We start from the raw sequence: 56,029 nt of genomic DNA, 5'->3' as shown, positions 1-56,029 counted from the left end.
GGTAGACGGCGCGCGCGTTGGCGCGCAGCGACGACTCGATCCCGGTGCTCACGGAGCACGCGGCGTCCGAGACGCCGCCGGCGCTCGACCCCCCGGCCGCGGCGGCGGCGACCTGGGGCGCCTCGGGCTGCGACTGCGCGAGGAAGCTCGACTTGATCCACGCGGCCGCGCCGTCCCAGACGATCTGGGTCCAGTCGCCCTCGGTGACGCCCGTGACGTCGACGGCGGCGCCGAACTCGGTGGTCGCGACGCGCTCGGCGTCCGGGGACGGCGCGGAGCGCACGTTGACGGCCTCGGTGGTCCAGAGCTGGCCGGTCACGGGCGGCAGGGGCGGGGGCGTCGGGGCAGCCTGGGCGGCCGGCACGACGGCGATCTCCGCCGCGGTCTCGACGACCGGGGGCTCCTGGGGCGCCGTGGGCGGCGCGACGCGCTCGGACGAGCGGCTGGCGGCTCCCGTGCCGCGTTCCACGCTCGCGCCGGCGGTGGGCTCGACGCTCAGCGGAGCGCGGTCGGGGTTGCCCTCCGCGGGCTGGGGGCCCGCACCCACGGCGCCCGCGCCGAGCAGCGTGACGAGCGCCAGCGCGGGGAGCTTGAGCGACCGGACCGGCAGCGTCGGCAGGGCCGGGAGCCGGAAGGAGCGCGCGGTGGCGGGGGCTGCGCTGTGGCGGCCTCGGGACATGGTGCGCTCCGGTTCTTCGTGGGTAGGACGCGCCAATGTAACCAAACCGTGATCTGAGAAGTCCAGTCGGACATTCCGCGCAGCGCGCCCGTTCGACTCATGAGCGGCAGCGCTGAGTCGTATGCGCCGCAGTCGTTGGACGGGCGAGAGGCGCGTTCCTACGCTGGAAGCATGACCGTTCCCTCTGTACCGACCGTGACGCTCAACTCCGGTCACACCATCCCGCAGCTCGGCTTCGGCGTCTTCCTCGTGCCGCCGGACGAGGCCGAGAAGGCCGTGAGCGAGGCCCTCGAGGTCGGCTACCGCCACATCGACACCGCGGCGATCTACCGCAACGAGGAGGGCGTCGGCGCCGCCATCGCGAAGAGCGGCGTCCCCCGCGACGAGCTCTTCGTCACCACGAAGCTCTGGAACGACCGCCAGTCGGGCGAGCAGCCGCACGACGCGATCCGCGAGAGCCTCGACAAGCTCGGCCTCGACCACGTCGACCTGTACCTCACGCACTGGCCCGCGCCCGAGCAGGACCAGTACACGAACGCGTGGGCGAAGCTCGTCGAGATCCGGGACGCGGGCCTCGCGCGCTCGATCGGCGTCTCCAACCACCTGCCCGAGCACCTCGACCGGATCGTCGCGGACACGGGCGTCGTGCCCGCCGTCGACCAGATCGAGCTCCACCCGGCCTACCAGCAGCGCGACGTGCTCGCCTGGGCCGACGCGAACGGCACGAAGATCGAGGCGTGGGGGCCGCTCGGCCAGGGCAAGTACCCGCTCTTCGAGAAGCAGGCGGTCGTCGACGCGGCCGCCGCGCACGGCGTGACGCCCGCTCAGGCGGTGCTGCGCTGGCACCTGCAGCGCGGCTTCATCGTCTTCCCGAAGTCGTCGCGCAAGGAGCGCATGGCGGAGAACTTCGACCTCTTCGGGTTCGAGCTCACCGCCGACGAGGTCGCCGCGATCGACGCCCTCGACACGGGCGACGGCTCGGGCCGCGTGAGCGCCCACCCGTCCGAGGTCAACTGACCCGGTCGCCCGCGGCCTCCCGCGAGGCAGCACGCACGACGAGGGGCGCCGTCCGGTCGGACGGCGCCCCTCGTCGTGCGCTGGTGGAGAGGCGGGTCAGCCGCACTCGTCGCAGATGCCCGTCGCGGGCAGGACCGTGAAGCACGTGGGGCACACGGCCGGCGGCTTCTCGGGCTCCGTGGAGCGGGCGGTCGTGCGGCGCGGCGTGCGCGTCGCGGGCGCGGCCTTCGCCGTGGCCCGACGCGCGGGCGCGGGCGCCGCCGCGGGGGCGGCACCGGGCACGTCGAACCCGCGCTTGCGCAGCAGGTCCGCGACGCCGACGGGGCTGCTGCGGAACTCCTCGGCCGTCGCGACGCGACCTGTCGCGTACCGGTGCGCGACGCCGAGGATCGCCTGCGCGTCGTAGACGCGGTCGTCGTGGACGAGCGGGGTGCCCGGGGACGCGGTGAAGCCGTAGACCCCGAGGAACGCGTCCCGGCCCCGGTCGTCCCAGTCCGCGAGGGCCTGGAGGATGTGCTGCCGGGTCACTGCCGAGAAGGTTGCCACGGCACGAGCCTAGACCGCCCCGCGGGACCCCTCGGACGGGCGGACGCGTGACCTTCCGCACGCGCCTGTGCCGGACCACGCGCACCTCCGGTCAGGGCACGGTGTACCCGGCAGCGCGGAACATCTCGTACCACTCGGCGCGCGTGAGCGGGACCTCGGAACCGAGCGCGGCTCCGGCGACCCGGTCGGGGCTCGTCGTGCCGAGCACGACCTGCATCCGCGCCGGGTGGCGCGTGATCCACGCCGTCGCGATCGCGATCGGCGGCACGTCGTACCGGTCGGCGAGCCGGTCGATCACGGCGTTGAGCTCGGGGTACTTCTCGGAACCCAGGAACACGCCCGTGAAGAACCCCGCCTGGAACGGCGACCACGCCTGAACGGTGATGTCGTGCAGGCGGCAGTAGTCGAGCGTCCCGCCGTCACGGCTGACCGACTGGTCGAGGGCCTGCATGTTCGCCGCGACGCCCTGCGCGACGAGCGGCGCGTGCGTGACGGAGAGCTGGAGCTGGTTCGCGACGATCGGCTGCTCGACGTACCGGCGCAGCAGCTCGATCTGGCCCGGCGTGTGGTTCGAGACCCCGAACGCGCGCACCTTTCCCGCGGCGTGCAGGTCGGAGAACGCGCGCGCGACCTCCTCGGGCTCGACGAGGGCGTCGGGGCGGTGCAGCAGCAGGATGTCGAGGTAGTCGGTGCGCAGGGCCTCGAGCGAGCCCTCGACGGACGCGACGAGGTGCTGGTAGGAGAAGTCGAAGTACGGGCCCTCGGGCACGATCCCGGCCTTGGACTGGATGACCCACTCCGCGCGCTCGGCGGGAGAGAGGTCGAGCGCCTCGGCGAAGCGGCGCTCGCTGCCGTGGAGGTCGGAGCCGTACACGTCGGCGTGGTCGAGGAACGTGATGCCGGCGTCCCGTGCGGTGCGCACGAGGGTGCGGACCTCGTCGTCGGTCTTGTCCTGGATGCGCATGAGGCCGAGCACGACGTTCGGCACCACGAGGTCGGTGCCGGGCAGGGTGAAGGTCTTCATCGGTGGTGCTCCTTCGCGGAGTGGGCGGTCCCGCCCGGGGGCGGCGTGCAGGGTGGCCCGGAGGGCCGGTCGGGGCTGCTCGAGCCTAGGAAGCGATAACCTAGAAGTCCAACAACTAGTATTTGTCATATAGAGAACTGTGAGTGGTCAATGGATCTTCGTCAGATGGAGTACCTCGTCGCCCTCGCGGACGAGCGCCAGTTCACCCGTGCCGCCCAGCTCGTCGGCGTCTCACAGTCGGGGCTCTCCGCCGCGGTCCGCAGCCTCGAGGAGGAGCTCGGCGCGAGCCTGTTCACGCGGACGACGCGGCGCGTCGAGCCCACCGAGGCCGGTCTCGCGCTGCTCCCGCACGCTCGCTCCATGCTCGCGCAGGCGGCCGCCGCTCGCGACGCGGTCGTGCGGGCGACGCACGCGCTGTCCGGCTCGTTGCGCGTCGGCTCGGAGCAGTGCCTCGGCGTCCTCGACGTCACCGCCCTGCTCGAGCGCTTCCACCGCCGGTATCCGCAGGTGGAGATCCACTTCGCGCAGGCGGGCTCGCACGACCTCCTCGCGCGCGTCCGGGAGGGCGACCTCGACGTCGCGTTCGTCGCGACCACCGAGCACCTGGGGCCGCTGTCCCAGACGGTCCTGGGCAGCGAGCCGCTCGTGCTCGTGTGCGCGCCCGAGCACCCGCTCGCCGGGAGGGGCCGGGTCGAGTGGTCCGACCTCTCGGGCCAGGAGTTCGTCGACTTCGACCCCTCGTGGGGCGCGCGGCCGGTCAACGACGCGACGTGCGCCGCGCACGGCGTCCACCGGCGCGTGCGGTGCTCGGTCAACGACGTGCACACGCTCCTCGAGCTCGTCGACCGCGGGCTCGGCATCGCGCTCGTGCCGCGCCACGTCGCGGGCAAGCCGGAGGCCGAGCGCCTCGTGACGCTCGCGCTGCCGGAGGGCGGTGCGCCGAGCTGGGTCGTCTCCGTCGTCACGGGGCGCTGGGACCGCGGCGCCTCGGCCGCGCCGCAGCTCCTGGAGCTCCTCGCCGACGCCCCCGCGTGTCGCGGCGTCGAGGTCGCCCGGACGGGCGCCGCCGCCCCGCGCGCGAGCGTCGAGGCGCCGAGCCCTGCCGTCGAGGCCGTGGCGGAGGCCCGGTGACCGCCCCCGCGGGCACCGACGCACCGCTCTTCCCGCTGCGCAGCGTCGTCCTCGGCGCGTTCCTCCCCACGCTCGTCCTCGAGATCGGCGTGGGGGCCATGCTGCCGGTCGTCGCCGTCACGGCCACGGGACGGGGCGCGAGCCTCACGGTCGCGGGGCTCGTGGCCGCGCTCGTGCCGATCGGCAAGATCCTCTTCGACCTTCCCGCCGGGGCGCTCGCCCAGCGCCTCGGCGACCGTGCGGCCATGCTGCTCGCCGGGGGCGTCGCGGCGGTCGCCTTCGCGACGATCGCGCTCACCCCCAGCCTGTGGGGCCTCGCGGCGGGGGTCCTCGCGCTGGGTGCGTCGACCGCGGTCTTCAACCTCGCCCGCCAGGCGTACCTCACCGAGATCACGCCCCCGCTGCGCCGGGCCCGCGTCCTGTCGACGCTCGCGGGCGTGCACCGGATCGGGCTGTTCCTCGGCCCGTTCGCGGGCGCGGCGGTCATCGCCGCGACCGACGTGCGCGGCGCCTACTGGCTCGGGACGGGCGCCGCCCTCACCGCGGTGGTGGTGCTCGCCGTTGTCCGGCCGGACGACGCGGAGGCCGGGCGTGCGCGGCTGCGCGGCGCCCGGGCCGTGCCGCGGGTCGGCATCGCCCGCGTGGCGCGCGACCACCGCCACCTGTTCGCGACGCTCGGCGTGGCGATCCTCCTGGTCAGCGCGGTCCGCGGGGCCCGGCAGACCGTCATCCCCCTGTGGGGCGAGCACCTGGGGCTGGACGCCGAGGTGACGTCGCTGATCTTCGGTGTCTCCGGCGCGCTCGACATGCTGCTCTTCTACCCGGCGGGCAAGGTCATGGACCGGTTCGGGCGCCTGTGGGTCGCCGTGCCGTCCATGCTCACGATGGCCGTCGGTCTCGCGGTGCTGCCGCTCGCGCACACCGCCCCCGCGCTCGCGGTCGTCGCGGCGGTGCTCGGGATCGGGAACGGCATGGGCTCGGGCATCGTCATGACGCTCGGCGCCGACGTCGCGCCCGCGGACGTGCGGCCGACCTTCCTCAGCGTGTGGCGCCTCTTCCAGGACACCGGCGACGCCCTCGGCCCGCTCGTGCTGTCGGCCGGTGCGGCGCTGGGGTCGCTCGCCGCGGGCGTCTGGGCGACGGCGGCGCTCGGCGCGGGCTCCGCGGCCGCGCTCGCGCGGTGGGTGCCGCGCCACTCGCCGCTCGCGAACCTCGTCCGACGGCGCTAGATCCAGTCGTGCTCGCGGGCGTAGCGGGCCGCCTCGTGCCGCGTGCGCGTCTGCGTCTTCTGCATCGCGCTCGAGAGGTAGTTGCGGACCGTGCCGGGCGCGAGGTGCAGGCGGGTGGCGATCTCCGCCACGGAGTAGCCGTCCCGCGTCACGCGGAGCACGTCGAGCTCGCGGTCCGTCAGGGGCACGTCGTCGATGAGCGCGGCGGTCGACACGTCCTGGTCGACCCAGCGCCGGCCCGCGTGCAGCGCCGCGACGACCTCGGCGATGTGCGTCGGGTCCGCCGACTTGCTGACGAACCCCTGCACACCGAGCCGCAGCGCCTTGCGCAGCACGCCCGGGCGGGCGTGGCGCGTGAGCATGAGCACGACCTGGTCGGGCAGCGAGCGGCGGACCTCCGCGACGGCGGCCAGGCCGTCGACGCCGGGCATCTCCAGGTCGATGACCAGCACGTCCGGGCGGTGGGCGAGCGTGGCGCGCACGGCGTCCGCGCCGTCGACCGCCTCCGCGAGCACCGTCACGTCGCCCTCGAGGGGGAGCAGCGCGGCGAGCGCGCGGCGCAGCAGGGCCTCGTCGTCGGCCAGCACGACGGTCGTCACGACGCCGCACCTCCGGGACCGGGCAGCCCGCCTCGGTCCGGCGGCGGGAACGCCGCGGCCGTGCGGAACCGGCCGTCCGCCACCTCCGCGGTGAGGACGCCGCCCGCGTCCGCGACACGCCGCGCGAGCGTCGCCAGGCCCCGCAGGGTCGGCGGGACGTCCGTCGGCACGCCGTCGTTGACGATCGTGATCCCACGCTCGGTGAGCGCGACGTGCACGAGGGTCGCACGCGCGTGCCGCAGCACGTTGGTCGTCGTCTCGCGCAGCACCTGGCTCACAAGGTCGTCCGCCTCGTCGCGGACGTCCGCGGTCCGGTCGACCCGGACCTGGATCCCGGCCGCCTCGAACAGCCGACGGGCGTTCTCCAGCTCGGCGGAGAGGTTGAGCCGGCGCTGCCCGTACGCGAGGTCGCGCGCCTGGGCGATCGTGTCGCCGACGAGCGCGTACGTCTCGCGCAGCTCCTCCTCCGCCCGCGCCGGGTCCGTGCCGACGAGCCGGCGCGCGAGCGCGATCTTGAGCTTCACCACGTGGAGGGTGTGGCCCTGGATGTCGTGCAGGTCGCTCGCGAAGCGCATGCGCTCGCGGACGACGGCGAGCTCCGCCTCACGCTCGCGCGCCTCCTCGAGCTCGCGCATCAGGTCGTAGAAGCCCTTGTTGGGGAACCGCAGGGCCACGAGCACCACCGTGAGGCCTGTCGGGACGATGACGAGGGACACCAGCCCGTCGGTCGTCACCGGGCCCGCCGCGAGCAGCCCCCAGGCGCCGACGCCCCCGACGTACGCGACGAGGCCGACGGCGGCCCCGGCGCGATGCCGGGGCAGCTCGGGGACCACGAGGCAGCCCACCACGGCGACGGCGTAGTACGCCGCCTGCACCTCGCCGCCCACGTCGAGCACCCCGTACGGCCAGACGGCGGCGGCGACGGTGAGGCACGGCACCGCGACGCGGCCCAGGTCGCCCGCCGTCCACCGCTCGAACGCGACGACCACCGCCACGACCCCCAGCGTCAGGACGAGCGCCTGCTCCCACGTCTGCGCCTGCCGGGCCACGAGGAGCACGCCGACGACCACGAGGACGGGCAGCATGGTGACGAGGTTGAGGCGGCGGAAACGGCGCGGCGTGCCGCGCAGCGCGGGTCGGTCCGGGGCCGGGACCGGGGGCGGCGGGAGCGGTCCTGCCGGTCGGGCCGGACCGGGCGCGGGGCGCGCCGTGGAGGGCGCGCGCGGCGCGGGCAGGTCGTCCATGGGCGGCTCGCAGGTCCGGGGCTGGGTCTGACTGCCAGTATCCGGGCGGTGCCGGGCCTCGGCCAGTGACACCGTGTCATGCCCGAGGGGTCAGGACGTCACGGTCCGGACCTGACGGCACGGCACTGGGCGCGCGCCGCCCGCGCGGGTGTGATGGACGCATGACCTCCCACCCCGTCATCGACGTGGACGACCTCGGCGTGCGCTACGGCGACGTCGACGCCGTCACGCACCTCTCGTTCCAGGTCGAGCCCGGCGAGCTCTACGCGCTGCTCGGCACGAACGGCGCCGGCAAGACCTCGACCCTCGAGGTCGTCGAGGGGCACCGCGCGGCGTCGTCGGGCTCCGTGCGCGTGCTGGGGTCCAGCCCCGCCGACCGCCGTGCCGTGCGTCCCCGCACCGGCATCATGCTCCAGGAGAGCGGGTTCTCCCCGGACCTCACCGTCACCGAGACCGTCGCGCTGGTCGGTCGGCTCTCCGGCCGCTCCGACACGGTCGACCGCGTCCTCGGGCTCGTCGACCTGCGCCGCACGGCGCGGACGCGCGTCGCGCAGCTGTCCGGCGGGGAGAAGCGGCGGCTCGACTTCGCGACCGCCGTCTATGGCCGCCCCGAGCTGCTGTTCCTCGACGAGCCCACGACCGGTCTCGACATCGCGTCGCGCGACGCGCTCTGGGCCGCGGTGCAGGAGCTGCGCGACGACGGCGCGACCGTCGTGCTGACGACCCACTACCTGGAGGAGGCGCAGCAGCGCGCCGACCGGGTCGGCCTCATGCACCGCGGCCGGCTGCGGCACGAGGGGACGGTCGACGAGCTCACGCGCTCCCTGCCCGCCTCCATCCGGTTCTCGCTGCCGGCCGACGCGCCGACGCCGCCCCGGCAGGCGGCGCCCCTGGCGGACCGGTCGTGGTCGATCGAGACGTACGAGCTCCAGCGCGACCTCAAGCAGCTCCTCGACTGGGCGGACGCGGGCGGCGTCGAGCTGCACGGGCTGTCCGCCGCGCCGACCCGTCTCGACGACGTGTTCCGCGCCGTCACCTCCGACCCGGCGTCGTCGTCCTCCTGACGGCGCGCCCCCTGAACCCGAGAGGACCCGTACCCATGCTCCCCATCGCGCACAGCGAGCTGGTCCAGCTCGTGCGCAACCGTCCCGTGCTCGTCACGTCGCTGCTCATGCCGGTGGCCGCGAGCGTGTTCTTCATCGGCTTCCGCGACGTCTTCGCCCGCATCGGCAGCCTCGGCTACGTCGCTGCCGTGCTCGTCATGACGATCGCGGCGTTCAGCCTCTACGCGACGACCGTGACCACCCTGGCCTCGCGGCGTCAGAACCTCTTCCTCAAGCGGCTGCGCTCGACCGCCGTGGGGGACGCGGCGATCCTGTCCGGCCTCGTGCTCCCGGTGAGCGCGATCGCCGTCGTCCAGGTGACCGTGATCCTCGCGGTGTTCGCCGCGGTCGGTGGCGCGCCGCACGACGCGCCCCTCCTCGTGGTCGCGGTCCTCGCGACGTTCGCGATGCTGCTCGCCCTCGGTATCGCGACCGCCGGGATCACGACCTCGCCCGAGCACGCCCAGGTCACGACGCTGCCCCTGAGCCTCGGCACGGTGGTGGTCTCGAGCTGGGTGGGCATCACCGGGACGGAGAGCCTGCCGCTGCTCAAGCGGCTCCTGCCCGGGGGCGCGGCGACCGAGCTCGTCGTGGACGCCTGGAACGGCGGTGCCTCGCTCTCCGACTCGCTCCTGCTGCTCGCCCCGACGCTCGCGTGGGTGGTCGTGGCCGTCGCGCTCGCGGGCCGCATGTTCCGCTGGGAGCCGCGACGCTGACCTCTCCGGACCGCCCTCGACCGCACGCGCACCCGGCGCTCTCGGCCTCGCCCGACGACCACGTCGCTCGCCGACATCCTGCACGGAAGGACGCACCATGGACGACCGCACGCCCCGCCCCGTACCCGCCGCACCCGCCGACCCGGCCGGGGGAGCCGCCCGCGACGACCTGCTCGTCGTCGACGACCTCTTCCTGCTCCTCCTGGACGACGACGGCGCGTCGATCCAGGCGGCCGGGACGCTGTACTACACGCTCGGCGGGGCGGTGCTCACCGAGCTCGCGCTGCTCGGCCGCGTGGAGGTCGACGACACGGGCGTCCTCAACGGGCCGCGCGTCACCCCGGTCGGCGACGGACCGTTGCCCGACCCGCTCCTGCAGGCGGCGTTCGACACGGTCGCGGCGAAGACCCAGCGGGTGCAGCCGCTGCTCGTCGCGCTCGGCGCCGACCTGTGGCGCGAGGTGATCGAGCGGCTGGTCGCGCGTGGCCTCGTCCGCCGGGAGGAGCGCACGGTGCTCGGGCTCTTCCGCACGACGCGCTGGCCCGCGGCGGACGCCGAGCACGAGGCACGTCTGCGGGCCCGGGTCCGGCGCGTGCTGGAGGACGGCGAGGCGCCCGACGCGCGCACGGCGGCGATCGTCGGGCTGCTCTCGGCGAGCGGGGCGCTCCCGTCGCTCCGGCCGCCCCTGCCGTGGAACTCGGTCACCGCGGCGCGGGCGCAGGAGCTCCAGCGCGGCCGGTGGGGGCCGGAGGCCGTCGCCACGGCGGTCGCGCGCACGGCCGCGGCGATCACGGCGTCGACGGCCGCGGCCGCCGTCGCCGCCGCCGCGGCGGCCGGGCGCTGACCCGGCGCGGTCCGTCGTCCGCCCGACGGTGCGGCCCGGCGGCCGTCTCGGGCGACCCGCCCCGGGCATCCAGGCGCGCGACGCCCCGCTCAGACGAGCGTGAGGACGCCGAGGACCCCGACCGCGAGGGCGAGGACGAGCGAGACCGCGATGAGCACGACGTGCACGGTGAGGAAGCGCGTCGCGCGGCCGTCGGCGTCGCGCGAGCGGGGGTCCTTGGCGATGCGCTGGAGGAAGCGCGGCCAGATGAGCAAGTTCCAGGCGGCCGTGACGAGCAGGACCACGGACCAGACGACGGGGATCTCCACGTCCCGAGCATGCCAGGGGGCGTCGGGCGCCTCGGGCGGGGCGACCGCGGGCAGGGTGTGGGATCCAGCACATCGACGCGGGCGTGAGGTGAGGCTAACCTCTCTCGTGGTCGACGCGCTCGCGGGGCCGCCGTTCCGCCCGGGGAGCCGGGTGCCGCACGAGGAGCCGCCGGTGTCCGTCAAGACCGTCAAGCCCCAGGACGCGCACGTCGTCACGCTGAGCGTCGTCGGGCGCGAGCGGGTCAGCCCGAACGTCGTGCGGGTCACGCTCGGGGGAGACGAGCTGGACCTCTTCACCCCGCTGGGGTTCGACCAGTGGTTCCGGCTCTTCCTCCCGCGCGAGGACCAGGACGCGCTGCGGCTGCCGACCCGCGCGTCGGGCCTCTGGTACGTCCAGTACCTCGCCACGCCCAGGGCACGCCGCCCCTGGGTGCGGAACTACACCGTGCGCGCCGTGCGCCCGGACCTGCGCGAGCTGGACGTGGACTTCGTCGTGCACGGTGACGCGGGCCCCGCGTCGTCGTTCGCGCTGTCCGCCGAGCCGGGGGACCGGGTCGGACTGCTCGACCAGGGGATCGGCTACCACCCGCGCGTCCCGCACGACTGGACGCTCCTCGTCGCCGACGAGACCGGGCTGCCCGCGGTCGCGGGGATCTGCGAGTCCCTGCCCGACGACGCGCGCGGCCTCGCGCTGGTCGAGGTCCCCGAGGAGTCGGACGCCCAGGAGTTCCGCGTGCCCCCGGGCGTCGAGCTGCGCTGGCTGGCGCGCGACGGCGCGCGGCCCGCGGGTGGCGGCGACCACGCCCCGCTGCCGGGCCGCCTCGCGCTCGACGCCGTACGGTCGGCCGACCTGCCCGCCGACCCCGTCTACGCGTACGCGGTCGGGGAGTCGGCGCTCGCGACGGGCGTGCGCCGCCACCTGGTCAACGACCGGGGCGTGCCGAAGGCGCAGGTCGACTTCGTCGGGTACTGGCGCCACGGGCACGCGGCGTCCGCCTGACGTGCCCCGCGCGCGCCGTCGTGCGCGGGGCGTCGTGCGGCGGGCCGGGCCGGTCAGACCCGGCGGAGCTGGCGGAACATCGGGCAGTCGAACGGGTCGCGTGCCGAGAGCCCCACGCGGTTGAGGTACCGGACGACGATCGCGTACGACTGCACGAGGCTCGTCTCCGTGTACGGCAGGCCGAGGTGCGCGCAGTGCTCGCGCACGATCTCGCGCGCCCGGGCGAGGTGCGGGCGCGGCATGCTCGGGAACAGGTGGTGCTCGATCTGGAAGTTGAGCCCGCCCATGAGGATGTTCATCCACCAGCCGCCGCGGATGTTGCGCGACGTGAGGACCTGCTTGGACAGGAAGTCGATCTTGCTGTCGGCGGGGATGATCGCCATGCCCTTGTGGTTGGGGGCGAACGACGCCCCCATGTAGACGCCGAAGACGGCGAGCTGGACGCCCAGGAAGGCGGCGGCGAGGCCGAGCGGCAGGAACCAGACGACCGCGCCGACGTAGAGCGACAGGCGCAGCGTGATGGTGACGATCTCGATGACGCGCGTGCGGATGTCGCCGCGCGCGCGGCCGCCGGCGAGGAGCGAGCGGAACGCCTGCACGTGCAGGTTCACGCCCTCGAGCGTCAGGAGCGGGAAGAACAGCCAGCCCTGGTAGCGGTTGATGACGGCCCGGAAGCCCTTCGCGACCTCCGCGTCCTCCTCGAGGAACACGACGACGTCGGGCGCGATGTCCGGGTCCTTGCCGCGGCGGTTCGGGTTCGCGTGGTGGCGCGTGTGCTTGTTCATCCACCACGAGTGGCTGATGCCGACGACGCCGTTGGCGAGCACCTTCCCGAGGCGGTCGTTCGCCCGGCCGGACGCGAAGACCTGCCGGTGCGACGCCTCGTGCGCGACGAACGCGAACTGGGTGAGGATCAGGCCGAGCGCCCCGGCGACGAGGAGCTGGAACCACGAGTCGCCCAGGAGGACGAACCCGGCGACCGCGCCGCCGAGCGCGAGCGTGAGGACCCCGAGGGTCCACAGGTAGTAGGCGTGCGTGCGGTGGAGCAGGCCCGCGTCGCGCACCGTGCGCGACAGTGCGCTGTAGGTGCTGGTGACGGCGCCAGGTTCGTCGGTCCGAGGGCGGGTGGCCCGGAAGCCCGGGCGCACTGCGGCAGAGGTCATGTGTCCTCGCAGGGGTGTCGGTGTCGACTTCCCAGCCGCGGAGGTGAGCAGGTGCTCGTCGTGCAGATGACCCCACCCTACGGGACCGTAGGTTGCGCGCGCGAGGGGGCCGGGTGAAGGAGTCGCGAAGGAGCGACACCTCCTCCGGAGGGGTCAGGCGGCGAACCGGAAGGTCTGGCGGTACTCCGTCGGCGTGATCCCGACCGCCCGCCGGAAGTGGTGGCGCAGGAGCGCGGCCGACCCGAAACCGCTGCGCCGCGCGACCTCCTCCAGGTCCAGCGAGGACTCCTCGAGCAGCGACTGCGCGTGCGCGACGCGTTGCGACGTCAGCCACGCGAGCGGGGTCGTGCCGGTCTGCGCGACGAACGCGCGCGCGAACGTGCGCTCGGACGTGTGGGCCCGGCGGGCGAGGTCGCGCACGGTGAGCGGCTCGTCGAGGTGGTCGGTCATCCACTCCAGCAGCTCCCCGAACGAGTCCTCCTCGCACTCGGGCACCGGGCGCTCGATGAACTGGCGCTGCCCGCCGTCGCGCTGGGGCGGCACGACCATGCGCCGGGCGATCGTGTTCGCCACCCGCGCCCCGAGCTCGCGGCGCACGAGGTGCAGGCACGCGTCGATCCCCGCCGCCGTGCCGGCGCTCGTGATGAGGTTGCCGTCGTCGACGAAGAGCACGTCGGGGTCGATGTCGAGGCTCGGGTAACGACGGCGCAGCTCGTCGGCGTGCATCCAGTGCGTCGTCACCCGCCGTCCCTCGATGACGCCCGCGGCCGCGAGCACGAACACGCCCGAGCACACGCTGAGCAGCAGGGCGCCGCGGTCGGACGCGCGGCGGACGGCGTCGAGCACCTCGGGCGGGTAGTCGGTCCCGATGCGGATCGCCGGCACGACGACCAGGTCCGCGTCGTCCGTCGCGGAGAGGTCGTGGTCGGGCACGACGTGCGCGCCCACCGACGTGCGGACGGCACGGCCCGCGACCGGGCCGCACACGCGGAAGTCGAACGACGGGACGCCGTCGTCGCTGCGGTCGAGGCCGAAGACCTCGCACACGACGCCGAACTCGAACGGGGCCAGGCCGTCGCACACGACGGCCGCGACGGATCGCACCATGCTCGGCACGCTACGCCGCTGGCAGGATCTTGTCGAGAGGTGTCAGTGCTGCCACTCGTGGCGCGGGTCGTGGGCCGCGAGGGTGGAGCCATGGACATCTTCTGGGGTGTGGTGGCTCTTCTCCTCGTCGTCGGCCCGACGGTCGCGGCCCTCGCGGTCCGCCGCGAGGACCCGGCCCGTCCGTGGTTCCCCGCCGGGTCCGACGGCGCGTGGCCCGGCGGCGCCGCGTGGGACGCGCGCGGGGACCGGTCGGTGCACGGCGAGCGCTGGGACCGTGACGCGCAGCGGCTGGACGCCGACCTGCGCGCCGCGGCGTCGCGCCCGGCTGAGCCGGCCGCCGTCGTCGACCCGCACGAGGTCGCGGCCGAGCTCGTGCTGCGGCGCGTCGTGCCGAACCCGGCCGTGCGCGACGGCGTCCGCGCCGCTCCTGCCGTGCCGGGCGGGCGCGCCGGGGCGAACGCGCCCGCCGCGCCGCGGCGGCCGGGGACCCGGGGCACGCCGCTCGCGCACTGAGCCCTCGCGTGCGGAGCCGCCCGGCCACGCCGCTCGCGCGCTGAGCCCTTGCGTGCGGAGCCGCCCGGCCACGCGCCGCTCGACCGCGTGCGGCGTCTCCGGACGCACGAACGGCCCGGACCTCGTGGAGGTCCGGGCCGTTCGTGGGGGAGCGGTGTCGCGCTCGGGTCAGGCGCGCGAGCCGACCGCGTCGACGTCCGCGTCGCCCGTGAGCTGGTCGAGGCCCTCGAGCTCGTGCGCCTCCCACGGGGCGTGGCCGAGGCTCGGGATCATCGTCGCGAGCTCCGGGCGCCACTTGGTGAAGCGGGCGGGGAAGCAGCGCTCGAGCAGGTCGATCATCGCGGGAACGGCCGTCGAGGCGCCCGGCGAGGCGCCGAGCAGGCCGGCGATCGAGCCGTCGGACGCCGCGATGACCTCGGTGCCGAACTCGAGGACGCCCTTGCCGTCCTTGTCCTTCTTGATCACCTGGACACGCTGGCCCGCGGTGATGGTCTCCCAGTGCTTGGGGTGCGCCGTCGGCATGAAGCCCTGGAGCGCGGTGAACTTGGTCTCCGGGCTCGCGAGGAGCTGGCCCACCAGGTACTGGGTGAGGTCGAGGTTCTTCAGGCCCGCGCCGACCATCGAGCCGAGGTTGTGCAGGCGCAGCGACGTGAAGAGCCCGAGGTACTTGCCCTTCTTGAGGTACTTGGGGCTGAACCCGGCGTAGGGGCCGAACATCAGGTACGTCTTGCCGTCGACGACGCGCGTGTCCAGGTGCGGGACCGACATGGGCGGCGAGCCGACGTCGGCCTTGCCGTAGACCTTCGCCTGGTGCTGGGCGACGAGCTCCGGGTCGTCCGTGCGGAGGAACTCACCGCTGATCGGGAAGCCGCCGTAGCCCTTCGCCTCCGGGATGCCGGCCGCCTGGAGCAGCGGGAGCGCGCCGCCGCCGGCGCCCACGAACACGAACCGGGCCTCGACGGTCGAGCGGCGCTTCGGGGCGTTCCACGAGCGGTCCTTGACCGTCAGGCGCCAGCGGCCGTCCTTCGTCTTCTTGAGGTTCTTCACCTCGTGCTCGAGGTAGAGCTGCGTGCCCTCCGAGACGAGGTAGTCGACGAGCTGCTCGGTGAGGGCGCCGAAGTCGACGTCGGTCCCGCTCGTCGCGCGCGTCGCCGCGACCGGCTCGTCGCCGTCGCGCTCGGCGACCAGGAGCGGGGCCCACTCGGCGATGACCGCCGGGTCGTCCGTGAACTCGAGCTCGCTGAACAGCGGGTGGCGGCGCAGCGTCTCGAAGCGGCGACGCAGGTAGTCGACGTTCTCCGCGCCGCGCACGAAGGTCATGTGAGGGGTGCGGGAGATGAAGCTCGCGGGCTGCGGCAGCGCGCCCGTCGTGAGCAGGTGGTGCCAGAACTCGCGCGACACCTCGAACTGCTCGTTGATCTTCACCGCCTTGGTGATGTCGATCGAGCCGTCCGGCTTCTCCGGCGTGTAGTTCAGCTCGCACAGGGCGGCGTGACCCGTCCCGGCGTTGTTCCACGGGTTCGACGACTCCTGCGCCACGGCGTCCAGGCGCTCGTAGATGCGCACCGTCCAGGTGGGCTCCAAGACCTTCAGGAGTGCCCCGAGCGTGGCGCTCATGATGCCACCGCCGATGAGGGCTACGTCGATCTGGTCTGCGCTGCTTGCGGGGTTGCTCGCTCGACTCGACACATGTCGATCCTACGCTTGTGAAAGAGTGCACTAACTGTGCGGTGCGTCACGGGCGTGCGTCACACTTTCGCGGGACCTCGGTCCCGAGCCGGGCAGGTCGGACGTCGCGTACCGCGCGATCCGGCCGCGTTCGCCCGGGTCGCACCACGATCTCGCGAGGGAGAGCACGGGTCCCGAGCCGTCCTCCTGCGAGGTAGAGCCGTGGTCTCGCGAGGTAGAGCCGTGGTCTGCGTGCACGAGCCGACCACGCCTCTACCTGGCGGACCTGGGCTCTACCTGGGCCGACCGGGGCTCTACCTCGCGAGGGTGGGGTTCCCCTGCGGCGGGGAGTACGGGGACGGCCAGGGGCCGATCTCGGGGAGGCTCACGGGCTCGCCCGCGAGGCGGGCGGTGGGCTCGGCGCCGGGGGCGCGGCCCGCGAGCCAGGCGGCGACGTCGGTGAGGCGGCCGTGGACGACGACGGCGCCCCGGCCGGGCGCGGACGCGGGCGCAGGCGAGGCCGCGGCCCCGGACGTGGGCTCGGCTTCGGACGCGGGCTCAGGTCCGGCAGCGACGCGGAGGCCGCCCGGTCCGACGCGAAGGGCGCCCGGTCCGACGCGGAGAGCGCCCGGTCCGACGTGGACGCCGCCGGGGACCACGACGAGGTCTCCGGGTTCCCCGTCGAGCGCGACCACGACGTCGTCCGCGAGCCGGACCCCGAGGAAGTCGAGGAGGTGCAGCCCGAGCGCGGGAGGCCAGGAGTCGAGACCGACGCCCGCGTCGAGGTCGACCGCGTGGATCCGCACCTCGCGCCACCAGGCCACGAGCGCGTCCGCGACCGTGCCGTCGCGGTACGTCACCGGCGCGGACCACCCGGGGGACCCGGCGGCGGGCCACGCGGCGTCGAGGCGGTCGGCCAGCGCATCGAGTGCCGCGACGTGCTGCGCGACGGAGCGCAGCGCGCCCGTCCGGATGCCGTCCTCGCGCCCGGCCGCGCCGCCGTCGTACACCTCGACGAGCTCGCCGCGCGCGGCGCGCTCGGCCTGCCGCGCCATGGCCTCGCCGATGGCGGTGACGTGCGCGAGCACGTGGCTGCGCGACCACCCGGGCAGGGCCGACGGCGCGTCGAGCCCGGCGGCGTCGAGCCCGCGCGCCGCGTCGGTCACCGCGTCGAGGGCGGCGCGCGCGTCGCGCCGGACCTCCTCGACGTCGGGCGGGGTGAGGGCGGGGGCGTCGGTCAGGGCCACAGCAGCTCCTTCGTCCAGGTGGTCGGCGCGCCGGACGCCGCGGTGTACCGCAGGCGGGTCTGGCCCGCGCCCGACGACGCCCAGAACTCCACGCTCGTCGGCTCGAGCGCGTACGCGGTCCAGGCGTCGAGGACGAGCCCGGGCTCCGCCCGCACGCGGTCGAGGGCGGCGTCCCATGCCTCGCGGTAGGCGGCGCGGGACGCGAGCGGGGCGCTCTGCGACCCGGCGAGGGCGGTCGCGCGGGAGAAGTCGGACCGGTCCAGGAAGTCGGCGGCGGACGTCTCGGCGTCCAGCGGCACGACGGGTCCTCGCACGCGGACCTGCCGACCGTGCTCGCGCCAGAAGAACGTCAGGGCGGCGTTCGGGTTCTGCGCGAGCGCGACGCCCTTGGGGGAGTCGGCGCGCGTCGCGAAGACCCACCCGTCGCCGTCGACGTCCTTGAGGATGAGGGTCCGGGCGTCCACGCGGCCGCTCGCGTCGGCGGTCGAGAGGGTGGCGGCGTGCGGTGCGGGCAGCCCGGCGTCGATCGCGTCGTCGAGCCAGCGGACGAAGAGCGTGCCCGGGTCGTCGGGTGCGGCGTCGACGTCGAGACCGGGGAGGTCGGGGCCGAGGACGGGCAGGGCGCGCAGGCGCTCGCGCAGGGTCGGGCGGTCGGCGTCGGTCATGCGTCCTCCGAGGTGGTCGGGAGCGGGTCGAGCAGGGCGACGAAGCCCCGCGCGGCGGCGGACATCGCGTCCGGGTCGTCGAGGGCGCGCGCGAGGACGTACCCGCCCTGCACGACGGCGACGGCGGCGTGCGCGCGGTCGCGCGCCGCGTCGTCGGGCAGCCCGCCCTCGACGAGGACGGCGGCGGCCAGGTCGACGAGCCCGCGGAAGTAGGCGCGCACCTCAGCGGCGAGCGCGGCGTCGTCCATGACGGCCTGGTCGCTCACGAGGCGCCCGACCTTGCAGCCGGCGAGCGCAGGCCGCGGGCGTTCGAGATAGCGGACGAGGCGCTCGACGGCGGAGCCCTGCGCGCCCAGGTCGCGGCGCGCGGCGTCGAGGCCCGCGGTCGTCGTGGCGTGCACGGCCGCGGCGGCGAGGTCGTGCTTCGTGGGGAAGTGGTGGTAGAGGCTGCCCTGCCCGACGCCGCTCGCGGCGAGGACCTGGCGCGGGCTCGTCGCGCCGACGCCCTGCGCCCAGAACAGCTCCTGCGCGGCGGCGACGAGGCGGTCCCGGTTCGAGCCGGGCGCCTCCGCGCGTGGCTCGGGTCGCGTGTCGGACGGCATGGTCCGAGCCTAACGGGCGACCATACCTACCGCTAGGTATGTCGCGGACGAGTCTCGGGACCGACGGGGTGCGACCTGCGCCTGGGGGAGAGCGACGGTCTCGCCCCACCGGTCTTGTGGACCGTCACCGACGCGTCGTCGGGCTCCCCGGTCGGCGGAACGCGACGCTGGAGAGACCGTGCACGGGCGCGCGCGGCGCGCGTCGCCACGATCGACCCATGGACCACGACCTCGCCGCGCTGCTCGACGACCTCGTCTCCGCCACGACGCGCGAGGAGGCGCCCTCCGCGGACAGCCTCCTCGCCGTCCTCGCGACCGACGACGACGACCTTCTGGACGTCGTCGCCGCGGCGGCCCGGGTCCGACGCCGGTGGTTCGGCCGGCGCGTGAAGCTCGCCTACCTCGTCAACCTCAAGTCCGGGCTGTGCCCCGAGGACTGCACCTACTGCTCCCAGCGCCTCGGGTCCGCGGCGGAGATCCTGCGGTACACGTGGCTCCGTGCGCCCGAGGCGCTCGGAGCGGCGCGCGCGGGGATCGACGCCGGGGCGTCGCGCGTGTGCCTCGTGGCGAGCGGGCGCGGCCCCACGGAGCGCGACGTGACCCGCGTCTGCGGGGTCGTGGCCCGGATCGTCGAGGAGCACCCCGGCGTCGAGGTCTGCGCGTGCCTCGGGCTGCTGTCCGACGGCCAGGCCGAGCGCCTGCGCGACGCGGGCGCCCACGCCTACAACCACAACCTCAACGCGTCGCAGGACGCCTACCCCGAGATCTGCACGACCCACGACCACGCGGACCGCGTCGCGACCGTCCGGCGCGTCCAGGGCGCCGGGCTGTCGGCCTGCTCGGGGCTCATCGCGGGGGCGGGGGAGACCCCCGAGCAGCTCGTCGACGTGCTCCTGGAGCTGCGGGCGCTCGACCCGGACTCCGTCCCGGTCAACTTCCTCGTGCCCTTCGAGGGGACCCCGCTCGCGGGCCGGCACGAGATCACGCCGCAACGGTGCCTGCGGATCCTCGCCGCCGCGCGGTTCGCGCTGCCCCGGGCCGAGCTGCGCCTGGGCGCCGGGCGGGAGCTCCATCTGCGAGCACTTCAGCCGCTCGCCCTGCACGTGGCCAGCTCGCTCTTCCTCGGCGACTACCTCACGGCGGAGGGGCAGGACGCCGCCGCGGACCTCGCGATGATCGCCGATGCCGGCCTCGAGGTCGAGGAGGTGCCCGGACCCGCCGGGCGGACGGCGTCGTCGCGCGTCGTTCCGCGCCGCCGCGGGGCGGGGACGGACGTCGCTCCCAACGCCTGATCGCCGCGACCGTCGTAGCGTGAGGGCGTGAGGGTGCAGCAGCGGGTGCTGGTGGTCGCGGTCCTCGCGTCGTTCGTGTCGTTCCTGGACGGCTCGGTGGTCAACGTCGCGCTGCCCGCGATCTCCGCCGAGCTCACCACCGGGCCCGTCACGGGTCTCGCGCTGCAGCAGTGGGTCGTCGACGCCTACATGATCACGCTCGGCGCGCTCATCCTCCTGGCGGGGTCGCTGTCGGACGTCCACGGGCGCCGCCGCATCATGGCGATCGGGCTCGTCGGGTTCGCCGTGACGTCGGTCGCGTGCGCGCTCGCGCCCGACGGCCTCGTCCTCGTCGTCGCGCGCGGCCTCCAGGGCGTCGCGGGCGCCCTGCTCGTGCCCAGCTCGCTCGCCATGATCATCTCCACGTTCGACGGCGAGCGGCAGGCCCGCGCGATCGGCTCCTGGACCGCGTGGACCAGCACCGCGTCGCTCGTCGGGCCGCTGCTCGGCGGCGTCCTCATCGACGCGATCTCGTGGCGCTGGGTCTTCTGGATCAACGTGCTCCCCGTCGCCGTCACGCTGTGGCTGCTGCGCGGCGTCCCCCGGTCCGCGGCGGAGGAGCCGGACGCCGCGGCGGGCCCGGGCGGACGACGGCGCATCGACACGCTCGGGGCGACGCTCGCCGCCGTCGGGCTCGCGGGGACGGTGTTCGCGCTCATCGAGCAGGGCCGCTTCGGGTGGGCGAACCCCGTCGTGTGGGGACCGTTCGCCGTCGGGGTCGTGTGCCTCGCCGCGTTCGTGGGGTGGGAGCGTCGTGCTCCGGACCCGATGCTGCCGCCGCGCCTGTTCCAGGTGCGCAACTTCGCGTGGGGCAACCTCGCGACCGCGGCGATCTACGGCGCGCTGTACTTCGGCGGGTTCGTCGTCACGCTCTTCCTCCAGCAGGTCGGCGGGTACAGCGCGACCGCCGCCGGGCTCGCCCAGCTCCCCGTCACCCTCGTGCTCCTCGCCCTGTCGACGCGGTTCGGGGCGCTCGCGGGCCGCTACGGCCCGCGCCTGTTCATGACGCTCGGCCCGATCGTCGGCGGGGCCGGCTACCTGCTCCTGCTCACGACGACCGACGACGCCGTGTACGTCACCCAGGTCCTGCCGGGCCTCGTGCTCTTCGGCCTGGGCCTCGCGATGACGGTCGCGCCGCTGACGTCGGCGATCCTCGGCTCGATCCCCGCGGCCGACGCCGGCATCGGCTCCGCGGTGAACAACGCGGTGTCGCGCGTCGCGGGGCTCGTCGTCATCGCGTTCGCGGGGGTGATCGTCGGCGGCGTGCTCGACCTCGACGGCTTCCACCGCTCGCTCCTCGTCACGGCGGCCTTGCTCGTCCTCGGCGGCGTGCTCAGCTGGGTCGGCATCCGCAACGACCGTGTGCGCGCCACCGGCGCCGGAGGGGCCCAGAGCGGCTGAGGCGGAGTGCCGGCTCGAGGTCCCGCGCCCGCCGTGCCGACGGCTAGCGCACCGTCTGCAGGTCGTGGGTCGAGGTGTTGAGGCGGCGTGCGCCGTCGGGCACGTCCGGCGGGAACGCGACGACGATGTCCTCGATCCGGACGCCGAAGCGGCCGGGCAGGTACACGCCCGGCTCGACGGAGAAGCACATGCCGGGCTCGATCGGGCGGTCCTCGCCCTCCACCATGTACGGCGGCTCGTGCGTCGTCGTGCCGATGCCGTGGCCGGTGCGGTGCACGAACTGCTCGCCGTAGCCCGCGTCGACGATGACGGCGCGCGCGGCGCGGTCGACGTCCTGGCACGTCGCGCCCGGGCGCACCGCGTCGACCCCGGCCTGCTGCGCGCGCCGGACGACGTCGTAGACCTCGCGCTGCTGGTCCGCGAGGGCGTCGTCCGTGCCGCCCGCGACGAGCACCGTCCGTGAGGTGTCCGACCCGTACCCGTCGCGCAGCCCGCCGAAGTCGAGCACGACGAGGTCGCCGGGCTCGATGACGCGGTCGCCCGCGTCGTGGTGCGGGTCGGCGCCGTTCGGGCCGGAGCACACGAGCGTGAAGTCGACCTGCTCGTGCCCGTGCTCGCGCAGGAACCGGTCGAGGTCGGCCGCGACGTCCCGCTCGCGCCGGCCCGCGAACGCGACGCCCAGGACGTCCGCGAACGCAGCGTCGGCGGCCGCGCCCGCCGCGGCGAGGCGCTCCACCTCCGCGGCGTCCTTGACGGCCCGCAGCGTCGGGACGGCGTCGGAGAACGCGGTCAGGCGGGCGCCGGGCAGCGCGCGCTGGAGCCCGAGCACGTGCAGCGCCCACGTGGCGTCCGAGACGGCGTAGGTGCCGTCCGCGGCGAGGAGTCGCGCCGCGGCGTCGTGCTCGTCGTCGCCGTCGCGCCAGGTCACGACGTCGAGGCCGTCCGCGCCCGGGGCGGAGGCCAGGTCGCCCCGCTCCAGCAGCGGCACGACGACGGACGCCCCGCCGGTCGTCCCGGTCCCCTCGGCGGGGATCGTGAGCAGCGTCAGCCGCTCCGTCTCCGGCGGCGCGTACCCGGTGAAGTACGCGAGGTCGGGGCCGGGCGAGACGAGCAGCCCCGTGAGACCGGCCTCGCGCGCGTGCGCGGCGGCGCGCTCGCGACGCGCGGCGTAGACCTCGGGACCGAACGCGGCCCCCGGACGTGCGGCATCGGTGCTCGACATGAGCCCAGCGTGGCACCGCTCGCCGCTGAGATCGACCCGAGCGGCCCGACGTCGGTCCTCCGCGGGTCCGCTCGGGCGGCCGGGTCGGGTCCGGGAGTGGCAGGCTGCTCGCATGACCGACGTGCGCAACCTCCTCGCCGCTCTCGACGCGTTCGACGGGCACTGGCAGCCGCACCGCGTGGCGAGCCTCAACGACGCCGACGTCAAGGTGGTGAAGGTGCTGGGCGAGTTCGTCTGGCACACGCACCCCGAGACCGACGAGCTGTTCCTCGTGCTCGACGGCGAGCTGACGATCGACCTGCGCGAGGGCGGTGTCGAGCGGGCGGTCGTGCTGGGCCCGCACGACCTGTTCGTCGTGCCGCGGGGCGTCGAGCACCGGCCGCGTGCCGCCGTCGAGACCTCCGCGGTGCTCGTCGAGCGGCAGGGGACGGTCAACACGGGCGACGCGGGCGGCGACCTCACGTCGCCGCTGCGGGAGCTGCCGGGCGAACCGCCGACCGCCTGACGGTCGGAGCCCGACCGGCCCGGACGTGCCGGACCGGCCCGCGGCGGGTCGATCGGGCGCCGCCCGGACCGGTCTCGGAGGGTCAGACCCGCACGACGACCTTGCCGCGCACGTGCCCGGACTGGCTCGCGCGGTGCGCGTCGGCGGCGTCGGCGAGGTCGAAGACCTCGGCGACCTCCGGGCGCAGCAGGCCCTCGTCGCCGAGTCGCGCGAGCTCGGCGAGGTCGGCCGCGTCGGGGCGCACCCACACGTAGTGCCCGCCCAGCTCGTCGCGTGCCCGCGCGTCCGTGATCGAGGCGACCGTGCCGCCGTCGCGCAGCACCTGCGGGACCGAGTCGAGCGCGTCGCCGCCCACGTAGTCGAGGACCACGTCCACGCCCTCGGGCGCGAGCGCCCGGACCCGCTCCGCGAGCCCGTCGCCGTACGTCACCGGCTCCGCGCCGAGCGAGCGCAGGAAGTCGTGGTTGCGCTCCGACGCCGTCCCGAGGACGCGCGCCCCGAGCGCCTTCGCGATCTGGACGGCGAACGACCCGACGCCACCGGCGGCAGCGTGCACGAGCACCGTCTGGCCCGCCGCGAGGCCGGTGCGCCGGATGGTCTGGTACGCCGTCAGCCCGGCGAGGGGCACGGCCGCCGCCTCCTCGAACGACCACGCCGCCGGCTTGCGCGCGAGCGTCCGGACGGGCGCCGCGACGAGCTCGGCGAACGTGCCGCCCGAGACCTCGCCGCCCACGACGTCCTTGCGCACGTACCCGTACACCTCGTCGCCGACCTGGAGCTCGGGGGTGTCCAGGCCCACGCGCTCGACGACGCCCGCGACGTCCCAGCCGGGCACGACGGGGAAGACGGCGTCCATGACCTGGTCGAGGTATCCCTCCCGGACCTTCCAGTCCACCGGGTTCACGCTCGCGGCGCGCACGCGCACGAGGACGGAGTCGGGGCCGACCTTGGGGGTCGGGAGGTCGGTCGTCTCGAGGACGTCGGGGCCGCCGTAGCGGGAGTAGGTGATGGCTCGCATACGGGCAGCAACCCCGCGGACGCCCGACGGATTCCCGCGGCGCGGTCAGCCCTCGAACGCGGTGGGGTCCATGTGGAGGACCTCCCACTGGTGCCCGTCGAGGTCGGCGAAGCTCCGCGAGTACATGAAGCCGCCCTCCTCCTGGGGGTCCTTGACCGCCGTCGCGCCGGCGGCGAACGCGGCGTCGACGAGCCGGTCGACCTCGGCGCGGGAGCCGACGCTCAGGGCGTTGATGACCTCGGTCGTGGCGGTCGCGTCGGCGATCGCCTTGTTCGTGAACCGCTGCGCGAACTCCGCGGTGAGGAGCATCACGTAGATCGTGTCGCTGAGGACGATCGAGGACGCGTTCTCGTCCGTGAACTGCTCGTTCACCGTGTACCCCAGCGCGGTGTAGAACGCCTTGGCGGCGTCGAGGTCCTGGACGGGCAGGTTGACGAAGATCTGGGTGCTCATGCGGTCCTCCGGTGTCGCGGGCGCCTGGCCCGAGGGTGTCGCGGGGTAGACGCACCCGGGCCCGGAAACTCATCGACGGCGGAGGGCAGAGGGTCTGTCGCCCGGTGCCGGGGACCGGTAGCGTCCGACGGAGGGCACCGCGCACAGTTCTCGAAGGACAGGTCGGCGGGGTGCCGGCCGGGGGGACGCGACGTGGCGTCCCCGCTCTTCTCCACCGCCACCGAGCCTGAGAGGACCCGGCCATGACCGACGTCGACCGCTCCCCGACCCCCACCGAGGCACCCGCGGGGTCGCCTCCCGATCCTCGCCCCGACACCGTCGTGCTCGTGCACGGCCTCTGGATGACCCCCCGGAGCTGGGAGGGGTGGGTCGCGCACTACGAGCAGCAGGGACTCACCGTCCTCACGCCCGGCTACCCCGGTTTCGAGATCGAGGTCGAGGGGCTCCGGGAGAACCCGCAGCTCATCGCCGACCTCACCGTCCCGGAGACGCTGGACCACCTGGCCTCCGTCATCGAGGCGCTCGACGCGCCGCCGATCATCATGGGCCACTCGTTCGGGGGCACCCTCACCCAGCTCCTGCTCGCGCGGGGTCTCGGCGCCGCGGGCGTCGTGATCGACTCGGCGCCCACCGAGGGCGTGCGCGTCACCCCGGTGTCCCAGGCGCGCTCCCTCTTCCCGGCGCTGCGCAACCCCGCGAACCGGCACCGCGCCGTCGGCTTCACGCCCGAGGAGTTCCACTACGCGTTCACGAACACGCTCAGCGAGGAGGCGTCGCGCGCGGTCTGGGAGCGGTACGCGATCCCCGCCCCCGGCCACTGGGTGTGGGAGTACGGCCTCGTCGCCAACTTCAAGCCCGGGCACCAGGACACGTGGGTCGACTACTCGGCGGACCGGGCGCCCCTGCTCTTCGTCGCGGGGGAGCAGGACCACATCATGCCGCCGGCCGTGAACCGTTCGAACGCCAAGCACTGGGAGGCCTCGCCCGCGCTCACGGAGTACTACGAGTTCGCGGGTCGCGACCACTGGACGTGCGGGGCACCAGGGTGGGAGGCGGTCGCGGACCACGCGCTCGACTGGGCCCTGGCGCACGCGAGGGCGCCGCGCGCCTGACGGCTCGGGGCCCGCGACGTCAGACGAGCACGTCGCCGTCGCGGGCCACGACCCGGCCGCCCGCGACGACGAGCGCGCGGCGCGGGGCGCGCACGACGGCGTCGGGCACGTTCTCCGCGTCGACGAGCACCACGTCCGCGGGCGCGCCGACGACGAGGTCGTGGACGTCGCGGCCGACGAAGCGCGCGGCGTCGGACGTCGCGACGCGCGCCGCGGTGACGAGCTCCTCGTCGTACCGGAAGCGCGAGAGGCGGGCGAGCTGGGTCGTCAGCGCGAGGAGGTCGCCCGTCCCGTACGGGGACCACAGGTCGCGGATGCCGTCCGTGCCGAGCCCGACGGCGACGCCCGCCGCGCGCAGCGCGTGCACGGGCAGGGGAGCGGCGCCGATCGGCGCCACCGTGGTCATGGTGATGCCGGCCTCGCCCATCGCGGCGACGAGCTCCGCCTGGCGCGACGCCGGGACGTCGCCGACCGCGAAGCCGTGCGCCACGTTGACCTTCCCCTGGAGGCCGGCGCGCAGGGTGCGGTCGATCATGAGCTCGACCTGGAACGCGCCGAGGTCCCCGCCGTCGTGGAGGTGCACGTCGATCCCGACGCCGCGGCGCTCGGCGATCGCGAACAGCCCGTCGAGCTGGCCGACGGGGTCGCGGTCGATCGACGCCGGGTCGAGGCCGCCGACGTGCTCGGCGCCCGCGGCGGCGGCCGCGTCGAGCAGGTCGAGCACCCCGGGGCGGCGCAGCACGCCGTCCTGCGGGAACGCGACGATCTCGGCGTGCACGGCGCCGTCCAGCGCGGCGAGCGCCTCGCGCACGACCTCGATGCCGCGCAGCCCCAGGCCGAGGTCGACGTCGACGTGGGTGCGGATCGCCGTCGTGCCGTGCCGCACGAACTCGCGCAGCACCGTGAGCGTCACGTCGACGCCCGGGATGCCGAGCTCGTCGCGGTGCGCGCGCTCGTGCGCGATGCGGCCCTGCGTCGTCGCCTCGCCGCCGTAGCTCACCCAGGGCCGGCCCCACCAGCTCTTGTCGACGTGCGCGTGGGCGTTGACGAGGCCCGGGAGCGCGAGCAGGCCGCGGCCGTCGACCACGCCGGCCTCCGGCGCCGTGCCGGCTGCCGGGTCGTGCGGCGTCACCGCGGCGATGCGGCCGTCCGCGACGTGCAGGTCGACCGGCTCGCCGCCCCAGGGGCGGACGTCGCGCAGGACGGTGACGGTCTCGGGGGTGCGGGCGGTGGTCATGCGGCGGGTCCTTCCGGCAGCGGGACGACCACCTGGGGCCGTCCGGGGATCTGGATCTCGTACGTGTCGAGCGTGCCGAGGTCGACGACGGTCGCGCCGTCCCACGCCTCGGCCTGCGTGTACCCGCCGGCGAGCACGGCGCTCGGGCGCCCCGTCGCGGGGTCGGTCCACGTCGTCACGGTCTCGTGGCGGCGCGTGAGCGAGGTGACCTGCTCCGCGCCGGTCGCCGGGTCGAGCACCGTCACGTTCGGCCCGCCCGTGGCGTTGCCGAACGGGCCGTTGCCCACGACGACGACGCGGCCGTCGGGCGCGCGGGCGACGCCGTGCTGGTGGCTGTCCGCCGCCGAGGCGACGGTCGTCGTCGTGCCGGTGGCCGGGTCGAGGCGGACCAGCACGCGGCCCTGGTAGGGCAGCAGGAGCGAGCCGTCGTCGTCGAGCACCGCGTAGTGCGGCTTCTCGAACGACGCGAGGCCGCCGTCCGTGCCGAACGGCGCGACCTCGATCCGCCGGGCCTCGAACGTCGTGGTGTCGACGACGTGCACGGAGAACGTGTCGTGGTCGACGGTGTAGACCTCGCTGCCGTCGGCGGCGACGAGCACGTCGAACGGTCGCAGCCCCACGGGGGTGCTCGCGACGACCTCGCGCGACGCGACGTCGATCGTCTCGAGCGTCGACGAGTCGCCGCGGTGGACGGCGACGTGGACGCGGGCGCCGTCGGGCGAGACGGCGATGCCCATGCCGCCGCGGCGGTACTCGCCGAACGCGACGCGCGCGGGCGCGTCCCGGTAGGGGAGGAGGTCGACCCGCTCGCGCGTCGCGAGGTTCACGACGGCGACGCCCTGGGCCGTCGAGACGTAGGCGCGCATCGTCGGGGCGTGCACCGCGACGCCCCACGGCGCGGCCCCCACCTCGATGCGGTCGACGACGGCGCTGCCCTCCCGGATCGTCGGGTCGACGACCGCGAGGCCGTCGGACTCCGCCTCGGTCGCGAGCAGGAACCGCGGGGTCTCGACGGCGGGGACGGCGTCGGGCGCGGGGGTCGTCGGGCCGTCCGCGGGCGTCGTCGCGGGAGTCTGCGGCGAGGCGGCCGGGCTCGGCGGTGCAGCGGGCGCGGCGTCGTCGCCCGCCCCGCCGGGCGTGCACGCGGCGAGGACGGCGACGCCGAGCGCCGCGGCCCACGCCACCACGCGGCGCGGCCGACGGTTCCCGGGCCGGTCGGTGCGACGCGGGACGGGAGGGGCAGCCATGGCCAAATGGTATACCAATCGCGCCGAGCGCTCCGCGAGCGCGATGCGGCGACCGACCGAGGGCCCCGGCCGGGTCAGCCCTCGAACGTCGCGGGCGCCTCCAGCACGACGTCGTCCGGCGACTTGTCCCGGCGCCATCCCTTCCACACGGGGTGGCGCAGCTTGCCGAACGGGACGTCGTCCCCGTCGCCCTCCCCGGCGCCCGTCCACTCGGCGTAGACGACCTCCGCGACCCGCCGCGGCGACACCCAGTGCGCGTCGCGCGCGTCCTCGCGCGGCACGCCCACCGCGGGCGGCGTCGTGCGACCGATCCGGTCGAGCTCGGCGACCAGGTCGCGCCGCTCGGCGTCCGTGAAGCCCGACCCGACCCGGCCCACGTAGACGAGGCGGCCGTCGTCGGGCACGGCGAGCAGCAGGGACCCGACGAGGTGCGTCCGCTCGCCGTGGCCCGGCCGCCACCCGACCACGACGACCTCCTGCGACTGCGCGTGCTTGAGCTTCAGCCACAGCGCCGAGCGGCGGCCCGACGAGTACGTCCCGTCGCGCCGCTTCGCGACCACGCCCTCGAGCCCCAGCCGCCTCGACGTCTCCATCGCGGCCTCCAGGTCCCCGTCGAACACGGGCGGCACGTGCACCGGGGCGACGGCGTCGCGCAGCACGTCCTCCAGCACCTCGCGCCGCTCGTCGTACGGGCGCTTCGCGAGCGACCGCCCGCCGGTCTCCAGGACGTCGAACACCATGAGGTCGACCGTGACCCGCCGTCTCGCCGCGGCGACGTCCCCCGGCTTGGCGATGTTCGCGCGCTGCTGGAGACGCCGGAAGCTCGGCCGCCCCCGCGCGTCGAGCGCGACGATCTCCCCGTCCAGGACCACCGGCAGCGCCTCGGCCGGGACCTGCTCCGCGAGCGCCTGCAGCTCCGGGTACGTCACCGACATGTCCTTGCCCGAGCGGCTCACGAGCCGCACGCGACCCTCGGACACGTGCGCGAGCGTCCGGAACCCGTCCCACTTCATCTCGAACGCCCACGCGTCGCCGTCGTGCAGGTCGCCCGCCGACGCGGGCGACGCGAGCATCGGCCGCCAGTCCGTCCGAGCCGGCCGCGGCTCCGGCGTGTCGTCGTGGTCGGGCGAGGACGCGCCCCGAGCCGACCGCGAAGCCGGGGGTGGGGAGGAGGTGCCGGGTCGTGGCGGGTCTGGCGGGAGCGGCGAGGGACGAGCCGCGGATGGTAGACCCGGCGCCTCCTCCCCACCCCCGGCGCCCCGACCCCGCGCGCTCTCGCCCGGACGGCTCGGCCTCGGCGCCATGAGGTGGATCAGCCAGTTGTCCTCGTCGCGGCCGTCGCGGCCGCCCGTGTGGATGAGCGCGAGTCGGCGCGTGCCGTGCTGCTCGCCGTGGAGCGTGACGATGACCTCCTCGCCGTCGCGCCACTTCTCGAGCTCGTACGTGCCGGCGTCCCAGATGGTCACCTCGCCGGCGCCGTACTCGCCCTTCGGGATCGTGCCCTCGAACGAGCCGTAGGCGAGCGGGTGGTCCTCGGTCTGGACGGCGAGGTGGTTCTTCTTCGGGTCGGTCGGCTCGCCGCGCGGGAGCGCCCAGCTCACGAGGACGCCGTCGTGCTCCAGCCGGAAGTCCCAGTGCAGGCGGCGGGCGTGGTGCTCCTGGATGACGAAGCTGTTGCCCGCGCTCGGCGGCGGCGCCTCGTCCGGGACGGGCTCGGGCGTGCGCCCGGCGTCGCGCATGGAGCGGTACCGGTGCAGGCGGTCGGGCCGCTCGTCGTCCGTCCCGCCGTCCGCGGTCCCGCTGCCCGACGCCGCACCCCCCTTGCGCTCGAACGTCGCCATGCGCGCGGGCGTGGGCTCGAGCGCGGAGAGGTGTCCCTGCGTGAGCGCGGCGAGCGGGTCGCCCAGGGTGCGCACGCGCTCGACGACCTCGTCGAGGTCCAGGTGGCGCAGGTCCGGGTCGTCGAGCTCCTCCCAGGTGCGGGGCGCGGCGACGGTGGGGTGCTCTCGCCCGCGCAGCGAGTAGGGCGCGATCGTCGTCTTGTTGCCGTTGTTCTGGCTCCAGTCCACGAGCACCTTGCCGCCGCGCAGCGACTTCTTCATGTCGCTCACGACGAGGTCGGGGTGCTCGGCCTCCAGGTAGCGGGCGAGCTCGTGCGCGACGGCGGAGACGGCCGCCGCGTCCTGCTTGCCGTCGAGCGCGGCGTACAGGTGGATGCCCTTGGACCCGCTCGTCACGGGCAGGGGTTCGAGGCCCATGCCCTGGAGGATCTGCCGCGCCTGGCGTGCGACCTCCGCGCACTCGGCCAGCCCGGCCCCCGGGCCGGGGTCGAGGTCGAGGACGAGGCGGTCGGGGTCGAGGTGCGCCCCGGTGCGACCGAACTGCCACTGCGGCACGTGGAGCTCGAGCGACGCCGTCTGGCCGAGCCACGTGAGGGTCGCGAGGTCGTTGACCAGCACGTAGTCGTTGGCGCTGCTCTTGTGCTGGATGCGCCGCGTGCGCACCCAGGACGGGACGCCCTGGCCCGCGTTCTTCTGGAAGAACACCTGGCCGTCGACGCCGTCGGGCCACCGCTTGCGCGTCGCGGGCCGGTTGGCGCAGTGGGGGAGCATGACGTCGGCGACGGCCGCGAGGTACGCGAGGACGTCGGCCTTCGTCGTGCCGGTGGCGGGGTAGAGGACCTTGTCCAGGTTGGTGAGGCGCAGGCGGTGACCACCGACGTTCACCGTCTCGCCCGCCCGGCTGGATGTGGTGGCCATGGGCCCATCGTGGCGCGGGCCCGACGGCGCCGCCCGCCGTGGCGGGAACTTCTCGGCGTCCTCGACCGTGGACACTGGGTGGGGCTGTCCGACCGGCCGGGGAGCCCGCCCGGGGTCGATGCCGGACCGAGAGGATCACCGTGCCGCACCTGACGACCGACGACGTACCGCTCCCCGCGGAGATCGGTCCCCGCGTCCGCGAGTTCCGTCGCCTGATGATGAACTACAAGTTCGGCATCGACGAGGTGATGACGAAGATCACCGTGCTCCGCGACGAGTTCCGGCACGTGCACGACGACAACCCGATCGAGCACCTGGGCTCGCGCCTGAAGTCGCTCGAGTCGATCGTCGCGAAGGCGCGCCGCAAGGGGATCCCGCTCACCCCGGAGGGCGTGCGGGAGAACATGTTCGACGTCGCGGGCGTCCGCGTCACGTGCGCGTTCGTCTCCGACATCTACCGCGTGCGCGACCTGCTCGTGGGCCAGCGCGACCTCACCGTCCTGGAGGAGCGCGACTACATCGCGCACCCGAAGGGCAACGGCTACAAGAGCCTGCACCTCATCGTCCAGGTGCCGGTGTTCCTCTCCGACCGCGTCGAGGACGTCGTCGTCGAGATCCAGCTCCGCACGATCGCCATGGACTTCTGGGCGAGCCTGGAGCACAAGATCTACTACAAGTACCAGCGGGACGTCCCTCAGCACCTGACGGACGCGCTCAAGCTCGCGGCGGACGTCGCCGCGACCCTCGACACGACGATGGAGCGCATCCACGACGAGGTGCGCAGCCTCGACGGCGTGCCGGAGCCGGTCGAGAACACCGACGAGCTCGCCACGCCGCGCGAGGTGATGGAGAGCTTCATGCGGACGGCGCAGGTCGCCGACGAGGCGTTCCACGAACGCCGCCACGACGGCTGAGGCGACGCGCCCGCACGGGCCGCGCGACGACGTCGGGCCGCTCAGACCAGCGTCTCGACGCCGATCCGCACCCGGTCGCCGACGTCGACGCCCTCGGCGCGGCGGACCGCGGCCTTGATCGGCACGACGAACGTCTTGCGCTGCGCGTCGGGGAACACCGACGTGGACCAGCGCTGCGCCCCGAGCGTGACCTCGACCTTGACCGAGCCGAACCCCGCGGGCGGCAGCGGCAGCTCCGCGATCTCGTCGCTCACGTCCTCCGGGAGCGCGGCGAACACCCAGCTGTCGGTGCGCGCCTCCCACCGCCACAGCTCGGCCTCGAACTCGAACCTCGTCCCCGCCACCCGTCCATGGTGCCGCGGGCCACCCACACGCGGGTGCCGACGTCGCGCCGTATCCCTCGCGGGCGGGCGCCGGTGACGCCACCATGGACGGATGAGGGCCATCTGGAAGGGCGCCATCACGTTCGGCCTCGTCAACGTGCCGGTCAAGGTCTACTCCGCGACGGAGGACCACGACGTGCCGCTGCACCAGGTCCACGACAAGGACGGCGGCCGCATCCGCTACCGGCGCGTGTGCGAGATCGACGGCGAGGTCGTGCCGTACGAGCACATCGACAAGGCGTACGACGACGGCGAGCGCACCGTCGTGCTGACGAGCGAGGACTTCGCCGCGCTCCCCGCCGAGCGCAGCCGCGAGATCGAGGTCGTGGAGTTCGTGCCGAGCGAGCAGATCGACCCGCTCCTGCTCGACCGCAGCTACTACCTGGAGCCCGACTCGAAGTCCAACAAGGCGTACGTGCTCATGCGGCGCACGCTCGAGGAGACCGACCGGACGGCGATCGTGAAGTTCGCGCTCCGGCAGCGCACGCGGCTCGCGGCGCTGCGCGTGCGGGACGACGTGCTCGTGCTCCAGACGCTGCTGTGGGCCGACGAGGTGCGCGAGGCCGCGTTCCCCTCGCTCGACGACGAGGCGAAGGTGACCGACAAGGAGCTCGCCATGTCGGCGCAGCTCGTCGCGAGCTTCGAGGCGGACTTCACGCCGGAGGAGTACGAGGACGACTACCAGGCGCAGCTCCGCCAGCTCATCGAGGCCAAGCTCGAGCAGGGCGACGCGCTGGACACCGCCGAGACCTTCGGCGAGCAGCCGGAGGAGGGCGAGGGCGCGGAGGTCATCGACCTCATGGAGGCGCTGCGCAAGTCGGTCGCGTCGTCGAAGAGCTCGCGCGCGAGCGGGGGGAAGGCCTCAGGTTCAGGCTCAGGTTCACGGTCCGGGTCGGGCTCCGGGTCGACCGGGAAGTCCGGCTCCGGCCGCGCGAGCTCGTCGTCGGGCAAGGGGTCGAGCGCTTCCCGGTCGACGAGCGCGAGCAAGAGCTCGGGCACGAAGGAGAAGGCGGCGTCGAAGCCGGCCGCGAAGAAGAGCACGAGCCGCGCCGCCTCCACGAAGGAGAAGTCGACCACCTCGAAGACGACCCGGAAGAAGGCGTCCGCCTAGCACCGGGCGGCGGGCGGGCGCGCACCGCGCGACCTCGGGGCGGGTGCGATGAGTTCCGCGCCCGGCGCCCGTCGGAACGGGTGGGCGGTCGACCGGCCGCCCGCGAGGCCCTGCGAAGGAGACGACGATGCGTGCGATCGTGCCGAGCCTGTGGTTCGACGGCAACCTCGAGGAGGCCATCACGTTCTACTCGAGCGTCTTCCCCGACGCGAAGGTCGGCGACGTGTTCCGCCAGCCCGACGGCACCGCCGTGTCGGCGGACTTCGAGCTCGCCGGCCAGCGGTTCGACGCCATCAACGGCGGTCCGCAGTTCCCCTTCACCGAGGCGGTGTCGTTCGTCGTCGAGTGCGAGTCCCAGGACGAGGTCGACGAGTACTGGGCGGCGCTCACCGACGGCGGCCAGGAGTCGCAGTGCGGCTGGCTCAAGGACCGGTTCGGGCTGTCGTGGCAGGTCGTGCCGCTCGAGTTCCTCGCGATGCTGCAGGACCCCGACCCGGCCCGCGTGCAGCGCGTCGTGGACGTGATGATGACGCAGTCCAAGCTCGACCTGGTGCCGTTGCGCGCCGCCTACGAGGGCTGAGGCGGACGCCGCCGCGCGTGAGCCCGGAGGACGCGCGGCTCGTCGGGGATGCCCAGGCAGCCCCCAGGTCTGGTTGAATGCGCTCGACATCCGCGACGGCGCGCGCCGTCCTCTCGTGAAGGATCACGAACCGAGTGAAGAAGCTCCTTGCCGGCACCGTGGGGACGGTGCTGGCCCTCGGCGGGCTGGGCGTCGCCACCGCGACCCCCGCAGCCGCCGCCACCCCCTCCGTCCAGCCCTCCTGCAACTCCCTCTACGTCAGCCTCGACGACTACCCGCAGGGCACGTCCGTCGTCGTGACTCTCGACGGCGAGACCGTCGAGAGCACGACGTTCGACACGTCCTACTCCTTCTGGCGCGATCTCGACTTCTCCGTCCCGCACGACTGGAGCGTCGTCGTGGACGCACCGGACGGCGCGGACGGGGACTTCTCCGACAGCGGCAGCACCGTCCCGTGCGACTCCGACCCGAACGTCTGGGCCGACGCCTGGGCCTCGTGCGGTGAGCTGTCGACCAACGTGGGCGGGTACCCGGAGGGCTCGCGCGTCGTCGTGAGCGTCGACGGCGCCGTGGTCGGCGACGAGACCTTCACCGGTTCCTTCTGGACCGGCTGGCCGCTGGACTGGCAGACCCCGCACGACTGGTCGGTCACGCTCGACGCGCCCGAGGACGCGCTCGATCGGAGCTGGTCCGGGACGACGGAGCCGTGCCGCTTCGACCCGAGCCTGCGCGTCGACGTCAGCGCCTACTGCGAGGTGCTGTGGGTGGACGTCGCGGGATACCCGGCGGGCACGGCCGTCGCCGTCCGGCTCGACGGGGAGGTCCTCGGCGACGGGGTCGTCGACGAGAGCGGGTTCTTCTCGGGCGAGTGGACCATCGACGGCTCGCGCACCCAGGAGTGGGAGGTCGCCCTCGACGCCGCGGACGACGCGCTGGACCGGACCGAGACCGGGAGCACCGAGCCCTGCTGGGTCGAGCCGACGGTCGTCGAACCGGTCATGCCCGTGGTGCCGACGGACTGCGACGCGACGCCGGACGACGTCGTCCTGCCGGACGACACGGCCGAGATCACGTACGAGCGGACCGCGGAGGGGATCGTCGCGACGGCGGCGCCCGGCTACCGGTTCGACAGCCTGGCCAGCGACCAGTGGAGCTTCTACGGCGAGAGCCAGGTCATCCTGCACTGGGGATCGGCCGTCCGACCGCGCTGCGAGCTCGAGGTCCTGTCGGTCGTGCCGACGTGCGACGCCGGCGTGCCTCTCGTCGACATCTCCGTGACCCCGCCGCGCGGTGCGACCGACGACAACTCGACCTTCTTCATCGAGTGGGAGGGCCCGGGAGGGCCGAACGAGGTCGTCTACGGCGACGCCGGGTTCGGGCACCCGTGGACGACGCGCCAGCCGTGGCCGGGGTTCGTCACCCACGACGACGGGACCGTGTCGCCGACCTACGACCCCACGTGGCGGCTCGACGACGTCGACCTCCGGCTCTCCGCGACCGTCGCGGCGGACGGCGGCGCGTACACCGTGTTCCACAGCGCCACGGTGGAGGACGCGCCGACGGCCGACCCGTGCGCCGACGACCCCGGGCCGCACTTCTCGGTCGACGTGACCCCGCGCTGGCTCGCCGGCAAGCTCTACCTCGGCGTGCGCGTCCTGAACGAGGGCGACGGTGCCGCGGACGTGAGCGTCGTGACGCCTTTCGGACGCAAGCACTTCCCGCGCGTCGCGGCCGGGGCGAGCGCGTACCAGGCGTTCGCGGTGCGGACGTCGGAACCGGTCGACGGTCAGGTGGACGTCTCGTTCACGGCCGACGTCGACGGCGGGCCGGTGACGCGCGAGCGGTCCGTGCCGTTCTCGTTCGGGGGCTAGCAGTCCCGACTCGTGACGGTCTGCGAGGAGAGGCCCGGCGGGGCGCCCTGCCGGGCCTCTCTCGTGCCTCCGGGCGGCGCCTCAGGCGGTGGCCGTCCGGCGGAGCGCGACGAGCTCGCCGATGAGGCCGAGGAGGTCGTCCACGTCGTCGCCGGGGCGGGGGCCGCGGAAGGCGAGGTCCTCGCCCGGGGTGCCGTCGCCGTCGTCCCCCTCGTCGCCGCCCGTGACGCGGCCGAGCACGTCGCTGCTCAGCGCGGCGTGCGCGTAGAGGCCGTCGCTGAGCAGGACGATCGCGTGGGCGACGACGGGGTCGCCGACCTCGTCGAGCACGGCGCGGGTCCACGCGTCGTGCGCGCCGTCGAGCGCAGCACGGGCGCGCGGGTACGAGCCCTGCGCGAGCCGGGACACGGCGAGGTAGACGAGCTCGAACTCCGTGTCGACGAGCGTCGAGGTGCGGATGAGGTAGTCGACGGCGCCCGCGGGGGCGGCACGCATCGCCTCGACGTCGGCGGCGGTGAGCTCCCGGAGGTGCTCGGTGAGACCGTCGGCGAGCGCGTCCTTGGAGCCGAAGTGGTAAAGCAGCCCGCCCTTGGACACCCCGGCGCGCTCGGCGACCGCCTCGAGCGTGGCGCCGCGCTCGCCCTGCTCGACGAGCAGGGACGCGAACGCCCGCAGGACCTTGGCGCGAGCAGCGGGGGGCGGCGGCATGGCACCGAGGGTAGTCGGCCCGTGCGGACCCGCAGGCCGGTGATCCGCGAGCCCGCGGCCGGTGCGGGGACGCCTAGCGGGGGAGGCGACGCGGTGCGGAGCGTCACAGTCGAGGGCGGGATGACGGTGGCCTGTCCCGTCGTTACTATACCGTCTGGACGGTCTGGAAGTTCGGCGCCACCGCGTCGCCCCGGCCGCCCGGAAGACGTGGAAGGACCCCTCGCCGTGACGACCCCCGTGACGACGACCCCGACCGGGACCGCCGCCCAGCACGAGCCCGCAACGCGCGGACCCGCGCGCGGCGCCGCCGGCCGCTGGTTCGCGCTCGCCGTGCTCATGCTCCCGGTGCTGCTCGTGTCGGTCGACAACACCGTGCTCAGCTTCGCGCTGCCGCAGATCTCCGAGTCGCTGCGCCCCACCGGGACGCAGCTGCTGTGGATCATCGACATCTACCCGCTCGTGCTCGCCGGCCTGCTCGTGCCGATGGGCTCGTTCGCCGACCGCGTCGGCCGCCGTCGGCTGCTCCTCACCGGCGCGGTGGGCTTCGCCGCCGTCTCCGTGGTCGCGGCCTACGCGCCCAGCGCCGGCGCGCTCGTCGCGTCGCGCGCCGCGCTCGGCTTCTTCGGCGCCATGCTCATGCCGTCGACGCTCTCGATCCTGCGCAACGTCTTCACCGACCGCGAGGAGCGCCGGCTCGCCATCGCCGTCTGGGCCGCCGGGTTCGCGGCCGGGTCCGCGCTCGGGCCGATCGTCGGCGGCTTCCTCCTCGAGCACTTCTGGTGGGGCTCGGTCTTCCTCCTCGCCGTCCCGGTGCTCGTGCTGCTGCTCGCGCTCGCGCCGTTCTTCGTGCCCGAGTCGCGCGACCCCGCGCCGGGCCGGATCGACGTCCTGTCGATCGTGCTCGTCATGGCGACCATGACCCCGGTCGTCTACGGCATCAAGACCTTCGCGAAGTCCGGCCCGAGCGTGGTCGCGCTCGCGAGCGTCGCCGTCGGGCTCGCCGCGGGCGTGCTGTTCGTGCGCCGTCAGCTCCACCGGTCCAACCCCATGATCGACGTGCGCCTCTTCACGCGCGGTGCCTTCAGCGGCGCGGTGCTCGTCAACCTGCTGTCCGTGTTCTCGCTCGTGGGCTTCCTGTTCTTCGTGTCGCAGGACGTCCAGCTCGTGCTCGGGCTCGGCCCGATGCAGGCGGGCGTCGCGCTCCTGCCGGGGCTGGTCGTCATGATCGTCGCCGGGCTCGGCGTCGTCCGGGTGGTGCGGCGCGTGCGCCCGGCGCACGTCGTCGCCGTCGCGCTGCTGTTCTCCGCGACGGGCTACGCGATCGTCGCCGCGGGCGCCGGGCAGAGCACGCTCGCGCTGCTCATGGTGGCGTTCGTCGTGCTCTCGCTCGGCGTGGGCGCGGCCGAGACCGTGTCGAACGACCTCATCGTGTCGTCCGTCCCCGCCGCGAAGGCGGGTGCCGCGTCCGCGATCTCCGAGACCGCGTACGAGGTGGGCGCCGTGCTCGGCACGGCGGTCCTGGGGAGCATCCTCACGGCGTCGTACCACGCGAACGTCGTCGTCCCGCAGGGCGTCCCCGCGGCCGACGCCGTCGCCGCGGCCGAGACGCTCGGCGGCGCGACCCAGGTCGCCTCGACCCTGCCCGCCGGGCAGGCGCAGGCGCTGCTCGACTCCGCGCACGCCGCGTTCGGCAGCGGCGTCGGCACGACGTCGCTCATCGGCGTGGTGCTCATGCTCGTCGCCGCGGGCGTGGCGCTCGTCACGCTGCGGGGCGCGAAGTCCTGACGACGCGCCGCCCCGCGCGCCCCGCCGCACCCTCGCGGCGGGGCGCGCGGCGCTCGCGGTTGGCGACGAGAGCCGCGATCCGGGAGGCTGGGCGGTGATGAGCCGTCCGCACCGCACCCCGCCCCGCTGGGTCCGCTGGACCCTCGGCATCCTGCTCGCCCTCGTGCCGTGCGTCGTGTGGGGGGTCACGACGGCGACGGCCGAGCGCAGCCTCGGCCCGCACGAAGCGCTGTACGAGGTCACGACGAACGGCCTCGTCACCGTCGACCTCGGCCCGCTCGGGACGATCCAGATCGACTCGCCGCTACCGCTCGGCCTGGGCGCCGACGTCACGGTCGAGGAGATCCCCGCCGACCTCACCGCCGTCGGGCAGGCGGACACGCTGGAGGGCCTGTCCCAGGACCTCGAGGACTACCTCCGCTTCTTCGGCGGCCCGCAGGAGACGATCGGCTCCGTCGCACGCGCCCTCGTCGTCGACGCGCTGCGCCGCACGGGGTTCGCGATCCTCGTCGTCGCGGCCGTCGGTGCGGGTCTCTACCTCCTGCTCGGCCCGCCGCGCCGGCGGGAGCTCAGCGAGCGGGTCGCGCCGCGCACGTACGAGATCACCGCGGGCGTCGTGCTCGTCTCGCTCGTCGGGGCGTCGCTCGTCGCGAGCGACCCGGGCACGACGGCCGGGCCGTCCCAGCGCGCGTCCGCGGTGTTCGACGGGACCCCGCTCGAGGGCGCGCGCATCACCGGCCGGCTCGCGGGCGTCGTCGACACCTACGGCGCGATGCTCATCGACCTCTACCGCGAGAACGAGGACTTCTACGCACGCGCGGACGCGCACCTCGTCGCGGCCTGGGACCGGCGCGACCGGATCCAGCGCCTCACCGCGCCGCGTCCCGCCGCGGCGGGCACGTCCGACGACCGGGCCTCCGACGAGCCGTCCGACGGCGCGTCCTCCGACGCCCCCGACGCGACGGGCGACGCCCCGGACGCGACGGAGGGGACGACGTCGGGTACGGACGACGGGACCGACGCGGGAGCCGACGAGCCCGGCGCGCCCGACGACGGCTCCGGCGCCGCGGCCGACACCGAGGCGGGCGACGAGCCGACGCCACAGCCCGCCCCCGCGGCGGAGGAGGACCTCGTCACGCTCCTGGTGGTGAGCGACCTGCACTGCAACACCGGCATGGCCCCGCTCATCCGGACCGCGGTGGAGCGGTCGGGGGCGTCGGTCGTCCTCAACGCCGGCGACACCACGATGAACGGCACGGCCGTCGAGTCGTTCTGCGTCGACTCGTTCGCCTCCGCGGTGCCGAAGGGCGTGACGATGGTCGTCGCCGACGGCAACCACGACAGCGTCGAGACCTCGGCGCAGGAGCGCGCGAACGGCCAGACCGTCCTGGACGGCAAGGTCGTCGAGGTCGAGGGGATCCGCATCCTCGGCGACCGCGACCCGCTCGAGACGCGGCTCGGGCTCGGCAGCCAGCCGCCCCGCGAGGAGACGCCGGAGGAGTACGCGGCCCGGCTGACCGAGGTCGCGTGCGCCGAGCAGGAGGACGGCGACCCGATCGACCTCCTCCTCATCCACACGCCCCGCATGGGGAACGAGGCGCTCGACTCCGGCTGCGTCCCGAACCAGGTCTCCGGGCACATGCACACCCGGTCCGGTCCGGAGCGGACGGGCGGGGGCGTCCGGTACGTGAGCGGGAGCACTGCGGGCGCGGTCAAGGACCAGCTCCGCATCGGCCCGCTCAAGGGCACCGCGGAGATGACGGTGCTGCGCTTCGACCCCGAGCGGCGGCGCATCGTCGACTGGCAGCTCGTGCAGATCGGGACGGACGAGTCCGCGAAGGTCTGGCCGCGGATCGCGTGGCCCACGCCGTCCGGCGAGCCGGTCGTCGAGGAGCCCGACGAGGCCGGCACCGAGGTCGGCACCGAGGGCGACGTGCCCGACGGCGACGCGCCCGCTGACGCCCCGGCCGGGGGTGAACCCGCGGGCGAGGGCTGAGCCGCTGCGCGTCGGTGCTCGCCGCGCGCTGCGCGGCGCGGCAGGATGGGGCGTATGAGCAGGTCGACGCGCTGGATCGTCGTGTCGGTGGTCCTCGCGCTCGTCGTGGTGCTCCTCGCCCCGTTCGTGTACTCGGAGGTGCAGGAGGGCCGCACCCCGCCCCCGCTGGGCCTGCAGTCGCCGGGGGAGGAGACGGCGTCCGCGGCCCCGGCCGCGCCCGGTCCCTTCGACGTGGACGGCGAGTGGGTCGTCGCGCCGGGCTCCGAGGCGGGCTTCCGCGCGGACGTCCTCGACGTCCCGGCGGACGAGGCGGTGCTCCTCGGCACCACGCCGGACGTCACCGGCACGCTGCGCGTCGCGGACGGCGAGCTGCAGACCGCGACGGTGACCGTCGCGACGACCGCGCTCCGGACCGGGTCGTCCGTGGCGGACCGCCAGCTCCAGCAGGCGCTCGAGACGGACCTGTACCCGACCACGCTCTTCTCGCTCACGTCGCCGCTCGACGTGAGCGAGCTCGCGGCCACCGACGAGACGGTCCGGCTCCAGGCCGCGGGAGCGCTGACGATCCGCGACGAGACCCAGGCCGTGACGGTCGCGCTCGACGTCCGGCGGTCGGGCCAGGGGGCGCTCGCGACCGGGGCGATCGGCGTGCGCTTCTCCGACTTCGGCATCGCGGTGCCGCCCGGCGCGCCCGTGCAGGTGCGCGACGAGGGGACGGTCGAGGTGCGGCTCGAGCTCGTCCGGTCCGCGACCCCCTGAGCCCCGGCCGGACGCCGTGACCTAGGGTGGTCGGGTGGACCACCCGACCGACCTGACGCCCGTAGCCCAGGACTACCTCAAGGTCGTCTGGGCCGCCCAGGAGTGGGCGGACGAGCGCGTGACGACGAAGCTCCTCGCCGAGCGCATCGGCGTCGGGGCCTCCACCGTCTCCGAGACGGTCCGGCGGCTCAGCGCCCAGGGTCTGCTCGAGCACGCGCCGTACGGCGCGATCACCCTCACCGAGCGCGGCCGCAGCCTCGCGCTCGCGATGGTGCGCCGCCACCGGCTCCTCGAGACGTACCTCGTGTCGGAGCTCGGCTACGGGTGGGACGAGGTCCACGACGAGGCGGAGGTCCTCGAGCACGCGGTCTCCGACCTGCTCATCGAGCGGATCGACGCCCGCCTCGGGCACCCCACGCGCGACCCGCACGGCGACCCGATCCCCGGCGCCGACGGGACCGTCGTCCGCCCGCCCGCGGTCCCGCTCGCGGAGCTCGTCGTCGGCGACCGCGGCACGGTGGTGCGGATCTCCGACGCCGACCCCGACGTGCTGCGCTACCTCGCCGAGATCGGCGTCGGCCTCGACACGGGCGTCGAGGTCCGCGAGCGCCGCGAGTACGCGGGCATCCTCTCGGTCGTCTGGTCGCCGCCGACCGAGGGCGTCGAGCCGGCGCCGGAACCACGCCCGGCGCCGCCCGCGCAGCTCGGCCTGCGCGCGGCGGACCACGTGTGGGTCGTGCGCGCCGAGCCCGTCTCCGCCTAGACTGGTCGCCTGCCCCTTCTTCTCGTCGCCGATGTCGCCGACCGGGCTCGAATCGATTCGACACCTCGGTCCGAGCCGCTCGCCCGACCCGCCCGACCGACGCACGAGGACACCCATGACCGACGCCACCCCGACCGCACCGCCGTCGGACGCCCCTGAGCCGCGCGACGCCGGCCGCCTGCGCGGCGCCGGGCCCGCGCTGCTCGCGCTCGCGATGGGCGGCTTCACCATCGGGACGACCGAGTTCGCGACCATGGGGCTCCTGTCCGACATCGCGACCGACCTCGGCACGTCCATCCCGACCGCCGGCCACGCGATCACGGCCTACGCCGTCGGGGTCGTCGTCGGTGCGCCGCTGCTCACCGTCGCCGCGGCACGCGTGCCGCGCAAGACGCTCCTCCTCGCGCTCATGGCGTTCTACACGCTCGGGAACCTCTTCTCCGCCACGGCGGGGAGCATCGAGACCCTCGTCGCCGGGCGCTTCCTCGCCGGGCTGCCGCACGGCGCGTTCTTCGGCGTCGGGGCGGCGGTGGGCGCGGCCGTCGCGGGTCCTGGCCGCCGGGGCCGCGCCGTCGCGACGATGATGGCGGGTCTGACGATCGCGAACGTCGTCGGTGTCCCCCTCTCCACGTTCGCGGGGCAGCAGCTCGGCTGGAGGGCCGCGTTCGTCGTGGTCGGGGCGCTCGGGCTCGTGACGCTCCTGGCGCTGTGGCGGCTGATCCCCGCCGGGGCGGGCAACGAGGACACGAGCGTGCGGCGCGAGCTCGGCGCCCTGCGCAACGGCCCGCTGTGGACGGGGTTCGTCGGCGCCGCGATCGGGTTCGGCGGCATGTTCGCCGTGTACTCCTACGTCGAGCCGACCGTCACGCGCGTCACGGGGCTCGCGTCCGGCGCGGTGCCGCTCGTGCTCGCGATCTTCGGCGTCGGCATGACCGTCGGGACGGTGCTCGGCGGCCGGCTCGCCGACCGCTCGGTGATGCGCACCGTGTACCTCGGGTTCGTGTCGACCGGGGCGATGCTGGCGCTCTTCGCGCTCACCGGGCAGCACCCCGTCCCGGCCGTGCTGTCGCTGTTCCTGCTCGGCGTCACGTCGCAGATCCTCGGCCTGTCGCTCCAGACGCGGCTCATGGACCTGTCGCCGTCGGCGCCGTCGCTCGGTGCGGCGCTGTGCCACTCCGCGCTCAACGTCGGCAACGCCAACGGGGCGTTCCTCGGCGGGCTCGTCATCGCCGCCGGCTGGGGCTACCTCGCGCCCGCCTGGACGGGCGTCGTGCTCACCGTGGCCGGCCTCGCCATCATCCTCGTCGTCGGTCGCCGCCCCGCGGGCGTCGTGGTGGCGACGCTGCCCGACGACGCGCACGCGCCGTCGGCGGCCGTCGCGCCGCCGCGGTAGCCCGCCGACCGGCCGAGGTGGCGCGCGTGCGGTGGTCCGGTGTCTCCCAGCCAGGTCCCAGCGGGGCGCGGTAGGTTGTGCCGTGCGCGCACCGCCGTGCGCGCCGTCACGTCCGGCGGGAGCCGGAGACCCACGAGGAGCGTCCCCGTGAGCAAGAGCGCCACCGCCGGTGCGAACGTGTCCGCCGAGCCCGACGACGAGCTGCTGCCCGCGTCCGGCCCCCGCCCGATCAGGCCGCGCACGATGGGCTGGCTGCTCGTCGTGCTGGGCGCGATCGGCCTCGCCGGCTCGGCGGCGCTCGCGATCGAGAAGTACCTCAAGCTCGCCGACCCGGGTCACGTCGCCTCGTGCAGCGTCAACGCCCTGCTCGACTGCGGCGACGCGATGGACTCGTGGCAGGGCGCGCTCCTGGGCTTCCCCAACCCGCTGCTCGGGATCGCGGCGTTCCCCGTGGTGATCACCACGGGCGTGGTCCTGCTCGCGGGCGCCCGCCTGCCGCGCTGGTACTGGCTCGCACTCCTCGGAGGGACGACGCTCGGCATGGGCCTGATCGTCTTCCTCATGTGGACGACGATGTACGCGATCTCCGCGATGTGCCCCTACTGCATGGTCGTGTGGTTCGCCATGATCCCGCTGTTCTGGTACCAGGTGGTCCACGCCGTGCAGGAGGGCTACCTGCCCGCGGGCGAGGGCGTGCGCCGCACTCTCGTCGGCAACCGGAACCTGTTCCTGGCGATCGCCTACGTCGCGCTCGTCGCGTGGATCGTGCTGGTCAAGGGGCCGATCATCATCTCGCTGTTCTGACCGGCGCCGCCGCGCCGGTGGTGCCGGGTCGCGTCAGCGCCAGGCGGGCTGGTCCGGCGCGGCGTCCTGCGGGTAACCGTGGCCGCCCGGCTGCGGGGGAGCGGACGGCGCACCCTGGGCCTGGTGGGCGGACTGCGCCGTCGCGCCGGGCTGGCCCGCGGCGAGCGGGCTGACGACGACGGCCGTGCCGTACGCGCACACCTCCGAGAACGACGCCGCGATCTCGCCGGTGTCGAAGCGCATCCCGACGACGGCGTTGGCCCCGCGGCGCTGCGCCTCCTGCACCATGCGGTGCATGACCTCCTGGCGCGACTCGTAGACGAGCTGCGTGTACTCCTTGACCTCCCCGCCCCCGATCGAGCGGAAGGACGCGACGAAGTTCGCCCCGAGGTTGGCGCTGCGCACGGTCATGCCCATGACCTCGCCGAGCACCGCGTCGATGCGGTAGCCGGGCACGTCGTTGGTCGTCACGATGATCACGCCGCACATCCTCGCACGGGGCGGACGGCCGCCGTCGGGCCGTGCGACGGCCGGTAAACTCGGCCGGGTGACCACGCCTGACACGACCTCGATCCCGCACGCCCCGGACGCCCCCGCCGCGGGCGGCCCCGCCCACCGCTACACGCCGGCGCTCGCGGAGCAGATCGAGCTCAAGTGGCAGGAGCTCTGGGAGCAGCGCGGCACGTTCTGGGCCGCGAACCCCACGGGCGACCTGACGGACGGCGAGGGCGACGGCCCCGAGGGCGCGAGCCCGTACTTCATCATGGACATGTTCCCGTACCCGTCGGGCGCGGGCCTGCACGTGGGGCACCCCCTCGGGTACATCGCGACGGACGTCGTGGGCCGGTTCCGGCGCATGCGCGGCGAGAACGTGCTGCACGCCCTCGGCTACGACGCGTTCGGCCTGCCCGCCGAGCAGTACGCGGTGCAGACGGGGCAGCACCCGCGCGTGACCACCGAGGCGAACATCGCCAACATGCGTCGGCAGCTGCGACGCCTCGGGCTCGCGCACGACTCGCGCCGCACGTTCGCGACGATCGACCCCGAGTACGTGCGCTGGACGCAGTGGATCTTCCTGCAGATCTTCGACTCCTGGTACGACCCCGAGGCCCTGCGCCCCGACGGCGGTCGTGGTCGCGCGCGCCGCATCGCCGAGCTCGAGGCCGAGCTCGCGTCGGGCGCGCGCCCGGTGCCGGGCGGCGTCGAGGGCGTCGAGGAGGGGGCCGGCTGGGCGAGCCTCACGCCTCAGCAGCGCCGCGCCGTCGTCGACTCGCAGCGCCTCGCGTACGTGGACGAGTCGCCCGTGAACTGGGCCCCCGGCCTGGGCACGGTCCTCGCGAACGAGGAGGTCACCGCCGACGGCCGCTCGGAGCGCGGGAACTTCCCCGTGTTCCAGCGCAGCCTGCGCCAGTGGAAGATGCGCATCACCGCGTACGCCGACCGCCTCGCGGACGACCTGGACCTCATCGACTGGCCCGAGAAGGTCACGGCGATGCAGCGCAACTGGATCGGTCGCAGCGAGGGCGCGCTCGTGCGGTTCGCCGTGCTCGGCACGCCCGACGGGGCGAACGACGCCGCGGCGGATTCCGGCGCGGAGGTCGAGGTCTTCACGACGCGCCCGGACACGCTGTTCGGCGCGACGTTCATGGTCGTCTCGCCCGAGCACCCGCTGCTCGACGAGGTCCCGGCGCACTGGCCCGACGGCACGTCGAGCGCGTGGACGGGCGGGCACCGCTCGCCGGTCGAGGCCGTCGCGGCGTACCGTCGCGAGGCCGCCGCGAAGACCGCCGTCGAGCGCCAGGCCGACGCCGGCAAGAAGACGGGCGTGTTCACGGGGCACCTCGCGGTGAACCCGGTGAACGGCCAGGCGATCCCGGTCTTCACCGCCGACTACGTGCTCATGGGCTACGGCACGGGCGCGATCATGGCCGTCCCCGGCGGCGACGAGCGCGACTTCGCGTTCGCCGAGGCGTTCGGGCTGCCGGTCGTGCGCACGGTCGAGCCCGCGGACGGGCTGCCGGAGGACTTCACGGGCCCGTACACGGGCGACGGCGTGGTCGTCGGCTCGGCCAACGACGAGATCTCGCTCGACGGGCTCGACGTGCCCGAGGCGAAGCGCCGCATCACCGAGTGGCTCGTCGGCAAGGGCATCGGCGAGGGCACGACGACGTACCGCCTGCGCGACTGGCTGTTCAGCCGCCAGCGCTACTGGGGCGAGCCGTTCCCCATCGTCTGGGACGAGAACGACCAGCCTGTCGCGATCCCCGACGCTCTGCTGCCCGTCGACCTGCCGGACGTCCCCGACTACGCGCCGCGCACGTTCGACGCGGACGACGCCGACTCGTCGCCCGAGGCGCCCCTGGGCCGCAACGACGAGTGGGTCAACGTCACGCTCGACCTCGGCGACGGGCCGAAGCAGTACCGCCGGGACACGAACACGATGCCCAACTGGGCCGGGTCGTGCTGGTACTACCTGCGCTACCTCGACCCGCAGTGGGACGGCGGCGCCCAGGACACGGTGGTCGACCCCGAGCTCGAGCGCTACTGGATGGGCCCGGAGCACAACCCGAGCGCGGGCCGCGCCGGGGGCGTCGACCTGTACGTCGGCGGTGTCGAGCACGCCGTGCTGCACCTGCTCTACGCGCGGTTCTGGCACAAGGTCCTCTACGACCTGGGCCACGTGTCGAGCGTCGAGCCGTTCCACAAGCTGTTCAACCAGGGCTACGTCCAGGCGTACGCCTTCACCGACGCGCGCGGCCAGTACGTGCCTGCCACCGAGGTCACGGAGGAGCCCGCGCCCGACGGCTCGGGCGAGGTCGTGTACCGCTGGAACGGCGAGGTCGTGCAGCGCGAGTACGGGAAGATGGGCAAGTCGCTCAAGAACGTCGTCACGCCCGACGAGATGTACGCCGAGTACGGCGCCGACACGTTCCGCGTCTACGAGATGTCGATGGGCCCGCTGGACCTGTCGCGCCCGTGGGAGACGCGCGCCGTCGTCGGGTCGCAGCGGTTCCTGCAGCGCCTGTGGCGCAACGTCGTCTCCGAGGAGACGGGCGAGGTGACGGTCGTCGACGAGCCTGCGTCGCCCGAGACGCTGCGCGCCGTGCACCGGGCGATCGCCGACGTCCGCGTCGAGATGGAGCACATGCGCCCCAACACGGCCATCGCGAAGCTCATCACGCTGAACAACCACCTCACGTCGCTCGACCGCGTGCCGCGCGAGGCCGTCGAGCCTCTCGTGCTCATGACCGCGCCCGTCGCGCCGCACATCGCGGAGGAGCTGTGGGAGCGCCTGGGCCACGAGCGCTCGCTCGCGCACGAGCCCTTCCCGACGGCGGACGAGCGCTACCTCGTCGAGGACACCGTGACGTGCATCGTGCAGGTCAAGGGCAAGGTCCGCGGGCGGATCGAGGTGCCGCCGTCGATCTCGGAGGAGGACCTCACGGCCGCCGCGCTCGCCGAGCCGAACGTCGTGCGCGCGATCGACGGCGCCGAGGTCCGCAAGGTGATCGTCCGCGCCCCGAAGCTGGTCAACATCGTCGTCTGACCTCGTTCGCTGAGTGCAGGAGATCGTCGCGTCTCGGACAGCCGGACGCGACGATCTCCCGCACTCACGGGTCGAGACAGCCGCGCTGACCGGTTTCGGCGTGACGGTCTCCCGCACCCACCGGGTGGAGGGTCAGCGGCGGCGGGTGCCGAAGATGGTGCGGGTGAGCTCGCGGCCGAGCTGGGTGCCCGCCGAGCGGAGGAACGAGTCGAGCGGGCTCGACGACCGCGACCGGGAGGACCCGGACGAGCGCGAGCGCCCCGTCGCGGCCTCGCGCTCGAGCTTCGCCCGCATCTTCTCCAGCTCGGCCTGCTCCTTCTTCGCCGCGCGCTCGGCCTCCTGGGCGGCTTTTTTCGCCGCCTTCTCCTGCGCGGCCGCCTCGGCCTCGGCCGCGTCGGCGGCGGCGCGCGCCGCCGCCTGCTCCTGGACGCGCACCTGGAGGAGCTCGAACGCGGACTCGGCGTCGACGGCGGTGCCGTACCGGGCCGTCGCGGGCGACGCCGCCACGATGCCGTCGAGCACGGACGTCGGCGCGGGGTCCATCGACGACTGCGGCGCACGGACCCGTGTCCACGCCACCGGGGCGGGCGCGCCCTTCTCGGTGAGCACCGTGACGACGGCCTCGCCCGTCCCGAGCGACTGCAGCAGCCGTTCGAGGTCGTACGGCGACGTGGGGTAGGTGCGCACCGCGGCCCGCAGGGCCGCGGCGTCGTCCGGCGTGAAGGCGCGCAGCGCGTGCTGGACGCGGTTCCCGAGCTGCGCGAGCACGTCGGCGGGGACGTCCTTCGGGCTCTGCGTCACGAAGAACACGCCGACGCCCTTGGACCGCACGAGGCGCACCGTCTGCACCACCTGCTGGAGGAACTCCTTCGACGCGCCGGTGAACAGCAGGTGCGCCTCGTCGAAGAAGAACACGAGCCGCGGTTTCTCGACGTCGCCCACCTCGGGCAGCTCCTGGAAGAGGTCGGCGAGCAGCCACATGAGGAAGGTGGAGAACAGCGCCGGGCGGTCCTGCACCGCGGGGAGCTCGAGCGCGGAGACGACGCCCCGCCCGTCGGGCGTCGTGCGCAGCAGCTCCGACGTCGCGAACGCCGGCTCGCCGAAGAACACGTCGGCGCCCTGCGCCTGGAGCGCGACGATCTCGCGCAGGATCACGCCGGCCGTCGCGCCCGACACGCCGCCGATGCCCCGGAGCTCGGCCTTGCCCTCGTCGGACGTCAGGTACGCGATGGTGGCCTGGAGGTCCTTGAGGTCCAGCAGCGCGAGGCCCTGCGCGTCGGCCCAGTGGAAGATGAGCCCGAGGCTCGACTCCTGCGTCTCGTTGAGGCCGAGCACCTTGGCGAGCAGGAGCGGGCCGAAGTCCGCGACCGTCGTCCGGATCGGCACCCCGGTGCCGAGGCCGCCGAGCGAGTACACCTCGACGGGGTACGCCGTCGGGCTCCAGTCCTGGCCGATCGACGCCGCGCGCTCCACGATCTTCACGGACGACGTGCCCGGCACGGCGAGCCCCGACAGGTCACCCTTGACGTCGGCGAGGAACACGGGGACGCCCGCCGCCGACAGGCCCTCCGCCATGCCCTGGAGCGTCTTCGTCTTGCCGGTGCCCGTCGCGCCCGCGACGAGCCCGTGCCGGTTGAGCATCGAGAGCGCGAACCCGACCTGGACGTCGGCGCGGGGGGACGGGTCGCCGCCCTCCGTACCCTCCAGCAGCGCGCCGAGCGGGAGCGTGCCGCCCGCGTACGCGTAGCCCGTCGCCACCTGCGCGGCGTACCCGTCGCCGGGGGGCGGCGGTGCGTCCCGGGCGGGGCCGGTCGGCGCCGGCCCCGGTGGTGCGTCCGTCGGGGACGGCTCGGCCGCGGGAGCGACCCCGGGCGTCGCGTCGGCAGGGGTCGCGTCGGTCGACGGAGCGGAGGCCGGGGGAGCGGGGGCGTCCGGCTCGGGGGCGTCGCCGCGCGCCGCCGCCTCGGCGGCCTCGAGCGCCGCCCGCGCCGCGGCGGCGCGTGCCTCGGCCGCCTCCGCGGCGGCCTGCGCGGCGGCCGCGCGCAGCGCCAGGATCTCCGGGTCGGTCGGTGCGTCGTCGCCCATGCCTCGGATCCTAGGGCGCGGCGCGGGCGGCCGCCCGGCCGCGCCCGGACGGTCGTCACGACCCTCGGGGACCTTCGTCCCCGCGGCGCTCGGCTTTATTGACGGTCTGTCAATAGCGGTCCTAGCGTGAAGACGTCCCCCTGATGAAGGAGCGTCCATGAGCGCGACGACACCGACGCGGCGACGTCGGTCCGCACCCGAGGTGCGGGCCGAGGAGATCGTCCGCGCCGCCCGGGAGCTCTTCGTCGAGCGAGGCATCGCGAAGACGTCCACCACGGACGTGGCGGAGCGCGCCGGCGTGGCGCGCGGGCTCGTCTACTACTACTTCGCGGACAAGGACGCGCTCGTCGACGCCGTGCGCGACGAGTACGTCGAGGAGTTCACCGCGGCGGTCCGCGCCTGGGACGCCGCTCGCGAGACGGGCGACATCGACACCGCGCTCGTCGACTGCGTGGCGATGTTCCGCACCTACCTGCGCGCGATCGACCCGCTGCGCGCCGACCTCCGGCGCCCCGAGAACGGCGGGCTCTACGACCGGTTCCTCGACCGCGCCGTCCGCGCGGTCGTCGCGTGCCTCGAGGCAACCACGGTCGAGGCCTACGCGGCACGGCACCGCGTCCGGATCACGCACGTCGCGGAGACGTTCTACGTGCTCGTCTACGGGCTGGTCGGACTCGTCCGGAACTCCCCGGACGTGGACGACGCGGCCCTCGCGACGATCGTGCGCCAGACGCTGCACCTGGACGAGGAGAGCTCCTCGGACGGGTGATCCCGGGTCTCCGGCGCGCCGGGACCCGGAAGCCCTCCGAGCGCGCACCGTTCCCGGGTGGCGTGGGACCGCCCGGTCGTCCCCCAGGAGAAGACGACATGTTCTTGTTCGACTCGATCCCGTGGCAGGCAGCCGTCATGTGGTTCGTCGTGCTGGCCGCGCTCATCGCGCTCAACGAGCTCGTGCGCTGGTCGAAGACCGCCGCCGTCGGGATCTTCGTGGTCCTGCCCGTGGTGCTGACGATCTTCGTCTGGCCGCAGACGGCGGGCGCCGGCTCCTCGACCGGCACGTGGTTCCACTGGGTCAAGGTCTACTCGGCCCTCGCGGGCTGCATCGGCTTCATGCTCCTGCGCTACAGCCCTCGGCTGCGCGCCATGCGGTACGCCCTGCTGTTCCCGCCCGCGATCCTCGGGCTCAACATCCTCGAGGCCGTCATCCGGGACTTCCAGGTCACGGGGATGGACGGAGTGGTCGACGGCGTCGTCATGGTGGGCGGCCCGTGGAACGTCATGAACGGGGTCGCCGGCATCCTCAACCTCGTCACCATCTGCGGGTGGGTCGGGATCTTCGTGACCCGTGACCGGTTCCAGGACATGATCTGGCCCGACATGATGTGGTTCTGGATCATCGCCTACGACCTCTGGAACTTCGCCTACGTCTACAACTGCGTCGGTGACCACGCGTTCTACGCCGGTGCCGCCCTGCTGATCTCGTGCACCATCCCCGCCTTCTTCCTGCGCAAGGGGGCTTGGCTCCAGCACCGTGCCCACACCCTCGCGTTCTGGATGATGTTCACCATGGCCGTCCCGGCGTTCGTCTCCGACTCGCCGTTCGCGGTGCAGTCCTCCCACGACCCGACGGCGCTCTTCGTGGTGAGCCTCGTCTCGCTCCTCGCGAACGTCGCCGTCGCGGTCTACCAGGCGTACGTGATCGTCTCGCGGCGTCGCAACCCGCTGCGCGACGAGCTGTACGTCGACCACGCGTCCTACCGCCGGCTCGCCGCGGAGCGGCCCGCGGCGCGCCCTGCGGAGCATGCCGTGCCCGCGGGCGTCGCGGCCACCTCGGCCTGACGCGCCGGCCACCGGCCCGCGGCGCCGCTCCGGCGTCGCGGGCCGGTCGCGTCCCTGCGCGGCCGGGGTGCGCGACGACGCGTGGTCGCCGTAAGGTGGCGCGGCCATGACCGACCACCGCGTCCACGTCGTCACCGACTCCACGGCCTCCCTGCCCCCCGGGCCCGACGAGCGGCTGCGCGCCGTCCCCCTGCACGTGATCGTCGACGACGAGTCGCACCTGGAGGGCGTCGGCCTCACCGCCGAGGACGTCGCGGCGCACCTCCAGGCCGGCCACCGGGTGACCACCTCGCAGCCGACGCCGCGCGCGTTCGGCGAGGCGTACGCCGCGGCGGCCGCGGCCGGCGCGCGCGAGATCGTCTCCGTGCACCTCTCGGGGGAGTTGTCGGGGACGGTGCACGCGGCGGCGCTCGCGGCCGCCGACGCCCCGGTCCCCGTGCGGGTCGTGGACTCGCGGACCGTCGCGATGGGGCTCGGCTTCGCCGCGCGCGAGGCGGCAGCGGCCGCGGCGGCCGGGGCGGGGTCGGACGTCGTCGCGCGGCGGGCGATCGAGGTCGCCGACGCGAGCCGCGCCGTCTTCCTCGTCGACTCGCTCGACCACCTGCGCCGCGGCGGCCGTCTCAGCGCGGCCTCGGCCGCGCTCGGGACGGTGCTCGGTGTCCGCCCGCTGCTGGCGGTGCGTGACGGCAGGATCGACGTCGTGCAGAAGGTCCGGACCCGGTCCGCCGCCGTCGAGCGGCTCACGACGGTCGCCGTGGAGTCCGCGGACCGACGCGTGCGGCCCGCGCTCGCGGTCCACCACGTCGGGGACGACGACGGTGCCGACCGGCTCGCGGTGACGCTCACCGAGCGCACCGGCCTGGACGTCGTCGTGACGCCGGTGAGCGCGGTGCTCGGGGCGCACGTCGGCCCGGGCGTGCTCGCCGTCGTGGTCGCGGACCTCGCCGACCGCGGCTCCGGGGCAGGGGACCTCTCGACGACGACCTGAGGTGCCGACCGCGCGGCCCCTAAGCGCGTGGCCGTGCACAAGCCGGGCGCCTCGTCGCCTCCTCCACAACCCGGCCCGAGGCGCCCGCAGGGCGCGGCGCCCTCGCCCTAGCGTCCACGGCGTGAGCACACCTCGGCACGAGCCCCGCCAGCACGCCCGCCCCGGCCGCGACCCCGGGAGGGACGGCGCCGTCGTCCGGCAACGCCTGCGGGCGGTCGCCGGGTCCGGGCGGCCTGCCCTCGCGTGGCACCCGGCGACCGCCGCGCTGCCCCGGGTCGACCCGCCGGAGACGAGCCCGGTGCGAGGCGAGCGGTGGTCGTGGGAGCCGCGCGAGGCGGTGGGCGTCCCTGCGTCGGACGTCCCTGCGCCGGACGTCGTCCCGTCCTGGCACCGGCGTCCTGGAGCGCCGGGCGACCCCAGGTCGTCCGGCGCCGACGGGTGGCTGCCGTCGCGGCCGGAGCCGGAGGAGAGTGCGCCGTCCGTGCCGTCCGTGCCGTCCGTGCCGTCCGTGCCGTCTCTGCCGTCCCCGCCGTCCGAGGTGCCGGAGGCTGGCGAGGCCGTCGGTCCCGCCGCCCCCCGGGAGACGGCGCGGTCCGACGACGAGGCGCCCGCCGCCACCGTGGACGGAGAGGCGGACGGAGAGGTGGATCGCCTCCGACGGCGCGCGGCGCAGACGGCCGCGAGCGCGTACACGGCCGCGCACGGGCACCCGACGGCCCACTCCGGGTTCGGCGACCTCGCCGAGGAGGGCGGGCGCCGGCGGGCGCTGCGGCCGCGGACCGCAATCATTGCTCTGGTCGTGGTGCTGCTCGTCGCGGTCGGTGTCGCCGTGCTGCGGGCGCCGGCCGGGGGTGTCGAGCCCATGGCGCGCGTGGATGCCCCCGCCGCGGCAGTGGCAGCCGGTGACGGCGCCCAGGCCGGTTCGGACGCGTCGCCCGCCGCGGCGGGTGGTGCCGCCGCCGACGGTGAGGGGGAGGCCGCTCCCGGTCCTGGCACAGCAGCGGCGGGGACGCCGGACGGGGTGGTCGTGCACGTCGTCGGGCAGGTGGCAGCGCCGGGCCTGGTGACCGTCGCGACGGACGCCCGCGTCGCCGACGCGCTCGACGCGGCCGGGGGAGCGACGCCCGACGCCGACCTCGCCGCGCTCAACCTCGCGCGCGCCGTGACCGACGGCGAGCAGATCCACGTCCCCCGACCCGGCGAGGCGATCACCGCGCCACCGCCCGCCTCCCCGGGCGCAGCCGCCACCGGTGGCGGGGGTGCGGGTGGCGCGGTCGTCGACCTCAACGCCGCCGACGCCGCCGCCCTCGACACGCTGCCCGGCATCGGTCCCGTGCTCGCCGAGCGCATCGTCGCGTGGCGCGACGAGAACGGGCCGTTCACCGCCGTCGACGAGCTGGGGGAGGTCAGCGGCATCGGCCCCGCGGTGCTCGAGGACGTGCGCGACCTCGTGCGCGTGTGACCGACCTCCGGCTCGTCCCCGCGGCGCTCGCGGCCTGGGGCACCGCGTTCGTCGCCGTCGGGACCTCGGCGGCGGACGCGCTGCACGGGGCGCGCGCCACGGCCGTCGTGCTGTGCTGCGTGCTCGTCGCCGGCCTCGTCGCGCTGCGTCGCGGGGCGACCTTCCCCGGGACGTCCGACGCAGGCGTCGGTGCGGGCGTCGTCACCGTGCCCTCCGGCCCGGCGACCGGTGCGGGCCCCCGCCGGTCGGACGGACCGCGGCCCGGCGCACCCGTCCGGCCACGTGCCGGTCGGCCGGTTGGGCCGCGGACCGGGTCATCGGTCGGCGTGCGCGTGCTCGGGCAGGTGGCGCTCGTCCTCGCGTGCGTGGCCGCCGTCCTCCTCTCGGGCGGGGTCCAGCTCGCCGCGCGGGTCCCGCTCGACGCGCTGGCCGACGAGCGTGCGACGGCGACCCTCGCCGGGACGGTGCGCTCCGCCGTCGAGCCGCGGACCGACCCGTGGTCGGGGTCGGCCGACCGGCACGAGGTGCGGGTGACGGTCGACCAGGTCACCGCACGCGGCGCGACCGTCCCGGCGGCGGGGCCTGTCGTCGTGTCCGGCACGGGGGACGGGTGGACCGACCTCGCGTACGGGGCGGACGTCGTGGTCACCGGCCGGCTCGACGTGCAGGGGGACCGGACGTTCCTGCGCACGGACGGCGCACCACGCGTCGTCGACGACCCCGGGCGGTTCCTGTGGGGTGTGCACGCCATGCGGCAGAGCCTGCTCGACGCGACGGACGGGCTCAGCCCGCAGGCGCGCGGGCTCGTGCCGGGGGTGGCCGTGGGGGACACCTCGCGGCTGGACCCGGAGCTCGACGAGGCGATGCGCACCACGTCGCTGACGCACGTCACGGCCGTGTCCGGCGGCCACTTCGTCATCGTCGTCGCGTGCGTCGCGGCGCTGTGCGTCCTGCTGCGGGCGCCGCGAGCAGTCCGCGTCGTCGTCACGGGCGCGGCGATGGTGGGTTTCGTCGCGCTGGTCCACCCGGAGCCGAGCGTGCTGAGAGCGGCGGCGATGGGGGTGGTCGGCGTGGTCGGCATCGCGCTCGGCCGCCCGTCCCGCGCGGTGGCGGCGCTCGGGGCCGCCGTGGTCGTGCTCCTGGTCGTCGACCCGTGGCTGGCACGGTCGTACGGCTTCGTCCTCTCCGTCGCCGCGACCGCCGGGCTGGCCCTGCTCACGGCGCCGATCGCCCGCCGTCTGGCACCGTGGTGCGGACGGACCACCGCGCACGTCCTCGCCGTCCCGGTGGCAGCGCAGGCGGCGTGCGCCCCGATCGTCGTCCTGCTCGACCCGAGCGTGAGCACGTGGTCCGTCCCGGCGAACCTCCTGGCCGCACCGGCGCTCGGTCCGGCGACGGTGCTCGGCGTCCTCGCGACGCTCGTCGCGCCGTGGTGGCCCGGTGCCGCGACCGCGCTCGCCTGGACGGCGGGGCTCTTCACGGGCTGGATCGCGGGCGTCGCCCAGGTCTTCGCCGCCGCGCCCGGCGCGCGGGCGCCCTGGCCCGAAGGCGTCGGAGGAGCCGCGCTGCTCGCCGCGCTGACTGCCGTCGCGCTCGCCGTGGTCCTCCGCTCGCGCGCCCTCCAGGACGCGGGGGAGCGCCGCACGCTGCGTCGCGCGACGTCGCCGTCCCTGCGGGTGCGCCTCGCCGGGGGGTGGCGTCGCGTCACCCGGTCGTCACGCCCCGACGCCGGGCCGTTCGGACGGGCCGACGGCGCGCACCCCGCCCTCGCTCCGCGGGCGAGAGCCCGGTCTCGTGCGCGCGTCGCGGTCGTGGTCGTCGCGCTCGTCGCGGTGCCCGTCCTGCTCGTCGTGGTGCTCCGGCCGCTCGGTGTGACCGCGGGACCGGTCCCCGCGGACTGGGCGGTCGTGGCGTGCGACGTCGGGCAGGGCGACGCGCTCGTCGTGCGCTCGGGATCGCGCGCCGCGGTGGTCGTGGACGTCGGGCCCGCAGGCGCCGCAGCGGGGTCGTGCCTGGACGACCTCGGGGTCGAGCGGGTCGACCTGCTCGTCCTCAGCCACTTCCACGCGGACCACGTCGGCGGCCTGGAGGCGGTGCTCCGCGGCCGGGAGGTCGAGCGCGCGCTCGTGAGCCCGACGGCGGAGCCCGCGGCGCAGGCCGAGCGCGTGCTCGGGGACCTCGCGGACGCGGGCGTCCCGGTACAGGTCGCGCGGCCCGGGGAGACAGGCGCGGCGGGCTCAGTCGGCGCTGCGGGCGCTGGGGGCACCGCGGGCGTTGCGGGTGCCGGGGGATCCGGCGAGAGTGTCGGCGACGGCGCCTCGTGGGAGGTGCTGCAGGCCGGACCGGGTGAC

General features: G+C 74.8%; 50 protein-coding genes (2 of these 50 running past the window's edge). 28 read left to right on the top strand and 22 right to left on the bottom strand.

All coding sequences use genetic code 11. The features are described 5' to 3' along the window. Nucleotides 1-679 carry the 5' portion of an SH3 domain-containing protein gene (locus MT994_RS05600; protein ID WP_354805457.1) on the bottom strand. Its footprint begins 290 nt before the window's first position, so only the first 679 of its 969 coding nucleotides appear in the window; its start codon is at nucleotides 677-679; its stop codon lies off the left edge, out of view. 171 nt (nucleotides 680-850) lie between these two features. Between MT994_RS05600 and MT994_RS05595 the strand changes: the two genes are divergently transcribed. Beyond that, nucleotides 851-1,696, top strand: coding sequence for an aldo/keto reductase (locus tag MT994_RS05595; protein ID WP_354805456.1), 846 nt, complete (start codon nucleotides 851-853; stop codon nucleotides 1,694-1,696). A gap of 96 nt (nucleotides 1,697-1,792) precedes the next feature. On the opposite strand, the gene MT994_RS05590 is transcribed toward MT994_RS05595, so the two are convergent. Further along, nucleotides 1,793-2,242, bottom strand: a complete 450-nt coding sequence (locus tag MT994_RS05590) for a hypothetical protein (protein WP_354805455.1) — start codon at nucleotides 2,240-2,242, stop codon at nucleotides 1,793-1,795. 91 nt (nucleotides 2,243-2,333) lie between these two features. After that, a complete protein-coding gene (locus MT994_RS05585; RefSeq protein WP_354805454.1) occupies nucleotides 2,334-3,266 on the bottom strand; it encodes an aldo/keto reductase in 933 nt (310 codons plus the stop codon). Between the two features lie 150 nt (nucleotides 3,267-3,416). On the opposite strand from MT994_RS05585, the gene MT994_RS05580 reads away from it, so the two are divergent. Together MT994_RS05580 and MT994_RS05575 are read left to right on the top strand one after the other, a co-directional pair. Further along, nucleotides 3,417-4,397, top strand: coding sequence for a LysR family transcriptional regulator (locus MT994_RS05580; RefSeq protein WP_354805453.1), 981 nt, complete (start codon nucleotides 3,417-3,419; stop codon nucleotides 4,395-4,397). Next, a complete protein-coding gene (locus MT994_RS05575) occupies nucleotides 4,394-5,626 on the top strand; it encodes an MFS transporter (RefSeq protein WP_354805452.1) in 1,233 nt (410 codons plus the stop codon). Before MT994_RS05580 ends, MT994_RS05575 begins: the two co-directional genes overlap by 4 nt. On the opposite strand, the gene MT994_RS05570 is transcribed toward MT994_RS05575, so the two are convergent. Next, on the bottom strand, nucleotides 5,623-6,225 hold the full coding sequence (locus MT994_RS05570) for a response regulator transcription factor (protein ID WP_074809785.1): 603 nt from the start codon (nucleotides 6,223-6,225) through the stop codon (nucleotides 5,623-5,625). The genes MT994_RS05575 and MT994_RS05570 overlap by 4 nt on opposite strands. After that, on the bottom strand, nucleotides 6,222-7,469 hold the full coding sequence (locus MT994_RS05565; RefSeq protein ID WP_354805451.1) for a histidine kinase: 1,248 nt from the start codon (nucleotides 7,467-7,469) through the stop codon (nucleotides 6,222-6,224). Before MT994_RS05565 ends, MT994_RS05570 begins: the two co-directional genes overlap by 4 nt. Before the next feature lie 161 nt (nucleotides 7,470-7,630). On the opposite strand from MT994_RS05565, the gene MT994_RS05560 reads away from it, so the two are divergent. The 3 genes from MT994_RS05560 to MT994_RS05550 all read left to right on the top strand — a co-directional run bounded on the left by MT994_RS05560 (nucleotide 7,631) and on the right by MT994_RS05550 (nucleotide 10,132). Next, nucleotides 7,631-8,533, top strand: a complete 903-nt coding sequence (locus MT994_RS05560; protein WP_354805450.1) for an ABC transporter ATP-binding protein — start codon at nucleotides 7,631-7,633, stop codon at nucleotides 8,531-8,533. A 35-nt stretch (nucleotides 8,534-8,568) separates the two neighbouring features. Next, nucleotides 8,569-9,288, top strand: coding sequence for an ABC transporter permease (locus tag MT994_RS05555; protein ID WP_354805449.1), 720 nt, complete (start codon nucleotides 8,569-8,571; stop codon nucleotides 9,286-9,288). Nucleotides 9,289-9,385: 97 nt separating this feature from the next. Then, nucleotides 9,386-10,132 (top strand): GPP34 family phosphoprotein, encoded by a 747-nt coding sequence (locus MT994_RS05550; RefSeq protein WP_354805448.1) that lies wholly within the window; start codon nucleotides 9,386-9,388, stop codon nucleotides 10,130-10,132. Between the two features lie 89 nt (nucleotides 10,133-10,221). Here MT994_RS05550 and MT994_RS05545 read toward each other — a convergent pair whose 3' ends face one another. Then, entirely contained in the window at nucleotides 10,222-10,440 is a 219-nt protein-coding gene (locus MT994_RS05545; protein ID WP_086151137.1) for an SCO4848 family membrane protein, read from the bottom strand. Nucleotides 10,441-10,612: 172 nt separating this feature from the next. Between MT994_RS05545 and MT994_RS05540 the strand changes: the two genes are divergently transcribed. Further along, complete coding sequence (locus tag MT994_RS05540; RefSeq protein ID WP_354805447.1) at nucleotides 10,613-11,440, top strand: siderophore-interacting protein; 828 nt, start codon at nucleotides 10,613-10,615, stop codon at nucleotides 11,438-11,440. 53 nt (nucleotides 11,441-11,493) lie between these two features. Here MT994_RS05540 and MT994_RS05535 read toward each other — a convergent pair whose 3' ends face one another. Together MT994_RS05535 and MT994_RS05530 are read right to left on the bottom strand one after the other, a co-directional pair. Next, on the bottom strand, nucleotides 11,494-12,603 hold the full coding sequence (locus MT994_RS05535) for an acyl-CoA desaturase (protein WP_354805446.1): 1,110 nt from the start codon (nucleotides 12,601-12,603) through the stop codon (nucleotides 11,494-11,496). A 153-nt stretch (nucleotides 12,604-12,756) separates the two neighbouring features. Beyond that, a complete protein-coding gene (locus tag MT994_RS05530) occupies nucleotides 12,757-13,710 on the bottom strand; it encodes a helix-turn-helix domain-containing protein (protein ID WP_085387675.1) in 954 nt (317 codons plus the stop codon). A 90-nt stretch (nucleotides 13,711-13,800) separates the two neighbouring features. Between MT994_RS05530 and MT994_RS05525 the strand changes: the two genes are divergently transcribed. Then, a complete protein-coding gene (locus MT994_RS05525; RefSeq protein ID WP_354805445.1) occupies nucleotides 13,801-14,223 on the top strand; it encodes a hypothetical protein in 423 nt (140 codons plus the stop codon). Nucleotides 14,224-14,391: 168 nt separating this feature from the next. Here MT994_RS05525 and mqo read toward each other — a convergent pair whose 3' ends face one another. The 4 genes from mqo to MT994_RS05505 all read right to left on the bottom strand — a co-directional run bounded on the left by mqo (nucleotide 14,392) and on the right by MT994_RS05505 (nucleotide 18,405). Beyond that, the gene (gene mqo, locus MT994_RS05520) at nucleotides 14,392-15,912 is read right to left on the bottom strand and encodes a malate dehydrogenase (quinone) (RefSeq protein WP_194520914.1); all 1,521 of its coding nucleotides are present in this window, start codon (nucleotides 15,910-15,912) and stop codon (nucleotides 14,392-14,394) included. Nucleotides 15,913-16,205: 293 nt separating this feature from the next. Next, nucleotides 16,206-17,138 carry a maleylpyruvate isomerase family mycothiol-dependent enzyme gene (locus MT994_RS05515; RefSeq protein ID WP_354805443.1) on the bottom strand — a complete coding sequence of 311 codons (933 nt, stop codon included), beginning with the start codon at nucleotides 17,136-17,138 and terminating at the stop codon, nucleotides 16,206-16,208. Continuing rightward, entirely contained in the window at nucleotides 17,129-17,803 is a 675-nt protein-coding gene (locus MT994_RS05510; RefSeq protein ID WP_251176145.1) for a pyridoxal 5'-phosphate synthase, read from the bottom strand. Before MT994_RS05510 ends, MT994_RS05515 begins: the two co-directional genes overlap by 10 nt. Continuing rightward, entirely contained in the window at nucleotides 17,800-18,405 is a 606-nt protein-coding gene (locus MT994_RS05505; protein WP_076405601.1) for a TetR/AcrR family transcriptional regulator, read from the bottom strand. The genes MT994_RS05510 and MT994_RS05505 overlap by 4 nt, the downstream gene beginning before the upstream one ends. 218 nt (nucleotides 18,406-18,623) lie before the next feature. Between MT994_RS05505 and bioB the strand changes: the two genes are divergently transcribed. After that, nucleotides 18,624-19,697 carry a biotin synthase BioB gene (bioB, locus tag MT994_RS05500; RefSeq protein ID WP_251176146.1) on the top strand — a complete coding sequence of 358 codons (1,074 nt, stop codon included), beginning with the start codon at nucleotides 18,624-18,626 and terminating at the stop codon, nucleotides 19,695-19,697. Nucleotides 19,698-19,724: 27 nt separating this feature from the next. Further along, nucleotides 19,725-21,137 carry an MFS transporter gene (locus MT994_RS05495; RefSeq protein WP_354805442.1) on the top strand — a complete coding sequence of 471 codons (1,413 nt, stop codon included), beginning with the start codon at nucleotides 19,725-19,727 and terminating at the stop codon, nucleotides 21,135-21,137. A 43-nt stretch (nucleotides 21,138-21,180) separates the two neighbouring features. Here the strand turns inward: MT994_RS05495 and MT994_RS05490 are convergent, their stop codons facing one another. Beyond that, nucleotides 21,181-22,359: an aminopeptidase P family protein gene (locus MT994_RS05490; RefSeq protein ID WP_086151126.1), complete on the bottom strand. Its 1,179-nt coding sequence runs from the start codon at nucleotides 22,357-22,359 to the stop codon at nucleotides 21,181-21,183. A 112-nt stretch (nucleotides 22,360-22,471) separates the two neighbouring features. On the opposite strand from MT994_RS05490, the gene MT994_RS05485 reads away from it, so the two are divergent. Then, the gene (locus MT994_RS05485; RefSeq protein ID WP_354805440.1) at nucleotides 22,472-22,864 is read left to right on the top strand and encodes a cupin domain-containing protein; all 393 of its coding nucleotides are present in this window, start codon (nucleotides 22,472-22,474) and stop codon (nucleotides 22,862-22,864) included. Between the two features lie 82 nt (nucleotides 22,865-22,946). Here MT994_RS05485 and MT994_RS05480 read toward each other — a convergent pair whose 3' ends face one another. Together MT994_RS05480 and MT994_RS05475 are read right to left on the bottom strand one after the other, a co-directional pair. After that, a complete protein-coding gene (locus MT994_RS05480) occupies nucleotides 22,947-23,882 on the bottom strand; it encodes an NADP-dependent oxidoreductase (protein ID WP_354805439.1) in 936 nt (311 codons plus the stop codon). Between the two features lie 45 nt (nucleotides 23,883-23,927). Beyond that, complete coding sequence (locus MT994_RS05475) at nucleotides 23,928-24,335, bottom strand: VOC family protein (RefSeq protein WP_021482782.1); 408 nt, start codon at nucleotides 24,333-24,335, stop codon at nucleotides 23,928-23,930. Nucleotides 24,336-24,577: 242 nt separating this feature from the next. Between MT994_RS05475 and MT994_RS05470 the strand changes: the two genes are divergently transcribed. Beyond that, nucleotides 24,578-25,447: an alpha/beta fold hydrolase gene (locus MT994_RS05470; protein ID WP_354805437.1), complete on the top strand. Its 870-nt coding sequence runs from the start codon at nucleotides 24,578-24,580 to the stop codon at nucleotides 25,445-25,447. A 19-nt stretch (nucleotides 25,448-25,466) separates the two neighbouring features. Here MT994_RS05470 and MT994_RS05465 read toward each other — a convergent pair whose 3' ends face one another. The 3 genes from MT994_RS05465 to MT994_RS05455 form a co-directional block, all read right to left on the bottom strand. Further along, complete coding sequence (locus MT994_RS05465) at nucleotides 25,467-26,684, bottom strand: amidohydrolase (RefSeq protein ID WP_163187067.1); 1,218 nt, start codon at nucleotides 26,682-26,684, stop codon at nucleotides 25,467-25,469. Next, nucleotides 26,681-27,931: a YncE family protein gene (locus MT994_RS05460; RefSeq protein ID WP_206153650.1), complete on the bottom strand. Its 1,251-nt coding sequence runs from the start codon at nucleotides 27,929-27,931 to the stop codon at nucleotides 26,681-26,683. Before MT994_RS05460 ends, MT994_RS05465 begins: the two co-directional genes overlap by 4 nt. A 74-nt stretch (nucleotides 27,932-28,005) precedes the next feature. Next, entirely contained in the window at nucleotides 28,006-30,690 is a 2,685-nt protein-coding gene (locus MT994_RS05455) for an ATP-dependent DNA ligase (protein ID WP_076405587.1), read from the bottom strand. Between the two features lie 215 nt (nucleotides 30,691-30,905). Here MT994_RS05455 and MT994_RS05450 point away from each other — a divergent pair, with 215 nt between their 5' ends. Beyond that, complete coding sequence (locus tag MT994_RS05450; protein ID WP_074809919.1) at nucleotides 30,906-31,604, top strand: GTP pyrophosphokinase family protein; 699 nt, start codon at nucleotides 30,906-30,908, stop codon at nucleotides 31,602-31,604. A 41-nt stretch (nucleotides 31,605-31,645) separates the two neighbouring features. Here the strand turns inward: MT994_RS05450 and MT994_RS05445 are convergent, their stop codons facing one another. Then, nucleotides 31,646-31,948: a DUF1905 domain-containing protein gene (locus MT994_RS05445; protein WP_031315545.1), complete on the bottom strand. Its 303-nt coding sequence runs from the start codon at nucleotides 31,946-31,948 to the stop codon at nucleotides 31,646-31,648. A gap of 91 nt (nucleotides 31,949-32,039) precedes the next feature. Between MT994_RS05445 and MT994_RS05440 the strand changes: the two genes are divergently transcribed. The 3 genes from MT994_RS05440 (at nucleotide 32,040) to MT994_RS05430 (ending at nucleotide 35,549) form a co-directional block, all read left to right on the top strand. After that, complete coding sequence (locus tag MT994_RS05440; protein ID WP_354805436.1) at nucleotides 32,040-33,098, top strand: Ku protein; 1,059 nt, start codon at nucleotides 32,040-32,042, stop codon at nucleotides 33,096-33,098. Nucleotides 33,099-33,225: 127 nt separating this feature from the next. Continuing rightward, on the top strand, nucleotides 33,226-33,678 hold the full coding sequence (locus MT994_RS05435) for a VOC family protein (RefSeq protein WP_043654330.1): 453 nt from the start codon (nucleotides 33,226-33,228) through the stop codon (nucleotides 33,676-33,678). A gap of 134 nt (nucleotides 33,679-33,812) precedes the next feature. Continuing rightward, nucleotides 33,813-35,549: a hypothetical protein gene (locus tag MT994_RS05430; RefSeq protein WP_354805434.1), complete on the top strand. Its 1,737-nt coding sequence runs from the start codon at nucleotides 33,813-33,815 to the stop codon at nucleotides 35,547-35,549. Nucleotides 35,550-35,630: 81 nt separating this feature from the next. Here the strand turns inward: MT994_RS05430 and MT994_RS05425 are convergent, their stop codons facing one another. After that, a complete protein-coding gene (locus tag MT994_RS05425) occupies nucleotides 35,631-36,257 on the bottom strand; it encodes a TetR family transcriptional regulator (protein ID WP_354805433.1) in 627 nt (208 codons plus the stop codon). A gap of 225 nt (nucleotides 36,258-36,482) precedes the next feature. Between MT994_RS05425 and MT994_RS05420 the strand changes: the two genes are divergently transcribed. From MT994_RS05420 to MT994_RS05395, 6 genes are all read left to right on the top strand, one after another. Further along, nucleotides 36,483-38,042: an MFS transporter gene (locus MT994_RS05420; RefSeq protein ID WP_354805432.1), complete on the top strand. Its 1,560-nt coding sequence runs from the start codon at nucleotides 36,483-36,485 to the stop codon at nucleotides 38,040-38,042. Between the two features lie 97 nt (nucleotides 38,043-38,139). Next, the gene (locus MT994_RS05415) at nucleotides 38,140-40,038 is read left to right on the top strand and encodes a metallophosphoesterase (protein WP_354805431.1); all 1,899 of its coding nucleotides are present in this window, start codon (nucleotides 38,140-38,142) and stop codon (nucleotides 40,036-40,038) included. A 54-nt stretch (nucleotides 40,039-40,092) separates the two neighbouring features. After that, nucleotides 40,093-40,797 (top strand): YceI family protein, encoded by a 705-nt coding sequence (locus MT994_RS05410; protein WP_043654338.1) that lies wholly within the window; start codon nucleotides 40,093-40,095, stop codon nucleotides 40,795-40,797. A gap of 34 nt (nucleotides 40,798-40,831) precedes the next feature. Further along, on the top strand, nucleotides 40,832-41,560 hold the full coding sequence (locus tag MT994_RS05405; RefSeq protein ID WP_114552614.1) for a metal-dependent transcriptional regulator: 729 nt from the start codon (nucleotides 40,832-40,834) through the stop codon (nucleotides 41,558-41,560). A 115-nt stretch (nucleotides 41,561-41,675) separates the two neighbouring features. Then, nucleotides 41,676-42,953 carry an MFS transporter gene (locus MT994_RS05400; RefSeq protein ID WP_211933264.1) on the top strand — a complete coding sequence of 426 codons (1,278 nt, stop codon included), beginning with the start codon at nucleotides 41,676-41,678 and terminating at the stop codon, nucleotides 42,951-42,953. Nucleotides 42,954-43,100: 147 nt separating this feature from the next. Further along, nucleotides 43,101-43,757 carry a vitamin K epoxide reductase family protein gene (locus tag MT994_RS05395; RefSeq protein WP_232422955.1) on the top strand — a complete coding sequence of 219 codons (657 nt, stop codon included), beginning with the start codon at nucleotides 43,101-43,103 and terminating at the stop codon, nucleotides 43,755-43,757. Between the two features lie 33 nt (nucleotides 43,758-43,790). On the opposite strand, the gene MT994_RS05390 is transcribed toward MT994_RS05395, so the two are convergent. After that, a complete protein-coding gene (locus tag MT994_RS05390; RefSeq protein WP_051028118.1) occupies nucleotides 43,791-44,237 on the bottom strand; it encodes a YbjQ family protein in 447 nt (148 codons plus the stop codon). Nucleotides 44,238-44,328: 91 nt separating this feature from the next. Between MT994_RS05390 and leuS the strand changes: the two genes are divergently transcribed. Beyond that, a complete protein-coding gene (gene leuS, locus MT994_RS05385; RefSeq protein WP_354805482.1) occupies nucleotides 44,329-47,304 on the top strand; it encodes a leucine--tRNA ligase in 2,976 nt (991 codons plus the stop codon). 132 nt (nucleotides 47,305-47,436) lie between these two features. Here the strand turns inward: leuS and MT994_RS05380 are convergent, their stop codons facing one another. Next, nucleotides 47,437-49,389, bottom strand: a complete 1,953-nt coding sequence (locus MT994_RS05380; protein ID WP_354805428.1) for a helicase HerA-like domain-containing protein — start codon at nucleotides 49,387-49,389, stop codon at nucleotides 47,437-47,439. A gap of 157 nt (nucleotides 49,390-49,546) precedes the next feature. Between MT994_RS05380 and MT994_RS05375 the strand changes: the two genes are divergently transcribed. The 5 genes from MT994_RS05375 to MT994_RS05355 all read left to right on the top strand — a co-directional run. Next, nucleotides 49,547-50,158, top strand: coding sequence for a helix-turn-helix domain-containing protein (locus tag MT994_RS05375; RefSeq protein WP_354805426.1), 612 nt, complete (start codon nucleotides 49,547-49,549; stop codon nucleotides 50,156-50,158). A gap of 98 nt (nucleotides 50,159-50,256) precedes the next feature. Further along, the gene (locus MT994_RS05370; protein WP_354805425.1) at nucleotides 50,257-51,228 is read left to right on the top strand and encodes a DUF5692 family protein; all 972 of its coding nucleotides are present in this window, start codon (nucleotides 50,257-50,259) and stop codon (nucleotides 51,226-51,228) included. Nucleotides 51,229-51,334: 106 nt separating this feature from the next. Then, complete coding sequence (locus tag MT994_RS05365; RefSeq protein ID WP_354805424.1) at nucleotides 51,335-52,216, top strand: DegV family protein; 882 nt, start codon at nucleotides 51,335-51,337, stop codon at nucleotides 52,214-52,216. Nucleotides 52,217-52,859: 643 nt separating this feature from the next. Further along, a complete protein-coding gene (locus MT994_RS05360) occupies nucleotides 52,860-53,678 on the top strand; it encodes a helix-hairpin-helix domain-containing protein (RefSeq protein WP_354805422.1) in 819 nt (272 codons plus the stop codon). Then, nucleotides 53,675-56,029 carry the 5' portion of a ComEC/Rec2 family competence protein gene (locus MT994_RS05355; RefSeq protein ID WP_354805420.1) on the top strand. 363 nt of this gene lie beyond the right edge of the window, so only the first 2,355 of its 2,718 coding nucleotides appear in the window; the start codon lies at nucleotides 53,675-53,677; the stop codon falls past the right edge of the window. The genes MT994_RS05360 and MT994_RS05355 overlap by 4 nt, the downstream gene beginning before the upstream one ends.

It is taken from the genome of Cellulosimicrobium sp. MI9406, from assembly GCF_040595865.1.
In the GTDB taxonomy this organism is placed as follows: Bacteria; Actinomycetota; Actinomycetes; order Actinomycetales; family Cellulomonadaceae; genus Cellulosimicrobium; species Cellulosimicrobium funkei.
Note: the sequence above shows the minus strand (reverse complement) of the source record. Positions and strands in the feature narration are given on the sequence as shown.

What these genes read in the sequence shown, in the direction of transcription:
- MT994_RS05595 (WP_354805456.1), top strand. Translation starts at nt 851, where the DNA reads ATGACCGTTCCCTCTGTACCGACCGTGACGCTCAACTCCGGTCACACC.
- MT994_RS05585 (WP_354805454.1), bottom strand. Translation starts at nt 3,266, where the DNA reads ATGAAGACCTTCACCCTGCCCGGCACCGACCTCGTGGTGCCGAACGTC.
- MT994_RS05580 (WP_354805453.1), top strand. Translation starts at nt 3,417, where the DNA reads ATGGATCTTCGTCAGATGGAGTACCTCGTCGCCCTCGCGGACGAGCGC.
- MT994_RS05565 (WP_354805451.1), bottom strand. Translation starts at nt 7,469, where the DNA reads ATGGACGACCTGCCCGCGCCGCGCGCGCCCTCCACGGCGCGCCCCGCG.
- MT994_RS05560 (WP_354805450.1), top strand. Translation starts at nt 7,631, where the DNA reads ATGACCTCCCACCCCGTCATCGACGTGGACGACCTCGGCGTGCGCTAC.
- MT994_RS05555 (WP_354805449.1), top strand. Translation starts at nt 8,569, where the DNA reads ATGCTCCCCATCGCGCACAGCGAGCTGGTCCAGCTCGTGCGCAACCGT.
- MT994_RS05550 (WP_354805448.1), top strand. Translation starts at nt 9,386, where the DNA reads ATGGACGACCGCACGCCCCGCCCCGTACCCGCCGCACCCGCCGACCCG.
- MT994_RS05535 (WP_354805446.1), bottom strand. Translation starts at nt 12,603, where the DNA reads ATGACCTCTGCCGCAGTGCGCCCGGGCTTCCGGGCCACCCGCCCTCGG.
- MT994_RS05530 (WP_085387675.1), bottom strand. Translation starts at nt 13,710, where the DNA reads ATGGTGCGATCCGTCGCGGCCGTCGTGTGCGACGGCCTGGCCCCGTTC.
- MT994_RS05525 (WP_354805445.1), top strand. Translation starts at nt 13,801, where the DNA reads ATGGACATCTTCTGGGGTGTGGTGGCTCTTCTCCTCGTCGTCGGCCCG.
- MT994_RS05510 (WP_251176145.1), bottom strand. Translation starts at nt 17,803, where the DNA reads ATGACCGACGCCGACCGCCCGACCCTGCGCGAGCGCCTGCGCGCCCTG.
- MT994_RS05505 (WP_076405601.1), bottom strand. Translation starts at nt 18,405, where the DNA reads ATGCCGTCCGACACGCGACCCGAGCCACGCGCGGAGGCGCCCGGCTCG.
- bioB (WP_251176146.1), top strand. Translation starts at nt 18,624, where the DNA reads ATGGACCACGACCTCGCCGCGCTGCTCGACGACCTCGTCTCCGCCACG.
- MT994_RS05490 (WP_086151126.1), bottom strand. Translation starts at nt 22,359, where the DNA reads ATGTCGAGCACCGATGCCGCACGTCCGGGGGCCGCGTTCGGTCCCGAG.
- MT994_RS05485 (WP_354805440.1), top strand. Translation starts at nt 22,472, where the DNA reads ATGACCGACGTGCGCAACCTCCTCGCCGCTCTCGACGCGTTCGACGGG.
- MT994_RS05480 (WP_354805439.1), bottom strand. Translation starts at nt 23,882, where the DNA reads ATGCGAGCCATCACCTACTCCCGCTACGGCGGCCCCGACGTCCTCGAG.
- MT994_RS05475 (WP_021482782.1), bottom strand. Translation starts at nt 24,335, where the DNA reads ATGAGCACCCAGATCTTCGTCAACCTGCCCGTCCAGGACCTCGACGCC.
- MT994_RS05470 (WP_354805437.1), top strand. Translation starts at nt 24,578, where the DNA reads ATGACCGACGTCGACCGCTCCCCGACCCCCACCGAGGCACCCGCGGGG.
- MT994_RS05465 (WP_163187067.1), bottom strand. Translation starts at nt 26,684, where the DNA reads ATGACCACCGCCCGCACCCCCGAGACCGTCACCGTCCTGCGCGACGTC.
- MT994_RS05460 (WP_206153650.1), bottom strand. Translation starts at nt 27,931, where the DNA reads ATGGCTGCCCCTCCCGTCCCGCGTCGCACCGACCGGCCCGGGAACCGT.
- MT994_RS05455 (WP_076405587.1), bottom strand. Translation starts at nt 30,690, where the DNA reads ATGGCCACCACATCCAGCCGGGCGGGCGAGACGGTGAACGTCGGTGGT.
- MT994_RS05450 (WP_074809919.1), top strand. Translation starts at nt 30,906, where the DNA reads ATGATGAACTACAAGTTCGGCATCGACGAGGTGATGACGAAGATCACC.
- MT994_RS05440 (WP_354805436.1), top strand. Translation starts at nt 32,040, where the DNA reads ATGAGGGCCATCTGGAAGGGCGCCATCACGTTCGGCCTCGTCAACGTG.
- MT994_RS05435 (WP_043654330.1), top strand. Translation starts at nt 33,226, where the DNA reads ATGCGTGCGATCGTGCCGAGCCTGTGGTTCGACGGCAACCTCGAGGAG.
- MT994_RS05425 (WP_354805433.1), bottom strand. Translation starts at nt 36,257, where the DNA reads ATGCCGCCGCCCCCCGCTGCTCGCGCCAAGGTCCTGCGGGCGTTCGCG.
- MT994_RS05415 (WP_354805431.1), top strand. Translation starts at nt 38,140, where the DNA reads ATGAGCCGTCCGCACCGCACCCCGCCCCGCTGGGTCCGCTGGACCCTC.
- MT994_RS05410 (WP_043654338.1), top strand. Translation starts at nt 40,093, where the DNA reads ATGAGCAGGTCGACGCGCTGGATCGTCGTGTCGGTGGTCCTCGCGCTC.
- MT994_RS05400 (WP_211933264.1), top strand. Translation starts at nt 41,676, where the DNA reads ATGACCGACGCCACCCCGACCGCACCGCCGTCGGACGCCCCTGAGCCG.
- MT994_RS05380 (WP_354805428.1), bottom strand. Translation starts at nt 49,389, where the DNA reads ATGGGCGACGACGCACCGACCGACCCGGAGATCCTGGCGCTGCGCGCG.
- MT994_RS05375 (WP_354805426.1), top strand. Translation starts at nt 49,547, where the DNA reads ATGAGCGCGACGACACCGACGCGGCGACGTCGGTCCGCACCCGAGGTG.
- MT994_RS05370 (WP_354805425.1), top strand. Translation starts at nt 50,257, where the DNA reads ATGTTCTTGTTCGACTCGATCCCGTGGCAGGCAGCCGTCATGTGGTTC.
- MT994_RS05365 (WP_354805424.1), top strand. Translation starts at nt 51,335, where the DNA reads ATGACCGACCACCGCGTCCACGTCGTCACCGACTCCACGGCCTCCCTG.